Here is a 57,671-nt window from a genome sequence, read left to right as displayed (position 1 = left end):
TAGTTCGGAAGAGGCCCCACCGGTATCGACCAGGAGTCCGTTGACGATTGGGAGGGTATTGACGACCCCGAGATAATCGTAGCGGGCTTCCGTTGCGCCGGAAATGACGTTGAAAGACAGCCCGAGCTTGTCTTTAACCAATTTGAGAAATTGTTTCTGATTGCTAGCCTGGCGGACGGCCGCGGTTGCCACGGCTTGGATGTCAGGCTTGTCGAGTTGACTGTAAATCTTTTTAAACTCACCCAGCGCGGTGAGGGTTCTTGCGATTGATTCTGGTTGCAGAATCCGATCCTCGCCCATGTTTTCTGATAGGCGAACGTAGCGCTTGACCTGTTCGATGGTCTTATGATTACCAGAACCATCGATTTCGCTGATGGTCATACGGACTGAGTTTGAACCTAAGTCGATAACGACTAAGTTTTCCATTACTGAGGACTCCGATCAATGGGGGATTTTGGTTGATTCTTGGGACTAAGCATTGGTTTGAATTGCCGCGGAGCGTTGATTGCTTCCGGGGAATGGTCGTCACCGATTTTACGCTTATTCGTGGCTTCTTGCATGAAAGTCGTTTGCGCATCCAGTGGGTCGAGGCCGCGCCGGTCCACGCGGGTGAAGGTGCGATCGGCGAGGAGAACCCGCGTCTGAACGTTATCATGCCAGAGGGTGGCAAAGATATCGAAGACCCGTTGCCGCAAGTCAGACTGCAAAATAGGGAAGAGTAGTTCTACCCGACGATTCAGGTTCCGCGTCATCAGGTCGGCACTGGAAAGATAGATCTGGGGGTCACCATTATTGGCGAAACCGTAGATCCGGCTGTGTTCCAAGAACCGCCCGACAATTGAGTGAACCTCGATATTTTCGCTAATATCGGGGATGCCAACATTTAGGCAACAAATACCGCGGACAATGAGCTTGATGTGGACGCCGGCGTGAGAGGCTTCGTAAAGCTTGGCAATCATAGCGGAGTCGGACAGCGAGTTCATCTTCATTTCAATCCAAGCGGGTTGCCCGGCCTTAGCATTACTAATTTCCTGATCGATCTTAGAAACGATGAATTCACGAATGCCATCGGGTGACATATGGAGCTGGTGGAAATACGGGGGTTCGGAATAGCCAGACAACATGTTGAAGATGTTAGAGGCATCGATACCCATATCGGTGTTAGTCGTCATCAGACCTAAGTCGGTGTAGAAGTGGGCAGTGACATCGTTGTAGTTCCCAGTCCCCATGTGCATGTAGCGACGAATCCCATCAGGTTCTCGCCGGACGACAAGGGCTAGTTTACAGTGGGTTTTCAGGCCAATTAAGCCATAAATGACGTGACAGCCCATCTTTTCCAGCTGCTGGGCCCAGTGAACATTATTTTCCTCATCGAAACGGGCCTTAACTTCGACCAACACTGTGACCTGTTTGCCATTCTGTGCGGCGGAACCCAGGTACTTGATAATTGGTGAATTGGCAGAAACTCGGTACAAGGTCATCTTGATGGCCAGCACCTCGTCATCAGCTGCGGCTTGACGAATGAATTCGGTGACGGCGGAGAAAGAGTCAAATGGGTGATGAACTAAGACGTCACGGTGACGAATCGTCTTGAAAATGTCATCATCAGCGGTGACACCCGGTGTCTGCGCTGCGGTGAAGGCCGGATAGAGTTGGTCATCGTGATTGCTGATCTGTTTGGTCCATTTGCTCAGGAAGGTCAAATCAATTGGGCCACTGATGTTATAGACAGCGTAATCGGCAATCTTAATGGAGGTTGCCAAGCGTTTCTCCAGAGAATCGGAAATACCAGCCTCGACTTCCATTCGTACAGCACTCCCGTGTTCCCGGCGCTTCAACTGTTGTTCGACTTCTTTCAGCAGGTCAGAGGTATCTTCCTCGGCTACATCCAAGTCCATATCCCGAATGACTCGGTAGTTCGCGGCTTCCTTGACCTCGTAGCCGATGAACAGGTTGCCGATGAAGGCCTTGATGATGTCTTCCAGCAGGATGAAATCATTGTCGGCACCTGGTAGTCGCACGGTCCGGGGGAAGATGTCGGGGACTTGAACAGTGGCAAAGCGTTTGTCCTTTTTATTACCGTCCTTGAAAAGCCGCAGGGCAATGTTCAGCGTGTTATTCCCAATGAATGGGAAGGGACGCGAGCTGTCGACAGCCATGGGTGTCAGGGCCGGAGAAATCTCATCATTGAAGTACTTCTGAATGAAACGAAACTGCTGTGAAGAGAGTTCCTTCACAATTCTGAGATGAATGTTCAGATTGGCCAGGAGCGGTAATAACATCCGATTCAGTGTGGAATATTGCTTGACTACTTGGTCGTGTGCCTTGGCATTGACTGCCAGCAATTGCGCTTCGGCGGTCATCCCTGAGGCATCGGGGTTTGCATAGTTGACCGCCGCCAACTTTGAGAGCGAAGCCACCCGCACCATGAAGAATTCATCCACGTTGCTTTGTGTGATACCGAGAAACCGCACGCGTTCTAACAAAGGATTGGCCTTGTCACGGGCTTCTTCTAGGACGCGATCGTTGAAGTCTAACCAGCTGAGTTCCCGGTTGGTATAGTACTTGACGTCTTTATAATCCATTGTCATTTGTGTAATCTCCTTTGTTTAAACACAGGTTGCAGACCGAATACATCGGTGAAGAACTGGGCCTTGTAGTTGAATGCCCAGCGAATCAGGGAGAGATCATCGTCGCTAAACGCCGTAATGACGACCTTGTTTGTCCGAACGGAGACGGAGATGCGTTGAATGGTCTGCTGGTGCGCATCATCGAGGGCGTCGGCTAATCGGAGAATCGCAGCTAATTTAGCCACGGTTAGACGCTTGTTTGGCGTGAATTGCCGGAAATGGGTAATGTCCTCCGCCGGCGTACGCGTGCTGTGATAGCGCGAGACGGCCGCGATAATCTGAATTTCTTCCGCAGACAGGCCCAGCATCTCGGATTGTTTGAGCACGTAATCTGAGTGCAAGTAGTGTTCGTGGGTGTCGATGAACCCCCCAATATCGTGGACGGTAGCGGCAACTTGCAACAACAAGCGGTCGCGGGTAGTCAGGTGATGAAGCGTCTTGAGCTGATCGAAGAGGTGGAGGGCAAAGTGTCGAACCAACTCCATGTGGTGCGGTTCTACCCGATATCGTTGTGCGAGGTCGTCAGCCGCTGCCAGAATCTGATTCTCAAAGTGGTACTTCTGATTGCCCGCTAGAATTTCTTGGTTAGTCGTCAAGCCGTCCAACACGTTGAGATTGACCAGGTGAAGTTTATCGGCATTGACTACGGCGAGTAATTTCTGAATCAGGAGGACTTCGGGCAAGACAAGTTCAACGTTTTCTTCCGTGAGGTGCAGGCGTTCCATGAGGTATTGATCAGATGCACCGATGACTTCGCGGGTGAATTCGTTGAATTGTTTGAGGGGCAGGGTGAAACTGACTTCATCTTGCGGGATGAAGTAGTTGTTCAGGGGCGCTGCTCCAATTAAAATAACTTGATTGTTTGCCGTCTGTAGGCGTTCCGGCAGGAATCGATAGAAGTCGTCGACTTTACTGTTGATGTAATCATCGAGGACATCGACTGGGTTAGGTGCGGTGGCCCGCAAGCTTTGCAGGACTTCCTTGATGCGGACGGGGCCGAGTTTCATGTTGTGTGAGGCCACCAGATTGTCGTGAGCGAAGAAGGACAGGGTTGCACTCCCAGAATTTAGACCAATGATGGCTGCGTGTTTCTTGACCAGGTGGTGGTAGCCATCGAACTTCAGCGCGATAGCTTCATTACGGACGAACGACTCTTCCCCCAAGGAGAGCCACTTGATACTGAGACCGGTCCGCACGAAGATCTGATCACGAATGAATTCGGCGTTGGGTGCCGTGGAGAGAGCTTGTGAGCCCCAGAGTTGATAATTGGTTACACCGTAATCTTTGATGACTTGGAGGAAACCGCGGAGTGCCTCTGTCGCCTCGGCGACTGTTTCAAAATCAATCTCTTCATGGTTGTAAATATTTTCCCCAATGGCGACGGTCGACTTGACCCGCTCGGTCTGGGCACCGGTTTTCAGGTTAACGATTGACAGTTCCATACTGGAAACATTTACGAGCATTGCGCCAAAATAATTATCAGCCATAAACTTCATCTACTTTCTATTTCTATTCATAAATACGGGTGGGACGGGATGTGCTGACGTTTTTTACGGTCAGCTCTAAGACTCTCAAGCAACGGGTGATAAACACGTTGTCTACAACCCAACAGTTATTCCGTAAAGACCTGGTTATCCATGATGACTTTCTCCAGGTGCTTTTCGGTTCGTTGGTTTTCCGGTGGCAGCGCCATGTAATCGCCATACATCCCGGTTAAAATGCTAGCATACATTTTAGGCACTGCTACAGTGAGACGCTCGAATGGCATCAGCGTTAGGTCGGTCACTTCCGCAACAGTGAAGACTTCCTTATTGTAGCTGTATTGGGATGCGAGATTCTTGACCTGGAGAAGCGTTTCATCGCCTTGATACTGGGTCATGAGGGCCTGACGTTCAGCCTTCAACGCTTTGACATCCGCTAGCTGTTCTGGTGACAAGGGACTCTGTAGCTTTCGTAGCGGATTGTCTACCAAGTGGTAGCGCAGCTGGAAGAGAATTCGGGTATTCAAAACTTGAAACTTTGTAAGCTGTTCGCGTTGAAGCCCGATATCTAATGGAATTCGATCTAGTGGAAAAATGTCGATGAAGATACCTTTGCGTGCGGCATTGACATTGTTCTTTTCCTCAATGTAAGTGTTGCGATCGAGCAACTTGGCATAGCTCAAGCCGTAATTTTCATCGCTGGCAGGTGTCTGCAAGAAATAGTGCGTGTCTGCTAGTAGGTCGGGAGCGGCAGTTAGCAGCCGATCGTAGTCTGCTCTGAGGAGTCCGACATCGACATCGTCGTCCCAGGGAATGAAGCCCTGGTGGCGAATCGTACCCAGTAATGAACCACCCATCATGAGATAGGGGAGTTGAAGCTGGTCACAAAGGGTAATTAGTTGCGCCAGGTTGCCGAGCTCTACTTGGTGAATCCGGTCGATTAATCGCGTCATAAAAGGTCCTTTCCGAATGACAAAAATTTTAAAAGTGACTCGTGCGATTGGCACTCTAGTGACATTAGTTCAAATTATAGTGACTCGTGTGGATAACTTGGCCATGGGTGTCGCTGAAGGTAACGCTGACGGGGTCCGAGTTCTTTGGCTCAAACATAGCCAGACCCTTCGCCGTTTTTCCAGCTTTGACTGGCATAACGGTATTATTTAACAGGTTGTTGTCCTTGGTCTGACTGGTGGTGAACGCCAGATTACCAGTGCTCAACTTTTTACCGTCCTGTTTGGCGCTGACCGAACTTTCCCACAGGTCGCTAGGCACGATGGCCTTACTTTGCCGGTTAGTTACGGTATAATAGATAACGAATAAATTGCGGTTCGCCGTGGCGCTAGCTGTGACGTTGGTTCCCGTCAGATCGTAGGTCACGTGGCCAATGGTGAACTGTGAGTTGGCGAACGTGGCGGTCTTGGCTTGCGACGACTGACTAGAACTGCTAGAGCTGTGTGTGCGTTGACTGTGACTAGACTTAGTTGTCTGGTTCGTCCGGCTACTGCTACTTGACTGGGTATTCTTGGTCCCAGAGGCGCCACAACCAGCGAGTAACAGCAGAAGACTTAAAGCGGTTCCAAATTTTAATGATCGATACATGTTTTCCCCTCCCAATGCTACCCTTTTATTTTAGCATAGGTTGGTCCAGACCACCTGCTAAATTGGATGAAAAAAGCTGGTATTTGCTGGGCGTAAATGCTAATATAAAAATCGTATTTTGAGAAATGTAGGTGGGTAATCATGGCTGAGCAAGAGCAGTCGCTATTGGACGCGTTCATTGACGTCTACATGAGTTCACTCAAGTATTTGGATGAATTTGTTTCAGAACCAGCAAAGGAGTTTCATCTCTCCTTCGAACAATACTTAATTCTCCGGGAGATTACACGTAATCATGACGTGACGCTGATGGACATTGCTAGTAAGCGGCAGGTCACACGGAGTGCTATTTCCAGACAGATTAAGGTGTTGTTAAAGCAGGGATACTTGCGTCAACAGCCAGATGAAAACGATCGACGACGGTTGTACTTGATTGCGACCGATGCAGGCAAACGCGCTGAACGCGTGATTCGGCAACGGATCAACCAGCGTTTTCAAGGCTGGGTCGATGTTTATGGCAATGAGCGGGCTCACGAGATTCTGACATTCATCCAGGACTTTAGTCAGGTTACCCGCATGAAAAAGTAGTCAACGGCTACGGAGAGTTCCCATAACTCAAGGATGGGAATAAAAGGAGATTGAAGTCAATGAGCAAAAAGCGCATGAGTAACGAAGAGGCCAAGCGCTGGCGCAAGATTGTCTTCATGGATGATGACCACGATGACAAGCGGTCGCCCCGATCCACCAGGTCTTACGTGTATGGCGAACCATCTACGCATAAATCGTGGTGGCACCGGCTAAAAGGGCGGTTGACCCGTCGCTAAATTGAAAATGGACCACGCGACCCTAACGCAATGTCAGGGAGTGTGGCCCATTTTTGGTTTAACTCTCGACTGGTGTTGCTGCAGAAAATTCGGTAACGAGCTTGACGACAACGTTATCACTATTCCCAATTAGCTTGGCGACGGGACAGCGCCGTTCGGCCAGATCAACCATTGAAACGGCGGTCTTATGATCAACACCGGGAATCTTGACTTCGGCGGTCAAATAGAATTGGAAGCCATGGATATCTCGGGCCATCTCAACAATGGTGTGAACCTGTGAGCTGTGTGGCAGGTTACGCCGTTCTTCGATAGCTTCCAATGTGGCGTTCAAACAAGTACTGAGGGCCAACCCCATGAATTGTTCCGGATTGGCACCAGGCGCATCGTTAAGTGGGTGACTAGTCAACACATCCAAACCACCGGGGATATATGAATGGCTCTCAAGACCGGTATCATTGGCGGCAACGGTCCGATAGAGTGGCGGGAATTTTTCGCGGTCAATGGCCACGACGGCACCTTCTTTCTGTAGATTAATTACCTTAAGATTACGCCGTTTTTAGGCAAAAAACAATCGAAATGCAACGATTTGGAAGGGCTTTCTTAAGAGGTGAACCACTGACCGTTGATATAATGAATTGTTGCAACGAGATAAGAACTGACGTGAAGACAATCGGTTGCACATGACACCTATACCAATTGATTAAATTGATATTGCCACTCAACCTTTTTGAATGTTAGAGTTGACTTGAACCCTTAGTTGGCAAGGGAAACTAACCAGGATTGTTCTGTAAAGTTTTTGTAATAATTGCGATTACCCCCTAGACCACTTGGACAAAAATGCTATAATGTAGTCAACAGGAATCAGAACACTGGCGCAATGTTTGGGGGGAGCCATATGTTAACAGAAGAACTGTTGAATGAACGGAAGAGGTTTCAGATGATGACGTGGCGGGCGCAGAAACATGGGGCGCAAGTCATTGAGCGCGATATCATGCAGCAATTTACCGCGACGATTGCACAGCAAGAAGCAATCGTGGCAGCGGCTAATCGGCGGGAGCCTTCTCCAGTTGGTTAGTCCACCGCGAATATTTGAGCTGTGATGGGGTAAGCGTTGTGGGTGTTCGTTGTTTTATGTTAAGCTGTGCGCAACAGATGGGGGGCACCATCATGAAGCATCCAGGTATGTATTACGTTTATTACACACTGGGTTGGCTATTTGTTGGGACAATGGCCTTTGTGATCTATCACATGGTTCTGCTGTGGATTATTGCGAGTCACTTTTAAGCTGAAAAAGGCGGAGAGTCTTCCGAATGGGAGATTCTCCGCCTTTTGTTTAGGCACAATTTTAAGTATGTATACAATAAAAAAGCTAGTTACGATTTACGCAACCAGCAGAATAGAAGTATGTGTACGGCTTCAACGGTGTTAATAATGGCTAAATGTCTAATTAACTCCTCCAACGATTGAAGACCCGTGGCAGGCTCTCACCTGAATATGTAAACTCATTATAACCTGCCAACCGACTTCTGTAAACCACATATTTAAAGATTCGCTTAAACTATTAAGATTAGTAAAACGAGTAACGTCACGAGGGCCGGCATTCCTTGCAACCAGAAAATTTCTTTTTTGGCGGTAAAACTTCCATAAAGAGCGACGAGCACGATAAAAATCAGAAGCACCGCAGTTGCTAATAGGCTGGCACGGCCGGTGATGACCCACTGAAGAGCGATGAGGCTGAGCCCTAACATGCCGTTATAGATTCCTTGGTTGCCAAGCGCGACGTGGGCTTCTGGTCGTTCAACGAATTCCAGAGGCATACCGAATGCTTTCGCTTGAGTCTCGGGTTTGCCAAACATTTCCAGGCACATAATGCCGAGGTGTTCGATGGCGACGACGTAAATAAGTATATTTAGAATGATTTGCATTAGTAATTCCTTCTTTCAAAGTCGATTAGGTGTTAAAATTAAAGATGTCCAGGGGTCATCAATTAGTCAAAAACTTGTTGCGACTTTAAGCTAATTTTTAGTTTGGCGTGTAGAATAATAATTAAGTAATATGTGCCAGGGGAGCTCAAGCGTTTTGGAGAAACATGAATCGCGTCACATCAACCTTTATGGCAAATTTGAATGGAGGAATTATTTATGAGACTCCTAGACTTAAGTGGACAACAATTCGGCAGACTGACGGTTATCCGGCGGGATGGGACCGCAAAGAACGGGAACGCAACGTGGCTGTGCAAATGTAGCTGTGGCAATCTAGTCACAGTTGATAGTTATCGTCTGCGCCACGGAATTACCGTCAGTTGCGGGTGTTACCGGCGAGACATCAGCAAGGCCCGGCTCACGAAGGATCCCCGGACACGTAGACAAATTGGGAACGCCACTAATTTACCATTGGTTAATGGCTCCAACGTTGCCGCACTCACAAAGATTAGCTCCCGGAATATTTCTGGGGTAATCGGCGTCAGCTTCGATAAGCGCTCTGGCAAGTGGGCGGCACGTCTATTTTACCACGGTCGTTACGTTTTGAATCAAACGTTTAGCGACTTTAATGATGCGGTTGCTGCTAGACGGCAAGCGGAGAAACAATTGAATCAACAAGAAGATTTTAAAACGGTCAAGGAATCCGCCGAAGGCTAAACGGCGAATCTACCAGTACGTATAGAAGCCAAGCAGTCGGTCTGAGAAGGCCGACTTTTTTGGTGGTCAGGGCCGAATTGATTGACGATGAGCTACCTAATTGGGTATGCTGGAACCGACTGAAAACGTGAGAGGAAGGGTAACATGGAATTTCGTGAAGAAGCAGATACGTTGGGGACGGTACAGGTTCCAGCAACGGCTTTGTGGGGACCACAGACCGAACGTAGCCGCCATAATTTTACCACAGGACCTCTGATGCCACTACCGGTGATTCGGGCGTTATTGCAGATCAAGTTGGCCGCTGCAACGGCTAATCGGGATCTGGGTGAGGTTCAGGAGGAGAAGGCCCAACTGATTAGGCGTGCGACGACGGATCTATTGGCACTGTCCGATGCCGACTTGCAGCGAGACTTTCCCCTCCGCGTTTACCAGACAGGGTCCGGGACGCAGACCAATATGAATGTCAACGAAGTGATTGCCCGTCAGACGATTAAATACGATCCGACTAGCGGGGTGCTACCCAACGATGATGTGAATCATGGACAGAGCTCCAATGATACTTTTCCTACAGCGATGGCGATTACGGCACGTGTGGCTGTCCGTGAGCTGGAGGGGGCCGTGCAACACCTGATCGATGAATTAGCGGTCAAAGAGGCGGCCTATGAAAATGTCGTTAAAATTGGCCGAACGCATCTTCAGGACGCCACGCCATTGACCTTTGGCCAGGAAGTCAGTGGGTGGGTCAGCATGCTGGAACACGACTGGGATTTCCTCAAATCCCTGGATGATTCACTACTCGAGTTGCCAATTGGTGGAACGGCTGTGGGAACGGGGCTGAACGCAGCTCCTGGGTTTGCTACGGCGGTCGCCGCACAACTCAGCAAGGCGTACAACCAACCCTTCACGGCGCATGCCAACAAGTTTTTTGGCTTAGCAGCGCATTCCGGCATCAACGTGGTCCACGGTGGTCTGAAGACGCTAGCGAGTGATCTCATGAAGATTGCTAACGATGTCCGTTTCCTGGCGAGTGGCCCCCGGGCCGGATATAATGAATTAAATATTCCGGCGAACGAGCCCGGTTCCTCCATCATACCCGGCAAGGTCAATCCAACTCAGGTGGAGGCGCTAACCATGGCGGCCACTCGAGTCATGGGCAATGACGTGACGATAACCGTGGCGGCCTCCCAGGGGAATTTTGAAATGAACGTCTACAAGCCGGTAATTATTGCGACCTTCCTGGAATCAGCAGAGTTGCTTACGGGAACAGTCACTGGTTTTGCGGATAAATTGATTCATGGGATGACGGTCAATGCCAATCGCATGGCGGAATTGGTGGACCGTTCGCTAATGACTGTCACGGCACTGGCACCCTACATTGGCTATCATGCCAGTGCGGAAATTGCTCAGATGGCCGAACGTGAGGGCACGACGCTACGTGAGGCAGCGGTCAAATCCGGTCAGGTGACAGCGGAACAGTTCGATCAATGGGTTAATCCTTTAGCTATGACCAACCACGATCGGTCGCTGGACTAAGGCTTATTGGTTGAGTTGAGAAGTATCACCTGCGACTGTCAGAGATTCCGTCGCTATACGGCTGAGAAGGATCAAACACTTGGTCTGACATCACTGTCAGCCTCGTATCCGCCAGCTAAGCGTCGTTGTTAAGCGTAAACATTAGGTGAATGACCGCTCAAACGGCAGTCTTAACCGACAAAAATAGTAACCGCAGCAATCACAAACCAACGTGATTGCTGCGGTTTTTGCGTTGGCTAGGCAATAAGCTCGCCGTCATCACGGGCATTATGTATACTTCAGCTATCTGACGGATTTTTAGTGTTTTTTGAAAGTAAATGTTACTTTTCGGGGATGTCGTTCGTTGTTTAAGTGTAGGGGGAGGCGAACAGCATGCAGTTGCGGCAATATGAGGACCTGTTAGCTCGGGTGGCCGTTGACTTACAGCGTTATTTGATTGGGCGCGGGGCACAACGAGAGGTGGCCGAAGATATTTGCCAGGATGTCTTCATCAAGGTCTTAGAGATGGAACTGGTCTTACCACCACATGAATTGCGACCCTACCTTTACCGGGTAGCGTGGTCAACTTACCTGGACTATTATCGTCGAACACAACGGTATCGACAGCTGGTCACGCAATACTTACAGCCAGATTATCATCGAACCGATATTAAGATGAATGATGAACTGTTGATGGCTCTAAATAAGCTACCGCCTCGTGATCGTCACTTGTTGTTACTGCGTTACGACCAAGAATTACCGATTTTAGAGGTTGCGGCACAGCTCCAGGTTAAGCCAGCCGCAGTAAAAATGCGACTACATCGGATGCATCGAAAGTTAGAAAAAATTTTACGGAGGGGTAGTTATGAACGAGAGTAATAAATTCCGGCGATTAGCCTGGTGGGTGAGGATTCGGCGCTGGGGAATAACGGTGGCAATCGTTGTCCTGGTGATTTTGGTGGCACTACCGGTGGCGTATAAGTTGACACAGATCCGTGCGGCGAAGGAATCTAATGAAATTATGCAGCAAATGACCTTAGACGATGAAATTAGATCGCCGAATATTGAAATCAGTGATCGGTATTTGGGCAATACATCACCGATGGGCGGCCAAGTGATTAGTCATCGGTATAAGGAAATTGAAGGCTATCGTATTCCCTGGTCACCAAGAATCAACAATTATTCGTGGCTGATTGGTCGAGGGGATGACTTAACCGGTTCGACCGATTGGGGGGATGCGACGGGTGCGGGCTTGTACGATCGGGTTACGCAGCAGAAGATGCCGGTGCTTTTCAATGCTAAAGTTAAGAAGTCAGAGGTCACACCTACTAATGATATTGCGAAGGTGGCACAAACTAAAAATGCGGTTGCTGAAGTTGCCGTCACTTTTAAACAACCCATGACTTATCACCAGGTGCGAGCGACTATGCCAGCGAGAGTACACGTCCAATGGTACTGGATTGGTGTGACCGGTAAGGCTGATTCAACCATGATAGATAATGACTTGTTAGGGGTTCAAGCACCCAGTCCAATCTCACATCCAGGGAAACTGACACCAGCTGATTATGCGAAATTTGCAAAGGGACTGAGGCAAGCAGGGAAAGAAGCTGGTCAAGGGAGCTATGACGGTTTTAATAGTAATCGATTTGCCGGCGAATACGGGGGAAAATATCGGACACTTAACCAAGCAAAGTTTGCCGGTGTCATCGTGACTGGGAACAGTGAAGCTTTTCACGCGCTGACTAAGGCTAACTGGATCTATGCCAGTTCTGCCGGGTTCTTTAAGCAACGTTCTGTCATTAAATGACAATTTGATGAGAATATTCTTGACATCTTTCTCATCAAAGTTTAATGTTAAAAGCAATCGAGCAGCAGTGTTCATCACTAGTTCCCGCCAAGTGAGTTGCCCGTGAAAATTTAAGGAGCGAATGTCTATGTCAGAGAAAACTACCGACGCATTGCAAGCCGCCATCGACCAAGCCTTAGAAGCCGATCGACCACGGTTAGCCAAGTATTTAAGTATTGAAACGGTCGCTGCCAAGCACCTCGGAATTGAGGAAACGGTTAGTGTAATTGAACAATCCCTTCAAGAATTAGGTGCCGAGGTAGTCGTCTGGCGGGACATTCCGGGCAGCAATCCATTCGTATTTGGGACGTTACCAGCAGGGCCAAACGGCAATTCCGATAAAACTCTGTTATTTTACAACCATTATGATGTCCAGCCGGCAGAGCCGCTGGATGAATGGGATAGTGAACCTTTCCAGTTAACGGAGAAGAATGGTCAGTATGTAGCTCGTGGTGTTTCCGATGATAAGGGGGAGTTCATGCTCCGCTTGTCCGCGGTCAAGGCGTTACAAGCAACAGGTGGTCTGCCTTGCAACCTGAAATTTATTCTTGAGGGTGAAGAAGAAGTTGGGAGTCCGCACATCGAACCCATGACGAAGAAACATGGCGCTGATTTGGCTGCCGATGCGATTATCTGGGAAACGGGTGGCAAGGATGCTGACGAAAACTTCCAGGTGACCTGTGGGGTCAAAGGAACGGCCAGCTTCAACGTAACAGCGAAGTCAGCAGAGAGTGATCTGCATTCCTCACTGGCCGCCTTCGTCGACAATGCCGTATGGCGGTTGGTGCAGGGCCTGTCAACGTTACGTGGGCCTAAGGGTGAAGTTTTAGTCGAGGGCTTTACCGACGGCGTAAAACCCTTAACACCGACTGAGCAGGCGGCTGTCGATCAATTGCCCTTTAACGAGGCGGCAACCCGCAAGAATTTTGGCTTGAAGCTACCACTGTTGTCGGATAAGCCAGCGGAGGCCTTAATTAATCGGCCGACGATTACAATCAATGGTATCTCCGGTGGTTACGAGGGCAATGGCCTAAAGACGGTCTTACCGAAGCAGGCCCGAGCCCAACTGGATTGCCGCTTGGTTCCCGGCCAAGACCCGCGGCATGTCTCGGAACTCGTCCAACAACAGTTGGATAAGAACGGCTTCAGTGACCTGCATGTCTCCTACAATCAAGGGGAACCGGCTTTCCGGTCGGATCTGACAGATCGTTTTGTACAGACAGCAGTTGCCACTGCCCATGAAGTCTATGGGGACGCGGTCAAGTTGGTTCCCAATGCAGGTGGCAGTGGTCCCCAAGCACCATTCTTTGAAGCAGTGGGTGTGCCAATCATTGATGTTGGATCGACGTGGGCCGGTTCCGGGGCCCACGCGCCTAACGAAAACGTGCGGGTGAGCGATTACGTACAGGCTGCCCGGTACACAGCGAGACTTTTACAGAATTTTGGTGAAAAATAACATTCAATAAATCGATTGCAGAGAGAATCGATTGATTTCAAAAAGCTAGCGTTGTCAGCATCTACTTGAAGCTGACAACGCTAGCTTTAATTTTGGTGAAACGTTGGCTTTTATGCGTTGGTTACGTCTAATATAGAGGTGAAGGTTGAAAGATCTAAAATACCCATTATGACTGTTACAATAACGATAGTGAGACTAAGATTAGGTAGTGTCATCTAAAACAGTCGGCTTACCGTTCACCAAATTTAGGCTGGAACGCTGTGGGCAGGACGCCGCCAGCCTGAGAAGCGGTCTGCCAGCTCGCTTTGAACCGCCCAACCCGCGTTTCAAAGTCGCCATTTTCCAAGTTAGCCCACTTGGAAAATCCCACAGCTGAGCCTAAATTTGGCTCACTCACGCCTACATAAACAGTGACCAATCGTCGTGGACTAACGTTGCCAGTTCGGCGATTGTCACCTCAATGTCATTGTTATGTTAAAGAATAAATCATAACCGAAATCTCTGGCAGGCGCAGGTGGTGATTTTCGACTAATTTTGTGGATTAAATCTCTGTTAGCTGGGCCTTTCTATGTGTACTTGGACTTTCAGCTTCAGCATAGAGCTGAAAATGAGTCGCTAAACACGCTAAGGATGGTATACTTTAGGTGTTCTATAAAAGATTTTGGCCAAATAAATAAGTTAATTTTACTATCAGTTACCTTTGCTTAGTACTTAGATGTCATTAATAATTTTAGAAAGAATTTGAACGATGCGGTGCTTGAAATTAGGGGTATTCATTGTTACAGATGAAGGGACGAAGGTTATGAAACGGCAGGGTTGGTTTGCAAAGAGTTTAATGATGGTCAGTTTGATTTTAACTGGGGTCTGGGGAATTAATGTGACGGTCAGTGCTGCAACAATTCCAGAGGCAATGCAAACGTCGGTTTCTCCAATTGGGGCAACAACCTCATTGGATGAAGCACTTCCTGACAGCGATGGTAACGCAAAAATTATCAAGACAGCAATCTTGGCGAGCGACACTTCGCTCACGGGAAGTAGCACGTTGGCGGCTGTTGCCAATAAGAAGGTTACGGTGTCGATTAAAGATAATTTGACGGATTATACGCCGCTGTTGAAAGTGGCAAATCAATTTGATGGTCTGATCGTTAATAATCAAACGAATTTAAGCCAAACAAATATTTCAGCAATCATCACATCATTATTGACGAATCGAGGCACGTCTACTGGTACAGAGCTGAAAGGACTTGGATTCTCAAACGATAATGTGGATACAGCAGGACTCTCAACAATTCTAGATACAATTGGCCGCATGAATTCAGCACCAGAAATTCAATACTTAATTCTTAACCATAACCCAGTGACTGATTTTACACCATGGACAGCTTTTAAAAAGTCCGCCAATAGTCAAAAGGTCTGGGCAATAAATGCGAGTATTTTAAAGAACAAAGATGGTAGTCGTATCACTGAAGGAAAAACGATCGCGCCGCAAACATTGAAGGGTTCAATCATTAAGGTGCCGTATTCAGCATTCTCTGAGTATGCTGAAGCAGATATATTTCGTGCAGATAATGCCCAAATGGGGATTCGAGCCTATACGGATGATGCCGATTCGAGCGATAGCGAAGTGTCACTTATAGGCGTTCAGGACGGTCCCCTTCGTGGCGAACTGGCGCCTGATCTTGTGACCGAAAAAACAGAACAATTTGTTTCGGTGGATGATTCAAAGCAAATAATAGATGTTAGCAGAGTGAATGGGGTGGACCTTAGTGATATTGATCAGGGCTATGGCTCCCCCGCCTACATTGTGCAGATGGATGACGAAAGGAATCAAAATCTTCTGAGTAGTCTTAAGGACTTTAAGGGGTTCACTTACATTCAGCCAGGCGGTGACATGTCTACAGATGTACCAGAGAACGTCACTGATCGGACAATGTTAACGGTTGCTGGTGTTCCGGCAGGCTCTAAGCAAGTTAAGGTTCGACTTGAGGTGACCTATGAAGGTGATTCCAGTCTTAACGAGGGGGGCTCTTACTCGCAAATTTACACTATTCCCATAAAACAAGCGCCAGTGACGCCGATCGCACCATCGGCAGCTTCTAGTAGCAGTCCTGACAGGGAATCCAGTTCCGCTGACAGTGGACAGCAAGTTGTCAAGCGGCAATCCGTCATTTACGCTACTAAGAAGATTGGTTTGTATAGGACGCCTGATTTCTCCAATAAGACGCGGCAGGCTTGGTATCTAAAACGGCCGAGAATCTACCGGCCAATGTTTAAGGTAACAGGCTATGCGAAATCAACCAATGGGACGCCACGATATCTGGTTAAAGATGTTAACCATGCATCTCAAACATATGGGGAAACGGGTTATGTGACTACCAAATCTGGTTATGTTCAGGCAAGTTACTATCAGCGAAAGTCCGTTAAGGTTACTGTCATTGCACGACATGGCATTAATGCCTATCGGCAGCGAAACTTAACGCGGAAGACGAAGCATTATCGGCAAGGCCAGGTACTTAAAGTGGTGGGGTTGGTTCGGCATAACTTGACGACGCGCTATGTTTTGAAGAATGGTGATTACGTAACAGCCAACAAAAAGAACGTCCAAAGTGGCCGGATAGTTGTGACCAAACGAGTTGTCACGAAGACCACGATTAAACGTTATCGCGAGGTTAACCTTACCCGTCAACAGAAGATTTACCGTAAGGGAACAAAAGTTGCGGTTAAAGGCTGGGATTACAGCGCTAATGGTACTAAACGGTATCGAGTCGCCAACGGGTATATTACGGCCAACTCCAAGCTGGTTAAAACTATTCACTAAGGGACAAAAAGGGTCATCATGTTGGACGATCAGGCATAATTGGTATTTAGATCCTTAGAATTTTTAGGGGTTAAGCAACTGATGTCGGAAAGCGGATTGCCTTCAGCGAATCCGCTTTTTGCGTACTTAGCAAGTAAGCGTCATTTGGAAGCCAATGCACCAGAAGGGGCGAACAGACCTGTTGCTGGCCTTCGGAAGGGCTTGAAATTAGGCCTAAAAAGCCTCCAAACCAGTATTGCAACTGATTTAGAGGCGCACCACACTGTGATTTTTAGCCAAAATAAAACCCGTTAGTCGCGTCACTAACGGGTTCATCGATGGAGGCGGCGGGGATCGAACCCGCGTCCTAGCATATTGCCAACTTAACGTCTACACGCATAGGCAGACTATTTAAAGTTTCGCTGAACAACTTGCCGCCTGTCAGGGCCAACATGCTCAGCTAACCTGATTTTTCTCTTCTAAAGTACTTCAGGTGGGAGTCGTTAGCGTAAGTCCGTTAAATTTAGGACCCAGATCTAGACCACGGACAAGCCTAGGAGGATCTACGTTAAGCGCCTATTAAGCAGCTAAAGCGTAAGAATTGTTATTATTTTTTGCAGTTATAATAAACTGGACCTTTTAACGTAGATGCCGCTACGACGCGCAGTCAAGCTTCAACCTATACCAGTCGAATCCAGAACGCCCCCATAAACAATACTTGTCTAGTTTAACATACCCCTAGCCGTGTGCAAACAATTTTGCCCGGTGGGACCTAATTTAAAGAAAAAAACTCAGATTCAGTATAGTATAATAGATAGGTAAGGAACCAGGCGGCTCAGGCTCGTCGGTAAAAGTTACAGAAACTTCATAGTTCTATCATGGAAGCTTCTGGTTAACCTAGTAGGTTTAGAACACTATGACTCATAACCCTTTTGCCGGCTCCGAATATAGTAGCCCAACCTTTGGAGGTAGCAATGAAGTTATTAATGATTGAAGACAACCACTCAGTATCACAAATGATGTCCATGTTCTTTAAGAAGGAACAGTGGGACGCCGAATTTGCTTATGATGGCAATGAAGCCGTTGAAATGTTTAAGGCCACGCCCGATGACTGGGATATGGTCACCCTTGACCTGAACTTGCCCGGTTTGGATGGCATGCAGGTGAGTGCTGAGATTCGGAAATTATCGCCGACCGTGCCCATCATCATGTTGACGGCGCGGGACTCCGAGAGTGATCAGGTTTTGGGATTAGAAATGGGGGCGGACGATTACGTCACCAAGCCATTTAGTCCCATTACCCTGATTGCGCGGATCAAGGCGCTTCACCGACGGGCTGAACTGGGACCCATTAGTAAGGGTGTTGAGACGGCACCATTGGACGATACCGAATCCTTTGATGTGGTCACGGAGAATTTTAAGCTCAATACTAAGACCCGGGAAGCCTACCTAAATGGTCAGCAGATTCACGACTTAACGCCGAAGGAATTCGACCTGTTAAAGACGTTGGCGCAGAAGCCCCGGCAAGTATTTTCCCGTGAACAGCTCTTACAGCTGGTCTGGGACTATGAATACTACGGTGATGAACGGACTGTGGACGCGCACATCAAGAAATTACGGCAAAAGATTGAGAAGGTTGGCCCCCAGATTATTCAAACTGTTTGGGGGGTGGGTTATAAATTTGATGATAGTGGAGCAGATCAGCAATGAAGCTAATGTATCAACAAATGCTGGGATTCTTTGCGGCAATCATGATGATCCTGATTATCATGGGAGTATCATACTCTCAAATGACCCGGCACATGGTCTACAGCAATACCTGGAATTCGCTTGAAAAATACTCGAATAGTTTGATTGAGCAGTCCTTACGCATTAGTTCACAAAATGGGAATGCAGTTAATTTTGATACGACGACTTTGGAGAATAGTGAACAGCTCCTTCAAAATCAAGCGGTTAGTACGACCATCTATAGTGCGACTAACAAGGTTGTCTTTCCGGCCAGCGTGTATCAACAGTCCATCAAACAGAGTGATTGGAAAAAGCTAAAAAACAACCAGATTATTCACAAAGTCGTTGACCGGCGAGTGCGGAATAAGGATGGGCGGGTCAGTCCAGCCATGACTGAGGTGATGAAGCCTTACTTCTACAATCACAAGCTCGTGGCAGTCGTGGTCATGGGGGCTTTTGTCTCCGACATCAACACTAGTGTTAATCAGATCAATCGCAATCTAATTCGAGCGCTGTTGGTCTCGATCGTGGTCGCGATTGTTGCCAGCTATATTTTGGCTCGTTATTATACATCGCGGATCAACCGGCTGCGAAAGGCAACGAATCAGGTTGCCCGCGGAAATTACGATGTTGAAATGACGAGCAAGAATCGCGATGAAATCGATGATTTGATCAACGACTTCAATGGCATGGCACATTCGCTAAAGGATTCACAAGAAGAGATTCAGCGGCAAGAACAGCGCCGTCGTGAGTTTATGGCGAATGCCTCGCATGAAATGCGTACGCCGCTGACGACCATCAACGGATTGTTAGAAGGACTGGCTTATGACGCCATTCCGGAGGAGAGCAAGGAAGAAAGTATTGATTTGATGCGGAGCGAAACCAGTCGTCTGATTCGGCTGGTCAATGAGAATCTGGACTACGAAAAGATTCGTTCCAATCAGATTTCGCTCAACCTTCACGAATTCAATGCGGTGGACGCGCTCCATAATATAGTAGAACAATTAAAACAAAAGGCCGATGATAGTGGGGATGCACTCGAGTTGCAGGCACCTAAGGAGATTCCTGTGTATGCCGATTATGACCGATTTGTTCAGATTATGTTTAATATTACACAAAATGCGATCCAGTTCACCCACGATGGGACAATTACCATCTCCGCTCAACGGGGGTACGAGGAAACTATCGTTAAGGTGGCCGATACTGGAATGGGTATGAGTGATGAACAACTGCAGAATATCTGGGAACGGTATTACAAGGCTGATCCATCGCGAAAGAACACCAAATATGGTGAATCCGGTCTGGGACTGTCGATCGTCCACCAGTTAGTGCAGCTTCATCATGGTAAAATCAGTGTTACCAGTAAGGAAAATGTTGGGACAACTTTCACGGTTATTTTTCCAGATCAACATCAAACGAATTCTGAACGCGTCAAGGCAGATTAACTGGACATGCACAACCAGTTGGATTTTAGGTGACTATCTGTGGCTGTCGATGCCGGTAGAAGGCAGGGTAAGACGATAAGTGATACCCATGTTAAGGTTGCGTGATGAAAGTTGATCGATTCAGAAATTGCGCAATTTAATTCATACCAAACCGTTGCTGTGTTTATCGCGTTCTCGTGATACAATGAGGGGAACCATTAAGGAGGAAACTTTTGAAACGAGTACAAATTACCGGGAAGTCGGTCCGTAAGTTTGAGGACGGCTATCCCATCGTATCTTTAACTGACTTAGAAAATACCAAGGACTTCGACAATGGTGCTTGGGTCCAACTAGAAAATCATGGCCATTTTGTGGCCACGGCCTACTTTGCCAAACAACATCGTGGCATCGGCTTTGTCATGAGTTTACGTGAAAACGAAGATATTGATGAACGCTTCTTCACTAGCAAATTTCGGGCTGCCGTTGCCAAACGGTCAGCTTTTGCAGAGACGCCGGCCTACCGCTTGTTTAACGGTACGGGTGACGGGTTAGGAGGCTTGGTTGTCGATGTGTTCAACGGCAAGTACGTCTTCCGTTGGTTAAACACGGCTATTAAGCAACAGTCTAAGCTGATCTATGCTGCCTTTGAACGCATCATGGGTAAGGGCCAAACGATTTTAGCTGACCTTCCTGGCCAAGAACATCTACAACTGGTGAGCGGTGACTTTGGTGACCAACCTGCCGAAATCTTAGAGAATGGGGTCACTTATCCCATCGACTTGACGGTTGGGCGGCAACAGTTAGCTTTGGAATTCCGGGATATTCGTGCCTGGGCCAAGGCCACTAGTCAACAGCGTCGGGTCTTGAATCTGTACAGTGCTGAAACTGGCTTGGTTACGGCGGCCATGATCGGTGGTGCCATTGAAGCCATCACGGTGGACCCAACAAATCGGGCAACTACGTCTATTCAAGCACAATTAGCAGCCAATAACTTTGACCAGGCGGCCGTTGAAATGCGGACGATGGATGTTGCCAACTACTTGGACTACGCCATCAAGCATGATTTGAAGTTCGATACCATTTTCATTAATCCGCCTGCCTTCATCCGGGGGAAGAAGAAGTCCTTCACCTTGGAACAGGACTTGCAAGAATTGATTGAACAAGCCTTGAAGCTGACGCAGCCAGGATCACAAGTGGTGATTACCACGACGACCCTGATGTATTCCATGAAACGCCTGCGGGATACGATCAGTGACGCCATGCAAAATTATACCGGTCATGTAACAGTTTCCAATACGTACCTTTCACCAAATGATTTCTTGACCAACCATGCTGACCGTCATAGCGAGGCTTTAAAGGGTGTTCAACTCACTGTTAATTAACTGAAAACAGATTGAAAATAATTGCAATTAATCCCGACCGGTAAGATAGACCACTTACCGATTGGGGTTTTTCGTAAGCATTTATAGTTTACATTTAGAATCAAAAACAGTAGACTTACTATTGCTAAATAAAAAACGCTTACAAGAAAAAGAACTAGAATTGAAACGAGAGTTGAGGTTTACAAATGGGTATTTTACTAGCTTTGATCCCCACGGTCTGTTGGGGAAGTATTGGATTAATCAGTGGGAAACTCGGTGGGACTTCTTACCAACAAACGTTGGGAATGACTGCTGGGGCCGTGCTATTTGGTTTATTTTCAGTCTTTTATTTTCACACAGCAATTTCTGGCATGGCAATGATCGTTGGGGTCGCTTCCGGTCTCTGCTGGTCTGTTGGTCAGTTTGAACAATTCCAATCCATGAAGTTCATTGGCATTTCACGAACGGTACCTATCTCTACTGGACTTCAATTGGTAGGAACGGCGTTGGCTGGGGTCTTGTTATTCCACGAATGGAAGACGACTAGCATGGTGACCACTGGGACAATTGCGGTTATCGTATTGATCGCTGGGGCAGCAATGACGTCTCTACGCGACCCTAAAGCGAAAGCCGCTGCGGCTGGGCAACCCATGCAAGCTGGTAAAGGGGCTACGGCCATTATCATTTCTACGATTGGCTATGTTTTGTACACGGTTATCGTCAATGCGTCTGGTTTGCCTTCCAAGATGGTCATCTTCCCACAATCTTTGGGGATGATTCTTGGCGCCACAATTTTCGTTCTGTTCTCCCGGCAAAAGGTCATGCACAAGGCAACCGCCAAGAACATCATGACCGGGATTGTCTGGGGGATTGGGAACCTCTTCATGTTCCTGGCAATCCCATCAATCGGTTTGGCAATTAGCTACTCGTTAGCACAATGTGGGATCGTTATTTCCACGTTTGGGAGTATCTGGTTATTAGGTGAAAAGAAGACCAGTCGTGAAATGGTCTATATCACGATTGGTTCACTCCTCGTGGTTGCTGGTGGGGTAACTCTTGGGTTAATGAAATAGTTTACATGAGGTTAGTAACTACGGTTGCTGACCTTTTTATTTTTGAGAAAATGTGGACTAGACCATTTACTTTCCAGTTGGTTGCGGTATAATGGACTAGTCAATAACAATAAAAGTGAGGTTTTCTTAATATGGCACATATCGCCTTTGATCTTTCGAAACTTGAACCATTTGTTCATGACAACGAATTAGGAGAAATGCAAGCAATGGTGACGGCGGCTGACGCCGAATTACGCCAAGGTACCGGTGCCGGTAGCGACTTCCGCGACTGGTTAACGTTACCCAAGGACTACGACAAGGAAGAATTTGGTCGTATCAAGGCTGCAGCAAAGAAGATTCAATCTGACTCTGCTGTGCTGGTGGTTATCGGTATCGGGGGTTCTTACCTGGGTGCCAAGATGGCCGTTGACTTCTTGAACGACACGTTTTTCAATTACTTGCCAGCTGACAAACGGAATGCCCCACAAGTTTTCTTTGCAGGGAATTCCGTCAGTGCTGACTACGTCCACGACCTGATCAATCTGATCGGCGACCGTGACTTCTCTGTTAACGTGATCTCTAAATCTGGGACTACGACGGAACCTTCTATCGCCTTCCGGATCTTCAAAGATATGTTAGTTAAGAAGTACGGTGAAGACGGTGCAAAAGGCCGGATCTACGCCACAACTGACAAAGCGCGTGGTGCCCTAAAGACCGAAGCCGATGCTGCTGGTTATGAATCCTTTGTCATCCCTGATGGTGTCGGTGGTCGATATTCCGTCTTGAGTGCCGTTGGGTTATTACCAATTGCCGCTTCTGGTGCTAATATCGATGAATTGATGCAAGGTGCTGCAGACGCCCAAGACGCCTACTCGAACCCTGATTTGACCAAAAACGAGGCTTATCAATACGCTGCTTTACGGAATATCTTGTACCGTAAGGGCTATACGACTGAATTGCTGGAAAACTACGAACCACGTCTGCAATACCTTGCAGAATGGTGGAAGCAGTTGACCGGTGAATCCGAAGGTAAGGATCAAAAGGGGATTTACCCATCTTCAGCTAATTTCAGTACCGACTTGCACTCCTTGGGTCAATATATCCAAGAAGGACAACGGACGTTGATGGAAACGGTCGTTATGATCGACAAGCCACGGACTGACGTTGATGTACCAACCGCTGAAGATGATCTTGACGGCTTAGGCTATCTTCAAGGCAAGAACATGGGCTTTGTTAATCAAAAAGCCTTTGAAGGGGTCGTATTGGCCCATACCGATGGTGGTGTGCCTAACATGAGTGTTCATATCCCAGATACGACGCCATACACGTTGGGTTACTTGATTTACTTCTTCGAAGTGGCTATCGGTGTTTCTGGTTACTTGAACGGGATCAACCCATTCAACCAACCAGGTGTCGAAGCTTACAAGACCAACATGTTTGCTCTGTTAGGCAAGCCTGGTTTTGAAAAGTTAGGCAAGGAATTAAACGCCCGGCTTTAATTTAATTTAAACTTAATGGGGACTCTCGGCTCGTTTGGGCCGGGAGTTCTTTTGGTTTCAATGGGACTAAGTTCGGTTAGTTTGATGAATGAACAGTTGGGTCAACGTGATGCTTATGCTAAAATTAGATCCGTTGCGCGTGTTGAAGGGAACACCTTCTCACGGCTGCCCGTGCTTGGCGGAGCATGGGCCATATTGAGTCTGTGGCGGAAGCATGACGGGACGTGAAGTTTTGGTTACAGATTCATCGTACCCCTTGAGATGTTTGCGATGTCCTCGTAATATTAGTAAGGGGAATATTAACAAATTAATTATTGTGTCAAACGGAGAACTAGGGATTTTTAAGTTAAGGGAGAGAATATGTTGAAGGCTTCAAAGAAAAACTATTGGATTTATACACTGATTTTTATTGTGCTAGCAGTCTGTCTCTATGGCATCTTCATTCTGACAGGTAAGTCGTTCATCTGGGAAGGGGACGGCCTGGCACAACATTATCCTGTATTGGAGAAGTTTTACACCTGGTTGCATGAAGGAAGCTTATCGGGGTGGTCTTGGAATCTGGGCTTAGGCGCAGATAAAATGACGACCTTCTCTTACTATGTCCTGGGAGACCCGTTCAGTTACCTGATCTGGTTCTTCCCAAAGCACAGCATTGAGCTGGGCTATAACGTGCTGATTCTCTTGCGGCTATATGTGAGCGGGTTAGCGTTTATGTTATTTGCTCGGCAACGAGGTTTTAAGCCTGGCAGTCAATTGTTGGGAACGTTGACCTATACGTTTACGGGGTATTCTCTGTACGTTAGCATCCGTCATCCATTCTTCCTACTGCCGATGATTTTATTTCCATTGCTGGCTTATGGCATTGATCACGTCTATTTGGGGAAGACGTGGGTACCGCTGGCCATCTTTACGGGGCTGGCACTTGTCAGTAACTTTTACTTTGCCTACATATTGGCGATTGGGAGCTTGGTCTATGCGGTTCTTCGCTATTTGACTGTTCGAGAGACGATAGTGCAGAAGGGTTGGCCACTGATTTTTAAATTAGTTGGGGCTGGTCTGCTTGGCTTCTTACTGGCCGGGATTATCTTTATACCATCACTGATTGGTGTCTTCACCTCGACACGAGCGACGGGGAATTTTGCCAATGGTTACTTTGTCTATCCGTTGAATTACTATCTGCGGCTACCCAATGCGTTGGTCACGACTGGGAATGCCATGCGTTTCTGGGCCAACTTAGGGTTGGCAGGACTGACCTTCCTCAGCCTGATGTATGTCGTTCGGCATGCACGACGGTATCTGTGGTTTGATGTGGGTCTGCTAATCTTAGTCGTTGGGTCACTGCTACCAGAAGTTGCGGCCGTCATGAATGGGGGAACGACGCCGTCTCAGCGGTGGTTACTGCTGGGATGTTTAGCCTTCAGTCTGTCGGTGATGTACTTCATCGATGCTTTACCGCGACTCGATCGTAGTGATCTTTCGGCCATGATTGTCGGGACATTGTTCCTATTGGGGCTGGTCTGGGCGGCTAACGGATTCATTTTCAACAATAATCCGCACGATCTCGTTATCTACGGTCTGCTCCTCTTAACATTAGGCGCCATCGTGGTTGGGCATTTCTATCAGTGGTCGCGTCACCAGGTCATTTGGACACTATTAGCCTTGCTCAGTTTGAACATCATTGCCAACGGCTATGGTTACTTTAGTCCTAACTCTGGTGGGGCCAGTGATCAGCTGTTGAATCGGGGTGTTGCGTCGAAATTTCAAAAAAACTTCTATGATGGGGCTGAGAGTTACGTGAAGGCGCAACCCGGCTTTAATCGGAGTTCCATCAGCAAGTATTATTACTTCAGTAACGAAGCAAAAACCAACATGGGAATGAATCTGGGCGCACATGATATTATGTCCTACTTCTCCATTCAGGATGGCGCTGTGGGAGACTTCAGTGAAGAGCTAGCGAACTCGCAATTTAAGATGAACAAACCGATTAACCAGGCGGACAGTCGGACCACAATGAATAATCTGTTGGGGGTCAAGTACATCTTCGCCCGGAGTAATCAACTGAAGACGCAAGGATTCCCATATGGTTACAAGCCAGTCAAAAAGAATGGGACGATTCTCACATATCAGGATGAACCTGTTCATGATTTGGGGAATAACTACGATACAGTTATTTTGAAATCAAATAATGCCTTGCCACTGGCCTATCTGCAGACTAAGCAGTTAAGTGCCAAGCAGTTCAAACAACTCAATGGTAGCGATAAGGAACAGGCATTGACGTACGGGGCGCTCGTCGATAAAAAGGCGAAGAGTGTGCCAACGACGACGTACCATAGTCAGAATCGTGAATTGGGTTACGAGACGAAGGCAGATAAAAGTACGGTGATCGATAGCCTGCAACAGGTTATGAAGTTCCGGCAACAGGGGAACCAAATGGATCCTGAGCTGATTACGACGACCAAGTCCTCGTTAATGAAGACCAATCAGGACCGGTCGGTGAACATTACTGATGACAAGGCTCGACTAGAGCAATTGACGGCGCAGAACCGTACGGCATTGAAGCGAAATGCGTTGGTTAATCAGAAGTCGCTACACCAGATGGTAAGCGATAATCAGAATCTACCGGTTAACTATAAGTTACACCTCAAGAACCCTAAGCAAAATAAGGGAACTGAACTGTATCTGGAGCTTGACGGGATTCAGGCCAAACGACTCAGTGTGAAGGATAAGTACCAAGCGCTGAAGAATACCAAGGCTTTCAGTAACCAAGCATTCTCAGGGATTGCCCGAATCAATCAATTACGATCTGGTTTGTGGAATATGAGTGATGGTGCTTACTCTGTAACGGCGACGACGGCCAACAATGTTTCGAGCTTCAGCCAGTTCGGACAATCTAATCTGTCTGACTATCAGGAAAAACACCACGTTCTGTTGAACTTAGGCTATTCCGATAAAGCACGGAAGACTATCAAGTTGACCTTCCAAGGCGTCAAGGGCCTGTCATTCAAGTCCGCTAAGCTCATTGCGGTGCCGTTTGGCAGCAAATACAATCAACGGATGTCACAGCTCAAACACCAAGGCCTACAGGGCTTAAACGTGAAGAATAACCGGGTTACGGGGACTTCACGTGCACAACAGGCCAGTGTGTTGACCACGTCGATTCCTTATAACACGGGTTGGCAGTTAACGGTGGATGGCAAGAAGCAAGCCATTACCAAAGTTAACGTGGGCTTTGTGGGCGCACGTGTGGCAGCTGGGAAGCATAAAATTGTGTTGACTTATCACACGCCAGGCCAACGGATTGGCGTCCTAATGACGGTCATTGGTGCGTTGATTCTGGCAACAGCCGGTGGGTATAGCTACTGGCGTTGGCGGAGACGGCGATAAATTAGGGTAAATTAAAAGCATCTCTCGTTGAGACGGGGGATGCCGACATGAGGTCACGTTGCGTAAGGCGCAGCGTGACTTTTTTAGTTATAGTTGAAGAAATCCCAGGTCAATACGGTAAACAGAATAATCAAAAATAAGAGTTCCGCAAACAAGTAGTGGTGGGGTGGTGTCTGGCGGCGGCCCATCATGGTCGTAATCCTGGAAGCCATGGTGAAATGTGCCGGCAACGAGAAATTCGTAGAGATAATGTAGCTTTATGAGGTAACTTTTTCAAATTATTTTTCCTCCCAGACTAGGCTGATAACTTGATCTAAGTTTACCGAAATCAGGGGTGACAAGCAAGAGATTTGTGTGTTTAATTGTTAACAATATATAATTAATTTTATATTGAAAGCTTTAAAATTTTTTGCAAAAAATAATAGCCTCAAAACGCTGATGGGTCAACGATTTGAGGCTATTATTAGGACTACTGATCACCCGCACGGGGCTCGAACCCGTAACTCCGCCTTGAGAGGGCGACGTCTTAAACCAGTTTGACCAGCGGGCAATGTCATTAACTAGGCAATTACTAATGTACGCTACTCGCTGAAAATTGTCAATAATTCTCTGCATAAAATTACATGAAAATGGGAATTCATACAGTTCGCCTAATTTTTTCAAGAAAATTGGTTGACACTAATATCCAAACAAGTTAAGATTAAATAGTTGTTTCGACAACGAGCCTTATTGGGTATTCGCCAAATGGTAAGGCAGCGGACTCTGAATCCGTAAGTTACTGGTTCGAGCCCAGTATACCCAATAAAAAACAAACGTAGTCGTCACTCATCGTGAAAACGCTGATGTGACGGCTTTTTTGATCGTTAGAAGAAGTGTCGACTTTCCATAAAACTTGGTTTAAATGCCAGCAACGTAGCCAAAAGCGTAGCCAGGACCGTCAAAAGGACATGCAGCTTCAGCCGAGAATTAACCACCTCCCACACTTAGCCAGTACGGAGAAGTTACTTTTTTGTCGACAATCGGTCTTGATATCACTGGCCATTGGCGGCATGGATTAATCATATATCAGAGAAAAAATCGTGTTAAGCCATTGCGTTTTGAGACACGGGCTTAATACGGCACAAAAAAACTAAGCCTAGCGATTCAAGTGTCCTTCAGGGGGATACCATCTACCGCTAAGCTTAGTTTTTAATCAATGACGTTTCTGATAATACCAGAGGCCACTCGCAGTAATTAAGAGGGCGAATCCGGCAATTGTCAGGATTAAACTGCTCGTCTTGCGTTCACCAGTTTGTGGCAATGTGCCACCAACATAGGTCTTTCCGGCAACGTGGCTCGATGTGCCACTGCCGGTTGCCTGAGTGCCGTTACCGGCTACCTGAGTACCACTGCCAGATGCGGGTGTACTATTGCCTGCATTGTAAGCGTTGGTTGCAGTACCATTGCTGTGGCTGTAGTTGCCAGTACCCGTTCCATTAATAGATGGTGTTGGCTTCGTTGACTGTGTAGGAGTCGTTGGCTTAACAGGTTTAGTAGGTTTCACGGATGTCGTTGGTTTAGTTGGCTTAACAGGTTTAGTTGGCTTAACAGGTTTAGTTGGCTTAACAGGCTTCGTTGGTTTTACTGGCTTAATTGGCTTTACGGGAGTTGTTGGCTTTGGTGGCTTGACAGATGGTGTGGTTGTTGGCGGCGTCGTTGTGCCAGGATTAGTGGGTGGTGTTGTTGTGCCAGGATTGGTCGGTGGCGTCGTGCCAGGATTTTCGGGCCCAGTGGTACCAGGGGCCTTGGTGTCGGTCGCGGTGACCGTGACTTCTGCAGAAGATCCAGCTTTAATAACAAAAGGAATCGGTGTCTTGTCCAGTTCGTAGCCCTTAGGTGCTTCAATCTCGACAAACTCATAGTTGCCAGCAGGCAGGCCACTGTAGGTAATGGTACCCTCAGCATTAGTGGTCTTAGTCGCAACGACTTTACCAGTATCGAGATTTCGAATCTCATAGATGGCACCTGCAAGGGCATTGCCGGAAGCTTTATCAGTCTTCGTCAGCTTGACGACACCAGAATCACCTTCCTCGGTTCCGCCGCCATCTCCGCCATTGTTGCCGTTACCAGTGCCGCTACCGCCCCAGACGATTTGAGAGCCAACGGTTTGGCCATTTAAGGTCGCGTTGTTTTTCCAAGAGCCACCGGTACCCGAGACATCTGGTTTCGTGTGATAAGTCATATTGACCGCAGTCGTAACATCTGCAAAGGTAAAGATGATGGTGTTGCCACCAGCGTCCACGGTTGGTGTCACGGATCCACCGTCGCCGACGAAGCTACCAGAGTCGTCAAATTTCCCGGTTTGTGCGTGGACACTCCCAGGAACGTAGCTTTGGTTGGGTCCAAGGTTGTCGGTAATTACGGTCTGCCCTAAATGGGTGCTGTTGGGATTGAACGCAATGTTCCAGGTGAGCAATGCTGGTGAGCCATCTGGATTACGTTCAGCTACCCAACCGATCTTGTTGATACCCCAATCGAGGCCGACGTTTGCGTTTTCCTCAGTCCCTTTGACGTAGAACTGTAGTTCGCCGCCACGATTGGTTGACGTGTTAGACAGCGCATCATTAAAGGTGATAGTCCCGGTATTCTCACCTTCTTTGATTGTAAATGTCCCAATCTCGCGACCATTATCATCGTAGAGTGGAAAAGTAACATCCCTTCGGCCCACAGCAGAGTGTGGAAAAGTGACCGTTGCTGTATCGCCATTCTGAATAGTTACACCATCGGGGATACCCCATTTATAATCAAGCGAATAGGCATCCCACTTACTGAGGTCGCTACCATTAGGAATGACTTTACCATTGCTGTCTGTGATGATCGCATCATTTTCACCTAAGCCAGAGATCTCGATATTCTTGGCGTGAGCAGTGACTGAGCTAATACCGATACCGCCGATAAAGAAAATGAAAATGGCAATCACGATGCCAATAATCATATTGGCTTTCTTTCTTCGCATCGTAATCCTCCTCCAATCCATTAGTACTACAGTCCACAGGTTGATGAAACATCAATCGGAAAAACTGCTAGTGTTGGAAATACTTCGTTCGAGATACTTCGTCCACCGCTCTGTATTCACTATAATGACAATCCGACAGAGTAGAGGATTTGTGAGAAAAAAAGTGTGCAGTTGAAGACGGGACAACGCGTAACTGGCATCTAATGTTGTTTTTCAATTGAATTTTCCAGAAATGTATCACCACTAACATTGATGCAAAGCAATTTGGCGGCTATTATAGTTGATGGATCAAAGGTTGTGGTTTTAAAACTGTTAGAAAAGCGAAACAAAAAACGCCATTCCGCAGAATGACGTGATGACTTGCTTTAAAATTTATCGCCTGCTAGTTTAAACAGATGCGGTTTCCCGTAGAACCAGCCCTGACGTAGGTCGATTTCCATATCATCGGCCATATCGCTTTCTTCCTGATTCTCGACGCCTTCAAGAATTAAACGTAATTTGTATTGATCGGCAATAGCCTTCCAGAATTTCAGACCCTCAGGAATTTCGGATTCTCTGCCCTCCTGGCGGAAGTTCTGCATGGCAAATTTAATTTCGCTTGCAAAAGATAAAATGGGTTTCAAATGGTCATATGTATTGACGCCAGTTCCAATATCATCCAGGCTCAATTGGATGCCATGTTCGTCAAAGTAGTGAACTTGGTCAATAATTTGCTGGTTGGAGACTTGCTTATCCGTAACTTCTTCCGTGACTTCCAGAACGAGATTGACGGGATAAATTTGAATTTGTGCCTTGATAATGGCTTGGGCAATTGTTGGCTCAATAAATTGGCTCTGGTTAACGTTAAACGATACAGAACCGATCTTGAGCATTAATCGTTTGGCTGTTCGAGTGATGAGGTCAGCCTGAATATCGATCGGAATCGATTCGAAGTTGTGGGGGAGGATCCATTTGTCATCAACGCGTTGCCGAATGAGCAGTTCGTAGCCGATAAGCGAGTTGTTTAAGGCATCTAATTGTGGCTGTAAAAAATAGCGATACATTGTCTCATGATCCTCCTTTTTTTAGTTTGTCTGCTACCATCATACTTTATTTTAGGAAATTAGAATAGGGGTTTTACGAAAAGATGGGGAAACGGTTCCTTGGATTGTGATGTGACAGGTTAACCAATTGGGGTAACAAAGAGCTATGGTATTATTGGGCTCTTTGGATTATAGTGAGAATAGTAGATTGTTTTACATTATTGGCAATGTTATTTAGTGATTACTGATGTGACATGAATAACGCTCCCCATCGTGGGAAATTACCGAATAGCAAGGAGATTGATCAAATGACTTGGTCAGTTTGGTTAGTACCACCAATGATTACAAGTATCTTTTTCGTTCTAGGTGTGATCACCCTATATTGGTCAATCTTGAATTGGGTGACGGCCAAAGCGGAATCGCAGAATAAACCAGTTAATATTAAAAATATCCGGGTTGCTGTCGGAACGACTTGTGCAGTTGTTTCCGTGTTTGCGCTCCAACTCATTGTGCGTGACAGTCATTTATCTTGGACGTTTACGAATTTTCAATTGATTTTACTGATTTTCGTCGCTTATTTCCTACAGGTGCGTATTCCCTATTGGCTGATTATCCTAGCAGGGATGGCGTTCATGCTCATGAATGGTAATCTTAATCAGCCTCTGTCATGGGTCTATACGGGTTTATTTGTTGTTTTTTACGTTTTTTCTTACGTGCAGAGTACCCATTTATGGCGTTGGCCATTTACCCGTTACGCTACCGTTGCCTTAGGTTTTGCGTTGCCGTTGTGGTATCTGGTTAAGCTGCGGTTTAATTTGCCCTGGAGTACTTATGCTGAAGAATTAATTAACTACATGATTCTGGTATCGTTGATGTACGGTTACTTCAAGATTCAAGATAAGGATCGCCGCATCAAGGATCGGTTATTTCAATCGGCCAATTGGGACGCACTGACTAAGGTGCAAAACTTCGCGGCGTATGACCGGGCTATCGGCTATGAATTTCGCCGAAGTGCGGGGCACGACACCAATCTGTCGATGGTTATGTTTGATATCGACCATTTCAAGTGTGTTAACGACTCGTATGGCCATCTTGCAGGGGATGAAGTTCTCAAGCAGGTTGCCAGTACCGTGACGAGCACGTTGAAGGCCATTGACCCCAAAGTTGTCTTGTACCGGACCGGTGGAGAAGAGTTCAACATTATTTTTCCAGACTATACTGTGGATAAGACCCGAGAGGTTGCCCAGAGAGTCTTTGATGCCGTTAAGAATCTGACTATTTCGTACAATGATGTGGCGATTAATGTGACGATCTCTGTGGGCGTCTCTGCTTTGAGCGTGAAGGACAGCAACCCCTTAGACTTTTACAAGCGGGTTGATGCTAACTTATACCGTTCGAAACAAAACGGCCGGCAACAGATTACGGTTGGCTAACTTTTGATTAAACCGAGCGAGAATTCGTGAAAATTAAGTGGTTATCGTGTAAAATGGTCTTCTAGTCATGGGAGAATTCATGACGGATTGGAGCGATCACCGTGATTTTATTATTACTCTTGTTATTACTGCTATTTCCACTGCTGCGACTGATGTTCGGCTTGGCTGGCTGGTTGTTGGGCGTCGTGGGAACCGTCATTATTGGGGCCATTGTGCTCGTTGCGTTTGCGGCATTTTTCCGATTTTTCATCGTTGCCGTACTGGTCATCGGTGGTGGCTTCTGGGCCTCACACGCCTTGTTTGGGTAGGTCAGGCCAGCAGTGTCATCTAAAAATTACAAATTGAAAAGCGCTCAGAACGATTGTGTTCTGAGCGCTTTGTCTGTCTAAATGGCGGGACATAACGCTAAAAAAAGCCGCGACGCTGGTCGGGGCTTTCTAGACGGTTCGTTATTCAAATGACATTTCTACGAGGTAGGTGTGTTCACTCGTGACGTAACCGGTGGTAATCCAGACTTGTTGATAATCGAGCTTTGAACTATTTGTGCGTTCAAAGAAGTCATCCAACAGGTCGCCATTTTTGGCTAGAAAATCAGCACCCATGCGGTTGACCAGAAGGTTGTTCTCCGGGAAGTAAATATCGGCGTTAGCCACTGGGACCGTATCGGGGACCCCGACGCTGACAACATTGCTGTTGGGCTGGGGGATAAAGGTAACCTTGTCTTGGTGTCGGTGAATATAGGATAAAACGTTATAGATCGAATCTGAGTTGCTCGCCACAGTTCTTTTCTCCCTTCGGTGTCTATATTGTAACAAATATTTTCAGGTTTACCAGTGCTTCGCCAAGAGATAATCAGTTATTGCAAACGAATTTCAGGCGAGTATAATTATCGCATATGTAGTTTATACAGTTTCCAGAGAGTAAATAGAAGAAAGAAGGCCAAAATTCAATGATGCGACTTGCCCGTAAACACTTGGACTGGTGGGCAGTGGTCCTTGCTGTGGGCTTTATGATCATTCAAGTTATCTGTGATCTTTCGTTGCCAACGCTAACCTCTGATATTATTGATAAAGGGATTGCGCAAAACGACATTGGTTACATCTGGCAGACCGGTGGGAAAATGCTCCTGCTGAGTTTTATTGGGGTATTAGGCTCTGCAGGTAACGTTTACTATGCGGCGACCCAATCACAGAAGATGGGCCAACGCATTCGATCATCACTGTTTAAGAAAGTTACATTCGCCTCAACCGAGGAATTTGAAACGGTTGGGAATGCCTCACTAATTACGCGGACGACCAACGACGTGGTTCAGATTCAAAACGTCATGGTTCAAATGCTGCGGATGATGTTGATGGCGCCAATTATGTTGATTGGGGCTGGGGTGTTGGCCTACGTCAAGAGTCCCAAATTAACGTTGGTCTTCTTGGTGGCGTTACCGGTATTGGCTATCTTTACCGGTGCCATTATGTATTTTGCTGTGCCATTATTTAAGAGTTTGCAGAAGAAGATCGACCGGATTAACCTGACGTTCCGTGAAGGACTGACGGGGGTTCGAGTCATCCGAGCATTCAACCAAGATAAGTTTGAACAAGACCGGTTTGAAGGTGCTAACCAAGATTACACCCAGACTGGGATCAAAGTTTTCATGATTGTTTCTCTAATGTTCCCAATTATTACGCTGATTATTAGTGGCACTAACATTGGGATTGTTTGGTATGGGGGGCAATTGATTGCCAGTCAAGCGATGGCCGTCGGGAACATGGTGGCGTTCATGACTTATGCCACGCAGATTCTGATTAGCTTTATGATGGTTTCCATGATCTTCGTCTTCGTTCCCCGGGCCCAAGCGTCCGCCGCACGGATTAATGAGGTCATGGATCTAAAGTCAAAGATCAACGATGCCGACCAACCCGTTAGTTTAACGGATAAAACTGCCAGTCTGACTTTTGACCACGTGAACTACCGTTATACCGGTGCCGAGGAATTGGCACTGACCGATGTGAACTTTAGCGCAACGGCCGGTCAGACAGTCGCAATTATCGGGGGAACTGGTTCTGGGAAATCCACACTGGTCAATCTGATTCCCCGGCTATTTGATCCCGAGAGTGGGCAAATTCGTCTGAACGGGACGGCACTGACCGACATGACGCAACATGATATTCATGGGGCCATTTCGATCACCCAGCAGAAGGCTGTGCTGTTCTCCGGTACGATTCGGAGCAACATGGTCTATGGGATGCCAGACGCTACGGACGAGCAGATTACGCACGCCCTAGATGTTGCCCAAGCCAGCGACTTCGTTAAAGAAGAGGGCGGCTTGGACGCGACCGTTGAACAGGACGGGGCTAATTTCTCCGGTGGACAACGGCAACGATTGGTTATTGCACGGACTATCTTGAAGCGCGCCAGTGTCTACATTTTTGATGATTCCTTCTCAGCTTTGGACTTCAAGACTGATTCCTTACTGCGGCAAGATCTGCGGAAGGATGAACAGGTTCAAGACGGGGTCACGGTCATTGTTGCCCAACGTGTTTCAACAGTTGCCGATGCCGACCTGATCTTAGTCATCGATGGTGGGAAGATCGTGGGTCAAGGGACGCACGATGAACTCAAGGCTACCAACAAGACGTACCAAGAAATTCTGGACTCACAACTCCGAAAGGGGGAAGTCGTCGATGCGTAATGGACGCGGATCCGTAACTAAACAGCGGCCACAAAGTTTCTGGGGCACGACGATTCGGCTCTTTCGTTACATGGGTCGCTGGATTCCAGGCATTGTGATTGTGTTGATCTTTGCCGCAATTGCCGTTATTTTACAAATTAAGACCCCTAAGATTTTAGGGAAGGCCACTACGGAACTGTTTAAGGGCGTTCTGAAAGGCCAAGCCGAGTTGAAGGCAGGGATTCCAATTCACGGGCTGCCCGTGAACTTTGACAAAATCGGCCAGATCTTACTGGTCGTAGGAATCATGTACGCTGTTGCTGCGGTGTTCAATGTAATTCAACAGGTTATCATGAACTGGATCGCTCAGAAGGTTGTGTACCAACTTCGGCGTGATTTGAAGCAAAAGATGCAACACCTGCCTATTAGCTATTACGATACTCATAGCAACGGGGACTTGATGTCGCGGATGGCTAACGATATGGATAACATTGGGGGAACGCTGCAACAGACGCTGTCGCAAATGGTGACGAGTGTGCTGACGTTCTTCGGGGTTCTCTACATGATGCTGACCATTAGTGGCTGGCTGACATTAGTAGCTTTGATTTCAGTGCCACTGAGCCTGGTTGTTGTGATGGTTGTCGCGCCAAAATCCCAACGGTTCTTTGCGAGTCAACAGAAAAACTTGGGGTTGCTGAACGATACAGTTGAAGAGACTTACGCGGGTCATACGGTTGTTAAGACGTTCAACCGAGAACAGGCCACACAGGAACAGTTCGAAGAGCATAACCGGAAGTATTATCAATCCGCTTGGAAGGCACAATTTGTCTCCAGCCTGATCTTCCCGTTGATGAACTTCGTGAAGAACTTGGATTACTTGGCCGTTGCTGTTATTGGTGGGATTCAGGTTGCCAATGGGCAAGTTAGCTTGGGGAACGTGCAAGCCTTCCTGCAATACACTAATCAGTTCTCACAACCAATCACGCAGATGGCCAACTTGACCAACACGATTCAGGCGACGATTGCGTCAGCTGAACGGGTCTTCGCGGTCTTGGATGAAACCGATATGGACGAATCCGCCGATGCTGCTTTACCAGAGCATACCGCCGATGCGGGGAGCGTCATCGAATTTGATAACGTGTCCTTCCAATACGATCCTAAGAATCCGCTGATTGAAGACTTCAATCTGAAGGTCAAACCGGGCGAAATGGTTACTATCGTTGGGCCAACTGGTGCTGGGAAGACGACCATCATTAACTTGCTGGAACGATTCTACGATGTTGGTTCTGGGCAAATTAAGTACCGTGGTGAAAATACGAACGGTGTTGCACGAGCCGAATTGCGGAAGCATTTTGCGATGGTATTACAGGACACCTGGCTTTTCACCGGCTCAATCTTTGATAATATTCGGTATGGACGTGAGAATGCCACAGAAGAAGAGGTCTACGCGGCTGCCAAGGCGGCTCACGCAGATACCTTCATTCGGCAGTTGCCGGATGGCTACGATACGGTGCTGAACGAAGCTGCAACGAACATTTCACAAGGGCAACGGCAATTGTTGACGATTGCCCGGGCCTTCGTAGCCGATCCAGATGTTTTAATTCTGGATGAAGCCACGAGTTCGGTCGATACCCGGACAGAAATGTTGATTCAACACGCGATGGAACGTCTATTGGCGGGCCGAACCAGCTTCGTCGTGGCGCACCGGTTATCCACGATTCAAAATGCGGAGAACATTGTGGTCATGGATCATGGGCACATTGTTGAAACGGGGAACCACGACAGCTTGTTGGCGGCCGATGGCTTCTACGCCGATCTCTACAACAGCCAGTTTGCTGGCAACAACTTGGCTTAACATTTAAGTTGTTCGCCTCTGGCTAACATGGGCGTTAAACAAGTGTTAGCTGACGTAGACATTATTGGTTATTTCGAGAGATGACGGTGTTAAGATTTTCACGTCAAATTTTACAGTGAGAGGCTGTGGGCAAATTGTCCATGGCCTCTTTTTTGATTGGCATCTGAAGGTTGAAAGTCCAAGTACACCTAGAGAGGCCCAGCTAACAGAGCTTCAATCCACAAAATTAGTTGGAAATTACCACCTGCGGCTGCCAGAGATTCCGACTGCTGTGGGGACCGCCTGCGGCCTGAGAAACGGTCCTCCGGCTCGGTTTGAAGCCTGACATAAACCGTCAGTCGCCAAACGCGTCCTGCCCACAGCGTTCCAGCCTAAATTTGGCGAACGGTAAGCCGGCTGGTTTAGACGACGTCGCCTAATTGTAGTCTCAGCATCGTTGTTGCAACAGTCATGATGGATATTCTAGATCTTTCAATCTTCAGTTATCGTCCGATGAACTGGGAAGCAAACGCTTAAGTTTTTACAATCCAGTGGCCGTTATGACCGGTTCCGGGGTAGAATGAGAGCAGAGAGAAAGTTGAGGTGGTAGGAATGACGTATCCACAAACGAAAGCGGCGTTGCAGCGGTTGCTTACCGATGGCATTGTTCCGGGAGTGAGCTATGCCTTTGTCGATGGCGATCGGGTCGAGACGGGGGAGATGGGGCAGGCAGCGGTGGTGCCGCATTCAGAAATTTTACGTCCGGGGATGGTTTATGATGTGGCCTCGCTGACCAAGGTCGTTGGGACGTTGAGTGTGACCCTTCAACTCCTAGCTCAGGGGCGGTTACGGCTCACCGATAGTCTCAGCGACTGGTTGCCAGCTTGGCAGGATCGGCGGGTGACAGTGCGCCACTTGCTGACGCATACGTCCGGCATCATTGGCTATATTCCCAACCGCAATCAGTTGTCGGCGCCGGATTTGACAGCGGCACTCCTGCGACTACATGTGGGGCCAACCTTCAATCGGAAGATGGTCTACGCCGATGTGAATTATATTTTCATGGGTTGGATTGTTGCGCGGATTCTTGGCGAGCCCATTCAAACTGCCGTGCAACGCCGTGTGTTGACGCCACTGGGCATGGCACACAGTACATTTACGCCGCAGGATGCTAGTCGATGTGTGCCGACGGCGGTGACACGTGAGCGGGGACTGATTCGCGGTGTCGTGCATGATCCAAAAGGATATGTGTTGCAGCGGCGTTGTGGTTCAGCTGGTCTATTCAGTACGGTGCGGGACTTAGCTACATTCTGTCAGGCTTACCTGTACCCTGAAAAGGTGGCGGGCGTCTTACCACCAACGTGGATTCATCGGTTGACGGCCGATTGGACGCCTGATGGACAGGCGAACCGTTCGCTGGGTTGGGCACTGACCTCTTCACAGTGGCCGACTGCCCACCGGGTTATCTGGCATTCGGGTTTTACGGGAACTTATTTAGTTATCGACCAGCAGGCCAAGCAGGCAATGGTTTTCCTGACCAATCGCGTGCATCCGGTGGCACCTAATCTGCCATATCTAGATCAGCGGAATGCTGTGATTGGCACTTATTTAGCTGAGAAGTAGGACAATGGTCGCACGGTTCTGATTGTGAATGTCAATTTCAACCTTCAGTCATTGGACATAAAAAAATGCGCTGGCTCAACGATAAACATTGAGCCAGCGCATTTTTAGCGTGTTATAAAAAGTGAATTTCTGGCAGTCACAGGTGACGATTCACGCCTAGAAAGTTGCCGGAATCGGTAAGGCTTCCTGTTGGCTGAAATCAGCTTCGGGGAACTTGCGCTTGAGGGCCGCAAGTAACAAATGCTTAGCGATGTCACCGTTCCGCGTCAGGATCGGGCCATGGAAGTAAGAGCAGTAGACGTTCTTGTAGATAGCGCCTTCCGTACCATCCTCGCCGTTGTTTCCCTTGCCGCTGACCACATTGCCTAGAGGCCGTTCACCGGCACCCAGGTAGGTCAAACCTTGATGATTTTCAAAACCGTGGTAGGTCTCGCCAGTTTCCTGGTTCTTGATGACGATGTCACCAATGAAGCGATTATGGTCTTGTGCCAGCGTGTAGTGGTCGAGGGCGCCAATACCGGGGAGCTTTTCGCCATTAGCCCCAATGTAGTAGTGACCAAGCAGTTGAAACCCACCGCAGATAGCTAGGACGGGGCCACCAGACGCAATGAATTTGGTGAGCTCCGCTTTCTTCGTTTGAATATCTTGTGAGACGATGGTCTGCTCAAAGTCTTGGCCACCCCCGAAGAAGGCCAGGTCATAGTCGGCAGACTTGAAATCTTCCTCCAGACTGACGACTTTGACGTTTAAATGAACATCCATTTGCTTGGCGTAGTAGTTCAAAGCCAAGATATTTCCAACGTCACCATAAGTGTTCATGAGATTGCCGTACAGATGGGCCACGTTTAATTCGTAAGTCATACGCCCAATCCCTCCTTGATGTAGCCTTTCGTGGCTAGGATTTTCCGCATTTGCAGCATTGCCGTGTAGGTTGCGAGGACGTAGATCCGTTTGGTTGGAACCTGCTTGATCTCGTCGACGACTTTTTCCAAATCGGGTTCCACAATGTGCTTGTCATCGGGAATTCCGGCAACTTTCAGCCGGAAGGTGATGTCTTTGTAACGCTCGCCACCGGTGATGACAGCGGGAATGTCTCGCTGTGTCAGTTGTTCGAAATCGCCATCCCAGATCCAACTGGTATCGATTCCGTCGGCGTAGTTGGCGTTGAGCAGGCCAACTAGGGAGAACTTCTCCTTGTCAGTGCCAATCATGTGCAGAACTTGATCCAGCCCCACGGGATTCTTGACCAGGATAATCGTCACCTGTTTACCATCGACATCGATGACTTCTTGGCGCCCGAAGACTTGCTGATTGCCATTGAAGGCTCGGGCAATCTGAGTTGGTGCAACCCCCATGAAACGGCCGACCGCGTAGGCAGCCAGAGCGTTGTAAATGTTGTAAGTGCCACCGACGCCAATCTTGAAGGCGTGACCATCGATTTCAAATTCGGAAGATGTCGGTGTTTGCTCGCCAAGTTTGGTTAAGCGGTAGGTCAATTCTGGTCGTTCAAAGCCACAGTTGGGACAGAAATACTTGCCTTGGTTGCTGTAAGTCAGCGAATGGTAGTGTAAAATATGCTCACAGACCGGGCACAGTATGCCATCCGTGTTGGGTTTTGCCCTCAAGTCCTGATCGGGTTGATCATCGAAACCATAGTATTCGATTGGGTTTGGCAATTCCTTGGAGTGAAAGATTGGGGAGTCGCCGTTTGCAATAATCGTGGCATTAGGTGCCAGCGCGACCCCATCCAGAATCTTCTGGTAGGTTGTATAGATTTCCCCGTAACGGTCCATCTGATCACGGAAAATGTTGGTGAAGACGAATGCCTTGGGTTCGATGTATTGCGTGACCTTGATCACGTTGGCTTCATCGACTTCCAGTACGGCTAAGGGTCGGCCAGTCTTGGCATTCTTAGCGTTCAAAAACGTTGTAACAATTCCCTGTTCCATGTTGGAACCGGTTGGGTTGGTCAGGATAGCTGGGTATTTTTGGTTGAGGACGGAGACCGTCAGCGCCGTCGTCAAAGTCTTCCCGTTGGTTCCGGTGATGACGATAACGTCGTACTTAGCGCCCAGTGTCCGTAAAATGTTGGGGTCCAGCTTCAGCGTAATCTTACCGGGCAGAGAACTTCCCCCGTGAAGAAACGTGTGGAGAAACCAGTAAGAGGATTTCCCTGCGAAGGTGGCAAAGCCGCTTCTTAATGACATGGATATTTCGCTCCTTAATCGCGACAAGAATTTTTTAATGTCGGGTTCCTTAATATTCAAGCCTTAATTTTAGCATTATTTTAGCGTTTAGGGGAGGACTATGCCTGAACTTTGACAAAATCCCAAGAACTTTGATCGGCTCACGGTCGAATTTTCCGGGCTAATCAGCTATAATAGATGGAAACTGTCAAAAAGGTGGGAATAACGTGGCGCAGCTATTTTTTCGGTACGGTGCAATGAATAGTGGGAAGACCATTGAAATCTTGAAGGTCGCCCATAACTATGAGGAACAACATAAGCGGGTCATTATTATGACGAGTGGCTTGGATACTCGCGACGAGGTCGGCTATATTGCCAGTCGCATTGGGCTCAAGCGAGAAGCTCATCCGATCTTCGAGACGACCAACCTGTACGACGAAATCAAGCGAATTGATGCTCACGCCAACTGTGTCCTGATTGACGAAGCCCAGTTTTTAAAGAAGGCCCACGTGTTACAACTAGCTAAGGTCGTTGACGAGTTGAAGATTCCGGTCATGACATTTGGTCTGAAGAATGATTTCAAAAACGAATTGTTTGAGGGATCCAAGTACCTCTTGCTATATGCGGATAAGATCGAAGAAATGAAGACCATCTGCTGGTTCTGTACTAAGAAGGCCATCATGAATCTCCGGTTCCACGATGGCAAGCCAGTCTACGAGGGTGAGCAGGTTCAAATCGGCGGTAACGAGGCCTACTACCCCGTCTGCCGGCGCCATTATTTTAACCCACCTTTGGATCAATTTGGCGCGTAACCACCATTGCTTGGTTCGCAGTCGTGAAAAGGCGTTGCGTGTCCTAACAGATGTGGTAAGTTGGCTTAGCTAGCGATACGGGTGTGCGTCAAGCGTGAGAGCAACCGTACCCAACTGAATTTGTAAATAAGACTCATCAAAACTGAAACGAGGTTAATCGAATGGATGAAATGTTTGACAAGCTCCAAGCCGTGGCTGATCGCTACGACGAGCTGAATGAATTGATCAGTGACCCCGAAGTCATTGCGGATACGCAACGCTTCATGGCTCTCTCTAAGGAAGAAGGGGAGCTGCGGGAAACGGTCGACAAGTATCACCAGTACCAGGAAGTCAGCCAACAGATCAAGGATGACGATGAGATGCTTCGCGAAAAACTGGACAGTGACATGGATGCCATGGTCAAAGAGGAGCTGAAGGATCTCAACGAGCAGAAAGAAAAACTCGAAGAAGACATCAAGGTCTTACTGTTGCCCAAAGATCCCAACGATGATAAGAACATCATCATGGAAATTCATGGAGCCGCTGGTGGGGATGAAGCCAGCTTGTTTGCTGCAGATCTCTTTAGTATGTACTCCAAGTACGCTGAACGCCAAGGATGGAAGATTGAGATCGTTGACGAGAATGCCACCGAAGTCGGTGGGTTTAAGGAAATTGTCATGATGATTTCCGGCGACAAGGTGTACTCTAAACTGAAGTACGAGAACGGTGCGCACCGGGTACAGCGAGTACCTGTGACGGAATCCGCTGGTCGGGTTCATACCAGTACGGCTACGGTCGGCGTCATGCCTGAGGAAGAAGATGTCGACATCGACATCGACCCAAAGGACATTCGGACCGATGTTTACCGTTCCTCTGGTGCCGGTGGTCAACACATTAACAAGACCTCTTCTGCTGTGCGAATGACCCACTTGCCAACGGGGATTGTAGTGGCGATGCAAGACGAACGGTCACAACAACAAAACCGGGCCAAGGCCATGACAATTCTGCGGGCACGGGTCTACGATTACTATAAGCAAGAAGAAGAAAGCGCCTATAACGCTGAACGGAAGTCTGCCGTTGGGACGGGTGATCGTTCAGAACGGATTCGGACGTATAACTACCCTCAAAACCGGGTGACTGATCATCGGATTGGCCTGACCTTAAACAAGCTGGACCGGATCATGAATGGGGAACTCGATGATATTATCGATGCCTTGATTCTTTCCGACCAAGCCGCTAAGCTTGAAGATTTAAAGAATAATGGCTAAGGAACTGACTTATCTACAGGCCCTGCGACGAGGCCAAGCACAGTTGACCGTAGCAGGGCAGGATGCCAGTGCCGCGCAGTATCTACTGACGGCGACCCATGGCTGGACCTTCACGCAGCTCGTGCAAAATTACCGCGCGGTGATGCCGGTAGCGGAAAGCCAAGTGTTTCAGCAACAGCTGGATCGGGTTGCAGCCGGCGAACCGGCGCAGTACGTTTTAGGTCGTGCTAGTTTCTATGGTCGTAACTTTCTGGTAACTGGAGCGACCTTGATTCCCCGTCAGGAGACGGAGGAGTTAGTGGCTTGGATCTTAGACGTCACGTCGGGATCATCGCTACGGGTACTGGACGTGGGAACCGGGAGTGGCGCAATCGCCATATCACTCAAGGCGGAGCGGCCTGCTTGGGCGGTTGTGGCTAGTGATATCTCTGCGGCAGCCGTGGCAGTTGCTCAGACCAATGCCACGACGCTGGCTGCTCCTGTTAACTTTGTGACGGGCGATTTATTTGCGCCGGTCGCTGGTCAGCAGTTCGACGTGATCGTGTCAAATCCGCCGTATATCGATCGAACCGAAGTCGGTGTGATGGATGATTCCGTCAAACGATACGAGCCAGAAGGGGCATTATTTGCGGCGAACCACGGGTTGGTGTTTTACCAACGCTTTGCTGCGGAACTGGCAACCTATCTGCTACCAGGCGGTCAGTTTTTTGCTGAGATCGGGTATCACCAAGGTGCTGCGGTCAAGGCCATCTTTGAGACGGCCTTACCAGCAACGACAGTGACTGTGCGGACGGACATCAATGGTCATGATCGCATGGTTCGCGTGCAGTTTTAGTTTTTTTGCGATGGGAGAGAAAAGATAGTTTATGGAAACCAAGATTTTTCAATCGAATCAAATCGATGAGGCGGCCGCAGCCATTCGAGCCGGTGAATTGGTTGCTTTTCCCACGGAGACCGTCTATGGTCTGGGTGCGGATGCCACTAATGAAGCTGCGGTCAAGCAGGTCTACCTGGCGAAGGGCCGACCGAGCGATAATCCGCTGATCGTCCACGTGACCGGGAAAGACACGGTCAAACAGTACGCCAAGCCCTTGTCGGCAGAGGCGGAAGCGTTGATCAAGGCATTTTGGCCTGGTCCACTGACACTGATCTTTGAGCTACAACCCGGAAAATTATCGAAGGCCGTGACTGGTGGTTTAACGACCGCCGCCTTCCGTAATCCGGATAATCAAGTCACCTTGGACTTGATTAAGGCGGCTGGCGTGCCTTTAGTGGGACCGTCTGCCAACACGTCGGGAAAGCCGAGTCCAACGTTGGCGAAACACGTCTATCATGACTTAAACGGTAAGATTGCCGGCATTCTCGACGATGGGCCAACCAAAGTCGGCGTGGAGTCGACGGTGCTCGATATGTCAACGGAAATTCCAACGATCTTGCGTCCGGGTGGCGTGACCGAAGAACAGCTCGAAGCTGTTATCGGGACGGTACGATCCAACCATCATAAGGTTGGCAAGGGAGAGATTCCTAAGGCTCCGGGAATGAAATACAAGCATTACGCTCCTAATGCTCAGGTGACCATTGTGGATGACGAGGCCGACTGGCCAGCTGCGTTGGCTTGGGCAGCCCAACAGGACGGTACGATTGGCGTGATGGCCTTGGATCACACACTGGCGAATGAAACGCTTCCAGACAACGTTGAACCCTTCTCTCTGGGAGTGGATATGGACAGTGCCAGCCATTTGTTATTTGCGGGCCTTCGACACTATGATCTTGAATCCCCAGTAACTGGCATTCTGGCGCAAGGATTTGCGGCAGACGGCTTAGGAGCGGCATACATGAACCGGTTGAACAAGTCTGCTGGGCAACAACACTTTACGAAGTAGGGTGTATGGTGGCTCAAGCAAAGTGTTAGAATTCTAAATCAAAAATATAAGTGTGATGGCGTCCAACGAATTCGAGTTGGACGCCATTTTTGAATTGTTGGTGGAAAGTAGGCTTACTAACAGTTTGGCCGGATCAAAGTATAAAAAGATAAATGAACCAAACTTCACCCGGAGACTCGGAAAATTTGGTAGAATTAAATTAATGACTAGAAGTTGAAGATTATTATTGCCTGCCAGTAGAGCGACTGGCCAGACCAGTTGCCTATTTGCTGCTCATGCAATTGAGAACACTGGTAAGCTGGTCAATGAGTCAAAGCTAGTTTAACTGGGGGAGACCGAGTCGAAAGCCCGTTTCTTGGCTGGAGGTGGTTTCCCATACTGGGCGGATTCTCTGGCAACCATAGGCGACAATTTTCAACCTTTGGGAATAACTATAGTTCAGGAGGGATCGCCATTGAATTTTAAAGAACAAGATCCAGCGTTATGGGGTGCTATTGCCGATGAAGAACGCCGACAAGAGGATACCATTGAGTTGATTGCCTCAGAAAACATTGTCAGTCACGCTGTTCGGACGGCCCAAGGTTCCGTGTTGACCAACAAGTACGCCGAAGGTTATCCTAAAAAACGTTATTACGGGGGCACCCAGTACATTGATGTCGTCGAACAATTAGCTATTGACCGGGCTAAGAAGCTGTTTAACGCCGAGTACGCTAATGTCCAGCCTCACTCTGGGTCGCAGGCCAATCAGGCCGTCTATGCGGCATTTTTAAAGCCTGGTGACACTATCTTAGGGATGGGACTGGATGCGGGGGGGCATTTAACCCACGGCGCCAAAGTCAACTTTTCTGGGAAACTCTATGAAGCTTACAGCTACGGCCTGAATCCTGAGACGGAACTCCTGGACTACGACATGATTCGCGAGTTGGCCTTGAAGGTGAAACCACAGTTGATTGTCGCTGGGGCGTCAGCTTATTCTCGAATCATTGACTGGAACGCCTTTCGTGCCATTGCCGATGAAGTCGGGGCTTATCTGATGGTCGATATGGCCCACATTGCGGGTCTGGTAGCAGCCGGCTTACATCCAAGTCCAGTCGGCATTGCCGATGTGGTCACGACCACGACGCACAAGACCTTACGCGGACCACGTGGCGGCTTGATTCTCTCACAGGCTGAGAACGCCAAGCGTATCAACTCCGCCGTCTTCCCAGGGACTCAGGGGGGGCCACTAGAACACGTAATTGCCGGAAAGGCCGCCGCCTTCTTTGAAGACCTTCAGCCGAATTTTAAGGACTATGCCCAACAGATTATCACGAACGCTGCGGCAATGGCCGATGAATTCAACCAATTGCCAACGGTTCGTGTGGTCTCCGGTGGAACCGACAATCACTTGATGACATTGGACTTATCCGCTACGGATCTTAATGGCAAGCAGGCACAGGAACTGTTGGATAGTGTGATGATTACCACTAACAAGGAAGCTATTCCGAACGAAACGCTCAGTCCTTTCAAGACGTCTGGTATTCGGTTGGGAACTCCGGCCATTACGACGCGTGGGTTTAATGCCGATGAGTGTCGCGAGGTAGCCCGCTTGATTGTGAAGACCATCCTGAATCCTAATGATGACGCGGTGTTAGCAGGGGTGAAGACCCAGGTTCATGAGTTGACTCAGGCCCATCCTTTAACCGCACTGCCATAAATTTTATGAAAAAGCGTTTTCATTAAAAATTAATCCGTTCTGGTAGCGTAGATAATGGTACAATTGTAAGAAATCATAAAGGAGCGTTTATTCATGGGGAAGTTTCAAGTACTCGACCACCCGTTGATTCAACACAAGTTAACTATTATTCGGAATAAGAACTGTGGCACCCGCAGTTTCCGTGAGGTAGTTAATGAAATCTCAACCTTAATGGCATACGAAGTGTCACGCGACATGCCATTACAGGATAAGGTTATTGAGACGCCAGTGGCTAAAATGACCGCCAAAGAACTTGCTGGTAAGAAAGTGGCTATCGTGCCAATCTTGCGAGCTGGTATTGGGATGGTCGATGGGATCCTAGAGTTGATTCCTGCTGCAAAGGTTGGGCACATTGGTATGTATCGCGATGAAGTGACCTTACAGCCCCATGAATACTTTGTTAAGATGCCATCTGACATTGATCAGCGACAAATTTTTATTGTGGATCCAATGTTGGCTACCGGTGGGTCTGCGATCATGGCCATCGATGCCTTAAAGAAGCGCGGCGCAAGCGAAAAGAACATGAAGTTTGTGTGCTTAGTTTCCGCACCAGAAGGGGTTAAAGCCTTGCAAAAAGCCCATCCAGACGTTGATATCTTTGCGGCTGCCTTGGACGACCACTTGAACGAAGATGGCTACATCGTGCCAGGTTTGGGCGATGCTGGTGATCGTTTGTTTGGGACGAAGTAAACTTTAAAGAGATTCGGCTTAGGGCCGAGTCTCTTATTTGTTTGCCAAAATCGTAACTTTTTGAAATTTGTTCGGCACCTCGGAAGGGTTTTCGGCTTGACCGGACTTATTTGTGTAAAAGGGTCTTGACAACCCGGATTTATTATGGAGCTGATTGCGCACGCAAGTAGACTATGAAACCGGTTACTATCCTTTTCAGCACTAAGCTTTATCCAAGTTCTGAATAATGTTTAGGCTGTGAAAAATTGTTTTGTTTTTTAGCTGAATTGGTGGTATCATTTCCAGTGTATTTGAATGGAGTGCTCGCTTCATTCACTATTCCGCATTTCTCGAAAGAAAGCTTAATAAAAACGTTGGGTGAAACTTTCGAGAAACCGCGTCCATATAGTGTTGAAAAGAGGTGATATTCGGTGAATGATGGTCCAGTTTCGACCTTCCAATTTCTGGGATTAACGTTCAGTACGGCCAACATCGTGTCAGCTACGGTTGTCTTTTTACTTGTTGTTGCCCTGGTTTACTTTACTTCCAGACATTTGGCCATGAAGCCTACCAAGGGGCAAAACTTCTTGGAGTGGCTGATTGATTTTACCAACGGAATTTTGAAGGGGTCCATTCCTACCAAGGAAATTGGTGGTTTTGGATTGTACGGTTTCACTTTATTTATCTTCCTGTTCTTGTCAAACGAATTGGGATTGTTTATCAATCTCTCGTTGCCGAACGGTGCCACCATCGTCCGGAGTCCAACATCGGATCCAATTACGACGTTGACTTTCTCATTGATGACGTTGATGCTTGCGCAATTTGCAGGGGTAAGTAAATTGGGTTACAAGACCCACTTCGGGAATTATATGAAGCCTTTTAAGGTCTGGATAGTTATCAGTATCTTTGAAGAATTCACGAACTTCTTAACGTTGGGTTTACGTATCTTCGGGGTTATCTTCTCTGGCGAAATGCTTTTGGGGATAATTTGGAAGCTTGCGGTTTCACATGGCATCGCAACGATGATAGTCGCTGTACCACTTGAAATGGCCTGGCAAGGGTTCTCAGCTTTCTTGGGAGCAATCCAAGCCTTCGTGTTCGTTACGTTGTCTTCAGTTTACATTTCTCAAAAGCTTGAAGTTGAGGAATAAAGTACTTATCTAATTTTAAGGAGGAAACAAATATTATGGGAGCTATTGCAGCTGGTATCGCTATGGCCGGAGCCGCTATTGGTGGTGGTGTTGGTGACGGTATTCTTATTTCCAAAATGCTAGAAGGTATGGCCCGTCAACCTGAACTATCAGGTCAATTACGGACTAACATGTTCATCGGGGTTGGGCTTATCGAAGCCATGCCTATCATTGCCTTCGTTGTTGCTTTGATGGTTATGAACAAGTAGTTAGTCACAATGATGTTTATATCTGATAGTAGAAGGAGGTGTCAATAGATGCTCTCACATTTAGTGGTTGGCGCAGGGCTTTACTTTGGTGATTCAATTTTCTACGTCATTTGTTTCTTGCTGTTAATGTGGATTGTTAAGATCTTAGCTTGGGAACCAGTGACTAAGATGATGCGCGATCGGGCTGACAAGATCAGTAATGATATTGACTCAGCTGAAAGTTCTCGGAATGAAGCTGCTGACTTAGTTCAGAAGCGTCAAACCGCGTTAGCTAGTTCTCGGTCTGAAGCACAGACGATTGTGAACGATGCCAAGACCAATGGTCAACAACAACGTGAACAAATCGTGACGCAAGCACAAACTGATGTCCAGACGTTGAAGCAAAATGCTCAAAAGGACATTGAACAAGAACGCCAAGATGCCCTGGTCAATGCCCGCAATGACGTGGCGGACCTATCTATTGAGATTGCTTCCAAGATCATTCAACGAGAATTGAAAGCTGACGATCAAAAGGCACTCATTGATTCTTATATCGAAGGGTTGGGGAAGCAACATGAGTCTTAATAGGGCAACTGTAGCTAAGCGCTACGCAAAAGCATTATATGAACTGTTGTCCGAAAAAGACCAACTGGAGTCAGGCTTTACAGAGCTTAAAGAACTTCGCAGTATCTTCCAGGACAACCCGCAATTGAGCACTTTGCTCTCAGACGCTAGCCTGCAGGTTGCTGAACGTGAGACTTTAGTACAACCGTTACTGAAAGACGCATCACCATATATCAAGAACTTTGTTCAAATGGTATATGACTATGGTCGCATGGAAAACGTGGTCGACATCGTTGATCAATTCCAGGCCATGTATGATGAGGCTAACCATACGGTTTACGCTGAAGTCACAACGGCAGTACCTTTAACTGATGATCAAAAGACGAAAATCGAGAAATCCTATGCAGAACGTGTAGGGGCCGATAAGGTTATCTTGAGTAGTCAGGTTGATCCTTCTGTGATCGCTGGGGTCATCGTTAAGGCTGCTGATACGGTTCTTGATGGTAGTTTACGAACAAAAATCAATCGTTTACGGCAGCAACTGCTTGCATAACGAATTCGGTAATAAAGAGGTGAAACTTTCATGAGCATTAAAGCTGAGGAAATCAGTGCTCTAATTAAACAACAATTAGAAAGCTACAAGGATGAAATCTCAGTTGAAGAAACTGGTACAGTTACTTACGTTGGTGATGGTGTTGCCCGGGCCCACGGCCTGAACAACGCTTTGCAAGGTGAGTTGCTGTTGTTTGATAACGGGGTTTATGGGATGGTCCAAAACCTCGAATCCAGTGACGTTGGTATCGTTGTCTTGGGTGATTTTACTGGAATCACTGAAGGCGACTCTGTTAAGCGGACTGGACGAATCATGGAAGTTCCCGTTGGCGATCAATTAATCGGTCGGGTTGTAAACCCACTGGGCCGGCCAATTGACGGTAAAGGGGACATTTCCACGGACAAGACGCGGCCAATCGAACACAAAGCACCTGGTGTTATGGAACGGCAAGGGGTTAACGAACCTCTGCAAACCGGGATTAAAGCCATTGATGCCTTGGTTCCAATTGGACGTGGACAGCGTGAATTGATCATCGGTGACCGGAAGACTGGGAAGTCCTCTATCGCCATCGACACGATCATTAACCAAAAGGGTCAAAACATGATTTGTATCTACGTTGCCATTGGTCAGAAGGCTTCTACGGTGCGTGCACAAGTTTCTACGCTGGAAAAATTCGGTGCGATGGACTACACGATCGTCGTGACTGCTAGTCCTTCCGAACCAGCGCCAATGTTGTACGTTGCACCATATGCTGGTGCTGCCATGGGTGAAGAGTTCATGCACAACGGCAAGCATGTTTTGATTGTCTACGATGATTTAACCAAGCAAGCCGATGCTTACCGTGAACTTTCTCTGATTTTACGGCGGGCACCAGGTCGTGAAGCATATCCTGGTGATATCTTCTACACCCACTCCCGTTTGCTGGAACGGGCTGCTAAGTTAAGTGACGAACTGGGTGGCGGTTCAATGACGGCTTTGCCTGTCATCGAAACCAAGGCCGGGGACGTTTCTGCTTACATCCCAACCAACGTTATTTCTATCACCGATGGTCAAATCTTCCTGAACAGTGATTCATTCTATTCTGGGATTCGACCAGCCATGGATGCCGGGACTTCAGTTTCCCGGGTTGGTGGTGACGCTCAAATTAAAGCCATGAAGAAGGTTGCTGGGACGTTGCGGTTGGACTTATCTGCCTACCGTGAACTTGAATCCTTCGCCCAATTCGGTTCTGATTTGGATGCCGCAACCAAGGCTCGACTAGACCGTGGGGCACGGACCGTGGAAGTCTTAAAGCAAGGCTTGCATGAATCCGTTCCGGTTGCCAAGGAAGTTATTATCTTGTTTGCGTTGACTCATGGTCACTTGGACAAACTCGAAGTTGAAGACGTTCTGCGTTACCAAAACGAGTTGTTTGACTACATGGATGCCAGCCATCAAGACCTCGGAGACACAATTACCAAGACTGGGAACTTGCCAGAAGGCGACTCCCTCGAAAAGGCCATTGCTGAATTCGATGCAACTTTCCAACCAACTGTTAAGGCTGATAACACGGCTGCAGCAGACACGGCTGATTAAGATTACTTGAAGGAAGGATGGTGAGAAATAATGGCTGAATCAATTCATGACGTCCAACGTCGAATTAATTCCACGAAAGCAACCCGTCAAATTACGGCGGCAATGCACATGGTTTCGACCGCGAAGTTAAATAAGATTCAGAAACACGCAGTCGGCTACCAAGACTATGTTTCGAAAGTTAAGGCTGTCGTTATGCATCTTTCACAGTCTCATCTGTTAGATAATTCCTCAAGTAGCCTACAGTCGAACCGTCCAGTAAAGAAAACCGCATATTTAGTGATCACCTCCGATCGTGGAATGGTGGGTAGCTATAATAGTAGCGTGCTCCGGGAAGCCAATACGTTCATTAGTGAACGGACACCTAATCCTGACGACTACATGGTGTTAGCCGTTGGGGGAACCGGTGCCGACTTCTACCGGAACCGTGGAATCAATGTGGCTTATGAATACCGTGGGGTCAGCGATGTGCCTGAATTTAACGAAGTTTGGGAAATCGTTAAGACCGTGACCACGATGTTTAACAATGAGGTGTTTGATCAACTCTTTGTGTGCTACAACCACTTTGTAAACCGGATTTCATCCCGTTTTCGGGCTGAAAAAATGTTACCAGTTGATAAGGAAACTTTGTCGACTGATGCGGCAAACGATACGCAAGCTGCACCTTTAACTGCTGAATACGATACCGAACCTTCTGAAGAAGAAGTGTTGCAGGTCGTGCTGCCACAATACGCAGAAAGCCTAGTTTACGGTGCAATCTTGGACGCGAAGACTTCCGAACACGCATCAAGTTCAAACGCGATGCAATCAGCTACTGATAATGCCGATGATTTGATTGGAACGTTGCAATTGCACTATAATCGTGCACGACAAGCAGCAATCACCACTGAAATCACCGAAATTACTGGTGGCCAGGAAGCCTTAAATAATTAATGACGGGAGGAATTAACGAATAATGAGTGCTGGTAAAATTGTTCAAGTTATCGGACCTGTTGTTGACGTTGAATTCCCACTGAATGATGAATTACCTGACATCAACACCGCCCTTAACATCAAAAAAGATGATGGTAGTATCCTTGTAACCGAAGTTGCCTTGGAATTAGGTGACGGGGTTATGCGGACGATTGCCATGGACGGTACCGATGGTCTTCGCCGGGGTATGGAAGTAGAAAACACGAAAGCTTCTATTTCTGTTCCTGTCGGTGACGATACTCTCGGTCGGGTGTTCAACGTTCTGGGGAATCCTATTGACGGCGGTGCCGAATTTGGACCAGACGCAGAACGGATGCCAATTCACCGTGATGCACCTAAATATGACGAATTAAACCCTACGACTGAAATCCTGGAAACGGGTATCAAGGTTATTGACTTACTCGAACCTTACGTTCGTGGTGGGAAGATTGGGTTGTTCGGTGGTGCCGGTGTTGGTAAGACCGTTTTAATTCAAGAATTAATCCATAACATTGCGCAAGGCCATAACGGGATTTCCGTCTTCACCGGTGTTGGTGAACGGACTCGTGAAGGTAACGATATGTACTGGGAAATGAAAGGCTCAGGGGTTTTGAAGCAAACGGCCATGGTTTATGGTCAAATGAACGAACCCCCTGGTGCCCGGATGCGGGTTGCCCTGACTGGTCTGACCATTGCGGAATACTTCCGTGATGTTAAGGGCCAAGACGTGCTGCTCTTCATTGATAACATCTTCCGGTTCACGCAAGCTGGTTCTGAAGTTTCTGCCCTCTTGGGTCGGATTCCTTCAGCCGTTGGGTACCAACCAACGTTGGCTACTGAAATGGGTCAGTTACAGGAACGGATCACGTCGACGAAGAAGGGGTCTATCACCTCTATCCAAGCCGTTTACGTGCCTGCCGATGACTATACCGACCCTGCTCCTGCCACGACTTTCGCCCATTTGGATGCCACGACTAACTTGGAACGTGCTTTAACGCAACAAGGGATTTATCCAGCCGTGGACCCATTGGCTTCAACGTCTACTGCCTTGGCCCCTGAAATCATCGGTCAAGAACATTACGACGTTGCTACGGAAGTTCAACACGTCTTGCAACGGTACCATGAATTGCAAGATATCATCTCTATCTTAGGGATGGACGAACTTTCCGAAGAAGAACAAACGATTGTTAACCGTGCTCGGCGGATTCAATTCTTCCTGTCACAACCATTCTCCGTTGCTTCACAGTTTACGGGTATGGATGGGAAGTATGTTAAGTTGGATGATACTGTCCGGAGTTTCAAGGAAATCTTAGATGGTAAGTATGATGACCTACCAGAAGATGCTTTCCGGAACTGTGGCGCTATCGAAGACGCTGTCGAAAAGGCTAAGCAAATGAACGCTGCCGTTGCCAACAACTAGGGAGGGATTCTAATTGGCTGATAATCAATCAGTATTATCCGTTAGTATCGTAACCCCAGATGGCCGGGTCTATGAAGACGATGGTGAACTCTTGGTCATTAAGACTAAGTTGGGTCAACTCGGGATCATGCCCAATCACGTGCCCGTCATTTCTTCTTTGGAAGTTGACGAAGTACGGGTTAAACATGATGGTGAAGAGGATGAAATTGCCGTTAACGGTGGATTCCTAGAATTCTCCGATAATGTTGCCACCATTGTTGCTGACAGTGCGGAGCGTCAAGACGATATTGACGTCGGTCGGGCCGAAAGTGCTCGTGCTCGGGCGCAAGCTGCCATTAAAAAGGCGCAAGACGCTCATGACGAAGATACTTTGGCACGGGCTGAGGTCGCTTTGCGGCGGGCCATCAACCGAATTAACGTCGCCAACCATTAAGCACACAAATGCATGTCAAAAAGGGCAATTCTCACTAACGGGAATTGTCTTTTTGATTACATAAAATTAAAAGTGGTCTTCGAACGTAGGTGGCATTAGAATGAGCATGTAAACCTGATGATGGGGAATTGGTATAGGTGCTAGGGAAGCTAAAGTTCGGAATTTGCTGATGACAAATTTTAGCATTTTGAACGAATGATTAGCAATGAAATCCGTTTACCCTATAATTTTAAATGAAAGGACCCCTGGAAACATCATTCGTTGAAATTACTTATAGTTTGTTCAGTCATAGCTATTAATAAAAGCAAATGTAATATTACAAACGCCGATTTTGCTGGAATTTCAAGGACAAGCACGAAAAATTATGCTATAGTTGGTGAGAATGTTTAGAGAGGATTGAGTTAATGAAACTTCTAGGGTTGCAGGCGATTTTAACGATTGTTAGTCATTTGACGTTCATTGCCCTCGCATTTTGGGCTATTTCGGCGTTACACATTGAACGACTAATGTCGGTGTACCCCCGTCAGGCACGGGTTGTTATCGTGATGTTATCGGTAGCGATAGGGTACGGCTGTAGCTCGTTCTTTCTGGACTTCATCAATAATGTTCGTAATCTGGGCTATTTATTATAGGCAAGCCCGAAAATTCTTTGGAGGTATCCCATGGAAAAAATTATCGTTCATGGTGGGAACCGCTTAACTGGTGAGGTTAACATCGAAGGGGCTAAGAACGCGGTTCTGCCAATTCTAGCAGCCTCGATCCTTGGTCAAGATGGACTCACCCACTTAGCAAATGTTCCAGTTTTATCTGATGTTTATACGATGAACAAGGTCCTTCGTTTCCTGAACCTACGCGTTGATTTTAACGAGGAGCGGCGGGAAGTTACGATTGATGCGACCCACCAAGTATCAAGTGAAGCACCATTTGAATACGTTTCCAAAATGCGGGCATCCATTGTTGTGATGGGGCCGCTGTTGGCACGATTAGGTCATGCCCGGGTGGCGTTACCTGGTGGTTGTGCTATCGGAACGCGTCCAATTGATTTACATTTGAAGGGGCTTGAAGCCTTAGGTGCCCGGATTGAGCAGCATGATGGCTACATTGAAGCCTTCGCTGACCAATTAAAGGGCGCGCACATTTACTTAGATTTTCCTAGCGTTGGCGCTACACAAAACATCATGATGGCTGCCTGCCTTGCGCAGGGAACGACTGTGATCGACAATGTTGCCCGTGAACCAGAAATCGTGGACTTAGCTAATGTCTTGAACAAGATGGGGGCTCATGTGCGTGGTGCCGGGACGGAAACGTTGCGGATCGATGGTGTTGAGAAGATGCACGGGACGGAACACAATGTGGTTCAGGACCGGATCGAAGCGGGGACCTTCATGGTTGCTGCCGCGTTAACTCAGGGTAACGTGTTGATTAAGGACGGCATTGTTGAGCATAACAAGCCTTTGATCTCTAAATTACAGGAAATGGGCGTACAAGTGACTGAAGAGGCCGCTGGTATTCGGGTTATTGGTCCAGACAAGCTCATGCCAACGGACGTTAAAACCTTGCCATATCCTGGCTTTCCAACGGACATGCAGCCACAAATGACCATTCTACAGCTGGCTGCTGAAGGAACGAGTACGATGACCGAAACCGTCTTTGAAAACCGGTTCATGCATCTGGAAGAATTACGTCGGATGAATGCCCAGTTCCAGATCAATGGACGAACGGTCGTGATGCACGGGCCGACCGACTTCAACGGCGCCGAAGTTGCAGCTACCGATTTACGGGCTGCCGCAGCTTTGGTCCTGGCCGGATTGGTTGCTGATGGCTACACTCAAGTGACGAACTTGAAGTATCTCGACCGGGGTTACTACGACTTCCACAAGAAGTTAACGGCCCTGGGCGCTCAAGTCAAACGTGTTGACTTTCCAGAAGACGACACGGTGGTCTTGAAGAACACGCACGTTAAAAATTAGAAATTATTTAGGGTGGCACTTGTGGCCGCCTTTTTATTATCAAGAGGGTGCTGGCGTGTGTCAGCACCCATTTGACCCGAAAAAATTTTCGGCAATCCGGGTGTGGGATGCTGAAGACGAAACGTTAATAATTCGTTTAGTTCTCGCCTGAGTGTGAGAAACCATTTAGAGTTGCCGGGGATTATGGTATAATGAAATGTTGAAAATTGGCATTAAAAATCAGGAGGACGCATAAGTATGGCGAAAGACATTGGAATTGATTTGGGGACTGCGAACGTTTTAATCTACGTGGTCGGCAAGGGTATCGTATTAAATGAACCATCAGTCGTTGCAATTGATACGAAGACTGATAAGGTGTTAGCGGTGGGCTCCGAGGCTTATCGAATGGTTGGCCGGACCCCCGGTAACATTCGGGCTATTCGTCCCTTGAAGGATGGGGTCATTTCTGATTTTGATATCACTGAAGCCATGCTCTCCTATTTCATCAATAAATTAAGCGTGAAGGGCTTCCTATCCAAGCCCAACATCATGATCTGCGCGCCAACGAACATCACCGAGATCGAACGGAAGGCCATCATTCAGGCTGCCGAAAAATCCGGTGGGGCCAAGGTTTATCTGGAATACGAACCAAAGGTCGCTGCGTTGGGTGCGGGGATGGATATCTTCAAGCCTAGCGGTAACATGGTCATCGATATGGGTGGGGGGACGAGTGACATCGCCATCCTTTCTTTGGGTGACATCGTGGCTAGTCGCTCGATTCGAGTCGCTGGTGATCGGATGAATGCCGAAATCGTGAACTACTTGAAGCATCACCACAATCTGATTATCGGGGAACGGACCGCTGAAACCATCAAGATTAAGATTGGGACGGCCTACCCAGAACCTGGTAATGAAGAAAAGACCATGGACGTTCGTGGTCGGGATTCCGTTAGTGGGATGCCTACTGAGACGACGATTACTGCCGCTGAAGTTGAATTGGCTATCCATGATTCCGTTGATCAGATTGTGTCAGCGGCTATGGCCGTGTTGGAAACGACACCACCAGAATTGGCTGCGGACATTATTGACCGCGGTATCATGTTAACCGGTGGGGGTGCCTTACTTGATGGTATCGACAAGCTCTTCTCAGAAAAACTGACGGTTCCGGTCATCATTTCGGAAGATCCACTGGATAACGTGGCTAAGGGTGCTGGTGTGCTGTTGGAACACATGGACACTAAGACCGCTAAGGAAAATAACTAACAGTCTGTGGCTGACACAGAAGGAGGTGTAGCGATGAAATGGGTACTGACGAAGCTGGTTCGCGGTTATCAACGGTTCATTTCACCGCTATTTCCGCCGACCTGTCGGTACTACCCGACGTGTTCCAATTACATGCTACAGGCGTTAGCCAAGCATGGTGCAGTTAAAGGCGGCCTGATGGGGCTGGCACGCATCCTGCGTTGCCATCCCTTCGTTCGCGGTGGCGTCGATCCCGTACCGGATCATTTCACTTTACGCC

General features: G+C 47.8%; 52 protein-coding genes, 2 tRNA genes and 1 other RNA gene (2 of these 55 running past the window's edge). 40 read left to right on the top strand and 15 right to left on the bottom strand.

All coding sequences use genetic code 11. The annotated features are described in order from the left end of the window. From ACKTSF_RS05935 to ACKTSF_RS05915, 5 genes are all read right to left on the bottom strand, one after another. Positions 1-426, bottom strand: the 5' portion of a protein-coding gene (locus ACKTSF_RS05935; protein WP_407887528.1) for a Ppx/GppA phosphatase family protein. It extends 510 nt beyond the left edge of the window; only the first 426 of its 936 coding nucleotides appear in the window; its start codon is at positions 424-426; its stop codon lies off the left edge, out of view. After that, positions 426-2,585 carry an RNA degradosome polyphosphate kinase gene (locus ACKTSF_RS05930; RefSeq protein ID WP_407887547.1) on the bottom strand — a complete coding sequence of 720 codons (2,160 nt, stop codon included), beginning with the start codon at positions 2,583-2,585 and terminating at the stop codon, positions 426-428. The genes ACKTSF_RS05935 and ACKTSF_RS05930 overlap by 1 nt, the downstream gene beginning before the upstream one ends. Positions 2,586-2,587: 2 nt before the next feature. Next, positions 2,588-4,117 carry a Ppx/GppA phosphatase family protein gene (locus ACKTSF_RS05925; RefSeq protein WP_407887526.1) on the bottom strand — a complete coding sequence of 510 codons (1,530 nt, stop codon included), beginning with the start codon at positions 4,115-4,117 and terminating at the stop codon, positions 2,588-2,590. Between the two features lie 125 nt (positions 4,118-4,242). Beyond that, positions 4,243-5,064 carry a LicD family protein gene (locus ACKTSF_RS05920; RefSeq protein ID WP_407887524.1) on the bottom strand — a complete coding sequence of 274 codons (822 nt, stop codon included), beginning with the start codon at positions 5,062-5,064 and terminating at the stop codon, positions 4,243-4,245. Between the two features lie 64 nt (positions 5,065-5,128). Next, positions 5,129-5,710 (bottom strand): DUF5067 domain-containing protein, encoded by a 582-nt coding sequence (locus tag ACKTSF_RS05915; RefSeq protein ID WP_407887522.1) that lies wholly within the window; start codon positions 5,708-5,710, stop codon positions 5,129-5,131. Between the two features lie 141 nt (positions 5,711-5,851). Here ACKTSF_RS05915 and ACKTSF_RS05910 point away from each other — a divergent pair, with 141 nt between their 5' ends. Together ACKTSF_RS05910 and ACKTSF_RS05905 are read left to right on the top strand one after the other, a co-directional pair. Next, the gene (locus ACKTSF_RS05910; protein WP_125701564.1) at positions 5,852-6,295 is read left to right on the top strand and encodes a MarR family winged helix-turn-helix transcriptional regulator; all 444 of its coding nucleotides are present in this window, start codon (positions 5,852-5,854) and stop codon (positions 6,293-6,295) included. Positions 6,296-6,354: 59 nt separating this feature from the next. Next, positions 6,355-6,531 carry a hypothetical protein gene (locus ACKTSF_RS05905; protein WP_407887520.1) on the top strand — a complete coding sequence of 59 codons (177 nt, stop codon included), beginning with the start codon at positions 6,355-6,357 and terminating at the stop codon, positions 6,529-6,531. Positions 6,532-6,589: 58 nt separating this feature from the next. On the opposite strand, the gene ACKTSF_RS05900 is transcribed toward ACKTSF_RS05905, so the two are convergent. Continuing rightward, on the bottom strand, positions 6,590-7,039 hold the full coding sequence (locus tag ACKTSF_RS05900; RefSeq protein ID WP_407887518.1) for an OsmC family protein: 450 nt from the start codon (positions 7,037-7,039) through the stop codon (positions 6,590-6,592). Between the two features lie 387 nt (positions 7,040-7,426). Between ACKTSF_RS05900 and ACKTSF_RS05895 the strand changes: the two genes are divergently transcribed. Beyond that, positions 7,427-7,606, top strand: coding sequence for a hypothetical protein (locus ACKTSF_RS05895; protein ID WP_407887516.1), 180 nt, complete (start codon positions 7,427-7,429; stop codon positions 7,604-7,606). Between the two features lie 478 nt (positions 7,607-8,084). Here the strand turns inward: ACKTSF_RS05895 and ACKTSF_RS05890 are convergent, their stop codons facing one another. Further along, the gene (locus ACKTSF_RS05890; protein WP_407887514.1) at positions 8,085-8,456 is read right to left on the bottom strand and encodes a DUF1304 domain-containing protein; all 372 of its coding nucleotides are present in this window, start codon (positions 8,454-8,456) and stop codon (positions 8,085-8,087) included. Positions 8,457-8,672: 216 nt separating this feature from the next. Here ACKTSF_RS05890 and ACKTSF_RS05885 point away from each other — a divergent pair, with 216 nt between their 5' ends. The 5 genes from ACKTSF_RS05885 to ACKTSF_RS05865 all read left to right on the top strand — a co-directional run bounded on the left by ACKTSF_RS05885 (position 8,673) and on the right by ACKTSF_RS05865 (position 13,984). Then, positions 8,673-9,170 (top strand): alcohol dehydrogenase, encoded by a 498-nt coding sequence (locus ACKTSF_RS05885; protein WP_407887513.1) that lies wholly within the window; start codon positions 8,673-8,675, stop codon positions 9,168-9,170. Between the two features lie 144 nt (positions 9,171-9,314). Further along, positions 9,315-10,703 carry a class II fumarate hydratase gene (locus tag ACKTSF_RS05880; protein ID WP_407887511.1) on the top strand — a complete coding sequence of 463 codons (1,389 nt, stop codon included), beginning with the start codon at positions 9,315-9,317 and terminating at the stop codon, positions 10,701-10,703. 372 nt (positions 10,704-11,075) lie between these two features. Further along, the gene (locus ACKTSF_RS05875; protein ID WP_407887509.1) at positions 11,076-11,561 is read left to right on the top strand and encodes an RNA polymerase sigma factor; all 486 of its coding nucleotides are present in this window, start codon (positions 11,076-11,078) and stop codon (positions 11,559-11,561) included. Next, positions 11,548-12,489, top strand: a complete 942-nt coding sequence (locus ACKTSF_RS05870) for an anti sigma factor C-terminal domain-containing protein (RefSeq protein WP_407887507.1) — start codon at positions 11,548-11,550, stop codon at positions 12,487-12,489. The genes ACKTSF_RS05875 and ACKTSF_RS05870 overlap by 14 nt, the downstream gene beginning before the upstream one ends. A 127-nt stretch (positions 12,490-12,616) precedes the next feature. Then, entirely contained in the window at positions 12,617-13,984 is a 1,368-nt protein-coding gene (locus tag ACKTSF_RS05865) for a M20/M25/M40 family metallo-hydrolase (RefSeq protein ID WP_407887505.1), read from the top strand. 229 nt (positions 13,985-14,213) lie between these two features. On the opposite strand, the gene ACKTSF_RS05860 is transcribed toward ACKTSF_RS05865, so the two are convergent. Next, on the bottom strand, positions 14,214-14,381 hold the full coding sequence (locus tag ACKTSF_RS05860) for a hypothetical protein (RefSeq protein WP_407887503.1): 168 nt from the start codon (positions 14,379-14,381) through the stop codon (positions 14,214-14,216). A gap of 360 nt (positions 14,382-14,741) precedes the next feature. Between ACKTSF_RS05860 and ACKTSF_RS05855 the strand changes: the two genes are divergently transcribed. Then, on the top strand, positions 14,742-16,802 hold the full coding sequence (locus ACKTSF_RS05855; RefSeq protein WP_407887501.1) for a DUF5776 domain-containing protein: 2,061 nt from the start codon (positions 14,742-14,744) through the stop codon (positions 16,800-16,802). Positions 16,803-16,883: 81 nt separating this feature from the next. Then, positions 16,884-17,096, top strand: coding sequence for a hypothetical protein (locus tag ACKTSF_RS05850; protein ID WP_407887499.1), 213 nt, complete (start codon positions 16,884-16,886; stop codon positions 17,094-17,096). A gap of 21 nt (positions 17,097-17,117) precedes the next feature. Here the strand turns inward: ACKTSF_RS05850 and ssrA are convergent. After that, positions 17,118-17,488: a transfer-messenger RNA gene (ssrA, locus tag ACKTSF_RS05845) on the bottom strand. Between the two features lie 267 nt (positions 17,489-17,755). Here ssrA and ACKTSF_RS05840 point away from each other — a divergent pair. The 6 genes from ACKTSF_RS05840 to ACKTSF_RS05815 all read left to right on the top strand — a co-directional run bounded on the left by ACKTSF_RS05840 (position 17,756) and on the right by ACKTSF_RS05815 (position 27,228). Continuing rightward, entirely contained in the window at positions 17,756-18,490 is a 735-nt protein-coding gene (locus ACKTSF_RS05840; protein ID WP_407887497.1) for a response regulator transcription factor, read from the top strand. Then, entirely contained in the window at positions 18,487-19,953 is a 1,467-nt protein-coding gene (locus tag ACKTSF_RS05835; RefSeq protein WP_407887495.1) for an ATP-binding protein, read from the top strand. The genes ACKTSF_RS05840 and ACKTSF_RS05835 overlap by 4 nt, the downstream gene beginning before the upstream one ends. 212 nt (positions 19,954-20,165) lie before the next feature. Further along, entirely contained in the window at positions 20,166-21,314 is a 1,149-nt protein-coding gene (locus tag ACKTSF_RS05830; protein WP_407887493.1) for a class I SAM-dependent methyltransferase, read from the top strand. A gap of 185 nt (positions 21,315-21,499) precedes the next feature. Further along, positions 21,500-22,366, top strand: coding sequence for a GRP family sugar transporter (locus ACKTSF_RS05825; RefSeq protein WP_407887492.1), 867 nt, complete (start codon positions 21,500-21,502; stop codon positions 22,364-22,366). 131 nt (positions 22,367-22,497) lie between these two features. Next, entirely contained in the window at positions 22,498-23,844 is a 1,347-nt protein-coding gene (locus ACKTSF_RS05820; protein ID WP_407887490.1) for a glucose-6-phosphate isomerase, read from the top strand. 360 nt (positions 23,845-24,204) lie between these two features. Beyond that, positions 24,205-27,228 (top strand): YfhO family protein, encoded by a 3,024-nt coding sequence (locus tag ACKTSF_RS05815; protein WP_407887488.1) that lies wholly within the window; start codon positions 24,205-24,207, stop codon positions 27,226-27,228. 476 nt (positions 27,229-27,704) lie between these two features. Here the strand turns inward: ACKTSF_RS05815 and ACKTSF_RS05810 are convergent. After that, positions 27,705-27,778: transfer RNA gene (locus ACKTSF_RS05810), tRNA-Glu, on the bottom strand. Between the two features lie 180 nt (positions 27,779-27,958). Between ACKTSF_RS05810 and ACKTSF_RS05805 the strand changes: the two genes are divergently transcribed. After that, a tRNA-Gln gene (locus ACKTSF_RS05805) sits at positions 27,959-28,030 on the top strand. Between the two features lie 390 nt (positions 28,031-28,420). On the opposite strand, the gene ACKTSF_RS05800 is transcribed toward ACKTSF_RS05805, so the two are convergent. Beyond that, entirely contained in the window at positions 28,421-30,223 is a 1,803-nt protein-coding gene (locus tag ACKTSF_RS05800; RefSeq protein WP_407887486.1) for a SpaA isopeptide-forming pilin-related protein, read from the bottom strand. Positions 30,224-30,588: 365 nt separating this feature from the next. Continuing rightward, positions 30,589-31,266, bottom strand: a complete 678-nt coding sequence (locus tag ACKTSF_RS05795; RefSeq protein WP_407887484.1) for an EAL domain-containing protein — start codon at positions 31,264-31,266, stop codon at positions 30,589-30,591. Between the two features lie 287 nt (positions 31,267-31,553). Here ACKTSF_RS05795 and ACKTSF_RS05790 point away from each other — a divergent pair, with 287 nt between their 5' ends. Together ACKTSF_RS05790 and ACKTSF_RS05785 are read left to right on the top strand one after the other, a co-directional pair. After that, positions 31,554-32,678 carry a GGDEF domain-containing protein gene (locus tag ACKTSF_RS05790; protein ID WP_407887482.1) on the top strand — a complete coding sequence of 375 codons (1,125 nt, stop codon included), beginning with the start codon at positions 31,554-31,556 and terminating at the stop codon, positions 32,676-32,678. 101 nt (positions 32,679-32,779) lie between these two features. After that, complete coding sequence (locus ACKTSF_RS05785; RefSeq protein ID WP_407887480.1) at positions 32,780-32,986, top strand: hypothetical protein; 207 nt, start codon at positions 32,780-32,782, stop codon at positions 32,984-32,986. A 141-nt stretch (positions 32,987-33,127) separates the two neighbouring features. Here the strand turns inward: ACKTSF_RS05785 and ACKTSF_RS05780 are convergent, their stop codons facing one another. Next, positions 33,128-33,457, bottom strand: coding sequence for a hypothetical protein (locus tag ACKTSF_RS05780; RefSeq protein ID WP_407887478.1), 330 nt, complete (start codon positions 33,455-33,457; stop codon positions 33,128-33,130). A gap of 170 nt (positions 33,458-33,627) precedes the next feature. Between ACKTSF_RS05780 and ACKTSF_RS05775 the strand changes: the two genes are divergently transcribed. The 3 genes from ACKTSF_RS05775 (at position 33,628) to ACKTSF_RS05765 (ending at position 38,797) form a co-directional block, all read left to right on the top strand. Continuing rightward, positions 33,628-35,361, top strand: a complete 1,734-nt coding sequence (locus ACKTSF_RS05775) for an ABC transporter ATP-binding protein (protein WP_407887476.1) — start codon at positions 33,628-33,630, stop codon at positions 35,359-35,361. After that, positions 35,354-37,195 carry an ABC transporter ATP-binding protein gene (locus ACKTSF_RS05770; protein ID WP_407887474.1) on the top strand — a complete coding sequence of 614 codons (1,842 nt, stop codon included), beginning with the start codon at positions 35,354-35,356 and terminating at the stop codon, positions 37,193-37,195. Before ACKTSF_RS05775 ends, ACKTSF_RS05770 begins: the two co-directional genes overlap by 8 nt. 591 nt (positions 37,196-37,786) lie before the next feature. Next, positions 37,787-38,797 carry a serine hydrolase domain-containing protein gene (locus ACKTSF_RS05765; protein ID WP_407887472.1) on the top strand — a complete coding sequence of 337 codons (1,011 nt, stop codon included), beginning with the start codon at positions 37,787-37,789 and terminating at the stop codon, positions 38,795-38,797. Positions 38,798-38,953: 156 nt separating this feature from the next. Here ACKTSF_RS05765 and ACKTSF_RS05760 read toward each other — a convergent pair whose 3' ends face one another. Further along, positions 38,954-39,658 (bottom strand): type 1 glutamine amidotransferase, encoded by a 705-nt coding sequence (locus ACKTSF_RS05760; RefSeq protein WP_407887470.1) that lies wholly within the window; start codon positions 39,656-39,658, stop codon positions 38,954-38,956. Continuing rightward, complete coding sequence (locus ACKTSF_RS05755; protein ID WP_407887468.1) at positions 39,655-41,004, bottom strand: MurT ligase domain-containing protein; 1,350 nt, start codon at positions 41,002-41,004, stop codon at positions 39,655-39,657. Before ACKTSF_RS05755 ends, ACKTSF_RS05760 begins: the two co-directional genes overlap by 4 nt. 206 nt (positions 41,005-41,210) lie before the next feature. Between ACKTSF_RS05755 and ACKTSF_RS05750 the strand changes: the two genes are divergently transcribed. From ACKTSF_RS05750 to yidD, 18 genes are all read left to right on the top strand, one after another. Next, positions 41,211-41,795, top strand: a complete 585-nt coding sequence (locus ACKTSF_RS05750; RefSeq protein WP_407887466.1) for a thymidine kinase — start codon at positions 41,211-41,213, stop codon at positions 41,793-41,795. Positions 41,796-41,956: 161 nt separating this feature from the next. Continuing rightward, entirely contained in the window at positions 41,957-43,042 is a 1,086-nt protein-coding gene (gene prfA, locus ACKTSF_RS05745; RefSeq protein WP_407887464.1) for a peptide chain release factor 1, read from the top strand. Then, positions 43,035-43,877 (top strand): peptide chain release factor N(5)-glutamine methyltransferase, encoded by an 843-nt coding sequence (gene prmC, locus ACKTSF_RS05740; RefSeq protein WP_407887462.1) that lies wholly within the window; start codon positions 43,035-43,037, stop codon positions 43,875-43,877. Before prfA ends, prmC begins: the two co-directional genes overlap by 8 nt. Positions 43,878-43,908: 31 nt before the next feature. Then, entirely contained in the window at positions 43,909-44,925 is a 1,017-nt protein-coding gene (locus tag ACKTSF_RS05735; RefSeq protein ID WP_407887460.1) for an L-threonylcarbamoyladenylate synthase, read from the top strand. 454 nt (positions 44,926-45,379) lie between these two features. After that, positions 45,380-46,621: a serine hydroxymethyltransferase gene (glyA, locus tag ACKTSF_RS05730; RefSeq protein WP_407887458.1), complete on the top strand. Its 1,242-nt coding sequence runs from the start codon at positions 45,380-45,382 to the stop codon at positions 46,619-46,621. Between the two features lie 93 nt (positions 46,622-46,714). After that, positions 46,715-47,350, top strand: a complete 636-nt coding sequence (gene upp, locus ACKTSF_RS05725; protein ID WP_407887457.1) for a uracil phosphoribosyltransferase — start codon at positions 46,715-46,717, stop codon at positions 47,348-47,350. 410 nt (positions 47,351-47,760) lie between these two features. After that, positions 47,761-48,480 carry a F0F1 ATP synthase subunit A gene (atpB, locus tag ACKTSF_RS05720; protein WP_125701126.1) on the top strand — a complete coding sequence of 240 codons (720 nt, stop codon included), beginning with the start codon at positions 47,761-47,763 and terminating at the stop codon, positions 48,478-48,480. 35 nt (positions 48,481-48,515) lie between these two features. After that, positions 48,516-48,728 (top strand): F0F1 ATP synthase subunit C, encoded by a 213-nt coding sequence (gene atpE / locus ACKTSF_RS05715; RefSeq protein ID WP_020088408.1) that lies wholly within the window; start codon positions 48,516-48,518, stop codon positions 48,726-48,728. Between the two features lie 48 nt (positions 48,729-48,776). Next, positions 48,777-49,292, top strand: a complete 516-nt coding sequence (atpF, locus tag ACKTSF_RS05710) for a F0F1 ATP synthase subunit B (protein WP_407887454.1) — start codon at positions 48,777-48,779, stop codon at positions 49,290-49,292. Next, complete coding sequence (gene atpH / locus ACKTSF_RS05705) at positions 49,282-49,824, top strand: ATP synthase F1 subunit delta (RefSeq protein WP_407887452.1); 543 nt, start codon at positions 49,282-49,284, stop codon at positions 49,822-49,824. Before atpF ends, atpH begins: the two co-directional genes overlap by 11 nt. 30 nt (positions 49,825-49,854) lie before the next feature. After that, on the top strand, positions 49,855-51,399 hold the full coding sequence (atpA, locus tag ACKTSF_RS05700; RefSeq protein ID WP_407887450.1) for a F0F1 ATP synthase subunit alpha: 1,545 nt from the start codon (positions 49,855-49,857) through the stop codon (positions 51,397-51,399). A gap of 30 nt (positions 51,400-51,429) precedes the next feature. Continuing rightward, positions 51,430-52,329: a F0F1 ATP synthase subunit gamma gene (locus tag ACKTSF_RS05695; RefSeq protein ID WP_407887448.1), complete on the top strand. Its 900-nt coding sequence runs from the start codon at positions 51,430-51,432 to the stop codon at positions 52,327-52,329. A gap of 22 nt (positions 52,330-52,351) precedes the next feature. Next, entirely contained in the window at positions 52,352-53,767 is a 1,416-nt protein-coding gene (atpD, locus tag ACKTSF_RS05690; RefSeq protein ID WP_407887447.1) for a F0F1 ATP synthase subunit beta, read from the top strand. Positions 53,768-53,780: 13 nt separating this feature from the next. Beyond that, positions 53,781-54,200 (top strand): F0F1 ATP synthase subunit epsilon, encoded by a 420-nt coding sequence (locus ACKTSF_RS05685; RefSeq protein ID WP_407887445.1) that lies wholly within the window; start codon positions 53,781-53,783, stop codon positions 54,198-54,200. Positions 54,201-54,604: 404 nt separating this feature from the next. After that, the gene (locus ACKTSF_RS05680) at positions 54,605-54,832 is read left to right on the top strand and encodes a DUF1146 family protein (RefSeq protein ID WP_020088401.1); all 228 of its coding nucleotides are present in this window, start codon (positions 54,605-54,607) and stop codon (positions 54,830-54,832) included. 30 nt (positions 54,833-54,862) lie between these two features. Continuing rightward, complete coding sequence (gene murA / locus ACKTSF_RS05675; protein ID WP_407887443.1) at positions 54,863-56,170, top strand: UDP-N-acetylglucosamine 1-carboxyvinyltransferase; 1,308 nt, start codon at positions 54,863-54,865, stop codon at positions 56,168-56,170. 237 nt (positions 56,171-56,407) lie between these two features. Further along, positions 56,408-57,412 carry a rod shape-determining protein gene (locus ACKTSF_RS05670; RefSeq protein WP_407887441.1) on the top strand — a complete coding sequence of 335 codons (1,005 nt, stop codon included), beginning with the start codon at positions 56,408-56,410 and terminating at the stop codon, positions 57,410-57,412. A gap of 33 nt (positions 57,413-57,445) precedes the next feature. Beyond that, on the top strand, positions 57,446-57,671 hold the 5' portion of the coding sequence (gene yidD, locus ACKTSF_RS05665) for a membrane protein insertion efficiency factor YidD (protein WP_407887439.1). 68 nt of this gene lie beyond the right edge of the window; 226 of the gene's 294 nt are visible here — the first part of the coding sequence; it begins with the start codon at positions 57,446-57,448; its stop codon lies beyond the right edge, outside the window.

The organism is Levilactobacillus muriae, from assembly GCF_045862015.1.
Lineage (GTDB): Bacteria > Bacillota > Bacilli > Lactobacillales > Lactobacillaceae > Levilactobacillus > Levilactobacillus muriae.
The sequence above is the reverse complement of the archived record's forward strand: the minus strand, read 5'-3'. Positions and strand labels throughout refer to the sequence as shown.

What these genes read in the sequence shown, in the direction of transcription:
- ACKTSF_RS05930 (WP_407887547.1), bottom strand. Translation starts at nt 2,585, where the DNA reads ATGGATTATAAAGACGTCAAGTACTATACCAACCGGGAACTCAGCTGG.
- ACKTSF_RS05925 (WP_407887526.1), bottom strand. Translation starts at nt 4,117, where the DNA reads ATGGCTGATAATTATTTTGGCGCAATGCTCGTAAATGTTTCCAGTATG.
- ACKTSF_RS05920 (WP_407887524.1), bottom strand. Translation starts at nt 5,064, where the DNA reads ATGACGCGATTAATCGACCGGATTCACCAAGTAGAGCTCGGCAACCTG.
- ACKTSF_RS05915 (WP_407887522.1), bottom strand. Translation starts at nt 5,710, where the DNA reads ATGTATCGATCATTAAAATTTGGAACCGCTTTAAGTCTTCTGCTGTTA.
- ACKTSF_RS05910 (WP_125701564.1), top strand. Translation starts at nt 5,852, where the DNA reads ATGGCTGAGCAAGAGCAGTCGCTATTGGACGCGTTCATTGACGTCTAC.
- ACKTSF_RS05905 (WP_407887520.1), top strand. Translation starts at nt 6,355, where the DNA reads ATGAGCAAAAAGCGCATGAGTAACGAAGAGGCCAAGCGCTGGCGCAAG.
- ACKTSF_RS05895 (WP_407887516.1), top strand. Translation starts at nt 7,427, where the DNA reads ATGTTAACAGAAGAACTGTTGAATGAACGGAAGAGGTTTCAGATGATG.
- ACKTSF_RS05890 (WP_407887514.1), bottom strand. Translation starts at nt 8,456, where the DNA reads ATGCAAATCATTCTAAATATACTTATTTACGTCGTCGCCATCGAACAC.
- ACKTSF_RS05885 (WP_407887513.1), top strand. Translation starts at nt 8,673, where the DNA reads ATGAGACTCCTAGACTTAAGTGGACAACAATTCGGCAGACTGACGGTT.
- ACKTSF_RS05880 (WP_407887511.1), top strand. Translation starts at nt 9,315, where the DNA reads ATGGAATTTCGTGAAGAAGCAGATACGTTGGGGACGGTACAGGTTCCA.
- ACKTSF_RS05875 (WP_407887509.1), top strand. Translation starts at nt 11,076, where the DNA reads ATGCAGTTGCGGCAATATGAGGACCTGTTAGCTCGGGTGGCCGTTGAC.
- ACKTSF_RS05870 (WP_407887507.1), top strand. Translation starts at nt 11,548, where the DNA reads ATGAACGAGAGTAATAAATTCCGGCGATTAGCCTGGTGGGTGAGGATT.
- ACKTSF_RS05865 (WP_407887505.1), top strand. Translation starts at nt 12,617, where the DNA reads ATGTCAGAGAAAACTACCGACGCATTGCAAGCCGCCATCGACCAAGCC.
- ACKTSF_RS05850 (WP_407887499.1), top strand. Translation starts at nt 16,884, where the DNA reads ATGTCGGAAAGCGGATTGCCTTCAGCGAATCCGCTTTTTGCGTACTTA.
- ACKTSF_RS05840 (WP_407887497.1), top strand. Translation starts at nt 17,756, where the DNA reads ATGAAGTTATTAATGATTGAAGACAACCACTCAGTATCACAAATGATG.
- ACKTSF_RS05835 (WP_407887495.1), top strand. Translation starts at nt 18,487, where the DNA reads ATGAAGCTAATGTATCAACAAATGCTGGGATTCTTTGCGGCAATCATG.
- ACKTSF_RS05825 (WP_407887492.1), top strand. Translation starts at nt 21,500, where the DNA reads ATGGGTATTTTACTAGCTTTGATCCCCACGGTCTGTTGGGGAAGTATT.
- ACKTSF_RS05820 (WP_407887490.1), top strand. Translation starts at nt 22,498, where the DNA reads ATGGCACATATCGCCTTTGATCTTTCGAAACTTGAACCATTTGTTCAT.
- ACKTSF_RS05815 (WP_407887488.1), top strand. Translation starts at nt 24,205, where the DNA reads ATGTTGAAGGCTTCAAAGAAAAACTATTGGATTTATACACTGATTTTT.
- ACKTSF_RS05800 (WP_407887486.1), bottom strand. Translation starts at nt 30,223, where the DNA reads ATGCGAAGAAAGAAAGCCAATATGATTATTGGCATCGTGATTGCCATT.
- ACKTSF_RS05795 (WP_407887484.1), bottom strand. Translation starts at nt 31,266, where the DNA reads ATGTATCGCTATTTTTTACAGCCACAATTAGATGCCTTAAACAACTCG.
- ACKTSF_RS05790 (WP_407887482.1), top strand. Translation starts at nt 31,554, where the DNA reads ATGACTTGGTCAGTTTGGTTAGTACCACCAATGATTACAAGTATCTTT.
- ACKTSF_RS05775 (WP_407887476.1), top strand. Translation starts at nt 33,628, where the DNA reads ATGATGCGACTTGCCCGTAAACACTTGGACTGGTGGGCAGTGGTCCTT.
- ACKTSF_RS05770 (WP_407887474.1), top strand. Translation starts at nt 35,354, where the DNA reads ATGCGTAATGGACGCGGATCCGTAACTAAACAGCGGCCACAAAGTTTC.
- ACKTSF_RS05765 (WP_407887472.1), top strand. Translation starts at nt 37,787, where the DNA reads ATGACGTATCCACAAACGAAAGCGGCGTTGCAGCGGTTGCTTACCGAT.
- ACKTSF_RS05760 (WP_407887470.1), bottom strand. Translation starts at nt 39,658, where the DNA reads ATGACTTACGAATTAAACGTGGCCCATCTGTACGGCAATCTCATGAAC.
- ACKTSF_RS05755 (WP_407887468.1), bottom strand. Translation starts at nt 41,004, where the DNA reads ATGTCATTAAGAAGCGGCTTTGCCACCTTCGCAGGGAAATCCTCTTAC.
- prfA (WP_407887464.1), top strand. Translation starts at nt 41,957, where the DNA reads ATGGATGAAATGTTTGACAAGCTCCAAGCCGTGGCTGATCGCTACGAC.
- prmC (WP_407887462.1), top strand. Translation starts at nt 43,035, where the DNA reads ATGGCTAAGGAACTGACTTATCTACAGGCCCTGCGACGAGGCCAAGCA.
- ACKTSF_RS05735 (WP_407887460.1), top strand. Translation starts at nt 43,909, where the DNA reads ATGGAAACCAAGATTTTTCAATCGAATCAAATCGATGAGGCGGCCGCA.
- upp (WP_407887457.1), top strand. Translation starts at nt 46,715, where the DNA reads ATGGGGAAGTTTCAAGTACTCGACCACCCGTTGATTCAACACAAGTTA.
- atpE (WP_020088408.1), top strand. Translation starts at nt 48,516, where the DNA reads ATGGGAGCTATTGCAGCTGGTATCGCTATGGCCGGAGCCGCTATTGGT.
- atpF (WP_407887454.1), top strand. Translation starts at nt 48,777, where the DNA reads ATGCTCTCACATTTAGTGGTTGGCGCAGGGCTTTACTTTGGTGATTCA.
- atpH (WP_407887452.1), top strand. Translation starts at nt 49,282, where the DNA reads ATGAGTCTTAATAGGGCAACTGTAGCTAAGCGCTACGCAAAAGCATTA.
- atpA (WP_407887450.1), top strand. Translation starts at nt 49,855, where the DNA reads ATGAGCATTAAAGCTGAGGAAATCAGTGCTCTAATTAAACAACAATTA.
- ACKTSF_RS05695 (WP_407887448.1), top strand. Translation starts at nt 51,430, where the DNA reads ATGGCTGAATCAATTCATGACGTCCAACGTCGAATTAATTCCACGAAA.
- atpD (WP_407887447.1), top strand. Translation starts at nt 52,352, where the DNA reads ATGAGTGCTGGTAAAATTGTTCAAGTTATCGGACCTGTTGTTGACGTT.
- ACKTSF_RS05680 (WP_020088401.1), top strand. Translation starts at nt 54,605, where the DNA reads ATGAAACTTCTAGGGTTGCAGGCGATTTTAACGATTGTTAGTCATTTG.
- murA (WP_407887443.1), top strand. Translation starts at nt 54,863, where the DNA reads ATGGAAAAAATTATCGTTCATGGTGGGAACCGCTTAACTGGTGAGGTT.
- ACKTSF_RS05670 (WP_407887441.1), top strand. Translation starts at nt 56,408, where the DNA reads ATGGCGAAAGACATTGGAATTGATTTGGGGACTGCGAACGTTTTAATC.